Origin of the sequence: Demequina aurantiaca (assembly GCF_050598105.1) — a bacterium.
Lineage (GTDB): Bacteria > Actinomycetota > Actinomycetes > Actinomycetales > Demequinaceae > Demequina > Demequina aurantiaca_A.
This window is the reverse complement of the sequence record NZ_CP192436.1, coordinates 1775761-1832382: the sequence shown is the minus strand read 5'-3', so window position 1 is coordinate 1832382 and position 56622 is coordinate 1775761. Positions and strand designations below refer to the sequence as shown.

Sequence of the window (56622 nt, the reverse complement as noted above, 5' to 3'; positions counted from 1 at the left end):
GAACGACGATGACCCGGGCGACGTGGCGCACGAGAAGTTCACCGAGGCGATCTTTGGCGGCCACCCGCTCGGGCGTCCCATCGGCGGCACCCCGGAGATTATCCGTACGGTCACACGCGAGTCCGTGTGGGAGCACTACCAGCAGCACTACGTGCCGGAGGGCCTGATCGTGACGGCCGCAGGCGGTGTCGACCACGACGTGGTGTGCGCGCAGGTAACCGCGGCGCTCGAGCTCGGCGGCTGGGACATGAGCGACACGCGCGCGCCGCTGGCCCGCCGCGACAGCACCAACGAGATCGTGGCGACGCAGGGTGGCGACATCAGCATCGTGCGTGATTTCGAGCAGGCGCACGTGGTGATCGGTTCGCGCGGCTTCAAGGCCACGGAGGAGCGCCGCACCACGCTCGCCGTGATGAACACCATTTTGGGCGGCGGCATGTCGTCGCGCCTGTTCCAGGAGATCCGCGAGAAGCGCGGACTCACCTACTCCGTGTACTCGTTTGGCGCCCCCAACGCCGATGCGGGGCTGTTCGGCATGTACGCCGCTTGCACCCCGGGCAACACGGACGAGGTCACGAAGTTGATGGTCGGCGAGCTCGAACGTATGGCCGAGGGCGTGACTGACTCGGAGATGGAGCGAGCGATCGGGCAGTTGGCGGGTTCCACGGTCCTGCGCCTGGAGGACTCGTACTCGCGGATGTCGCGCCTGGGCAAGGCCGAGCTCGTGTTCGGCGACCTGTGGAGCATCGGCGAGGTGCTGGACCAGGTGAGGGCGGTCACCGCCGACCAGGTGATGGGACTCGCGGCGGAGATTGCCTCGCGTCAGCGCACCACGGTGCGCGTGGGGCCCATCGTCAACCCATAAGCGTCGGGCCATTCACTTAACTCTAGGCAATCTCCCAGCAAACTCTGAGTTTGCGTCCTTAGTCTCAAGTCGTCAGGTTTTCTTGAGCGACAGGGATGAAAATGGCGACGAGCCACGTGCGTTGGACAGGTGTTCGTAGGTGGGCAATTCCGCTTGCCTACGTACTCGTAGGGGCGGTGGTCGGCGGCGGTGCCATCGCGCTGACAAACCGTGAGCCGGCGCAGGCCGCGGATTCCGTAGCGGATGCCGCAGCGGCGCAGCAGCAGGTAGCGACCGTCGGCCTCGAGACGCTCGAGCAGTCGGTATCCACCACGGGCACCCTGACGGCGGTGACGAGCGAGAGCCTCGCCTTCGCCGCATCGGGCCAGGTCATCGCGGTCAACGTCGAGGTAGGGGATCCCGTCTCCGAGGGCGACGTGCTTGCCCAGATTGACGACCTACAACTCGACGCGGCGCTCAAGGGCCAGGAAGCTGAACTCGCGAGCGCTGAGGCGTCGCTCGCCGACCTCGAGGAAGAGGCGGACGGCACCGATTCCAGCGACTCCAAGATCGCGGCCGCCGAAGCGACCGTCACCGTGCGGCAGCAGGCGGTTGAGGACGCGGAAGACGCCATGGCGGACGCCGATCTAGTCGCGACCATGGCGGGCGTCGTGACGACGCAGTCGTACGCGGTCGGGGACGCGGTGTCATCGGGCGGCTCCACCGGAGGCGCCGACGCGGCGGGTTCCGGCACGACCACTGCCGCCGCCGGCATCCAGATTGTCGGCCAGGACGCATGGACGGTCGATGTGAGCCTCGGCGAGTCGGACGTGGCCCTCATCAGCGAGGGCGACCAGGTCACCTTCACCGCCGATGACGTCGACACGATGTTCGGCATAGTCACCGACATCTCCCTCCTCCCCAGCACCACCGGCGGCACCGCGGCCTACCCGGTCACCCTGCAGGTCACCGGCACCCCAACCGGGCTGTTCGAGGGGGTGTCCGTGACCGCGGACATCACCTACCAGCGCCGCGTGGACGTGCTCGCGGTTTCCACGAACGCGATCACCACCACGGACGACGTGTCCACGGTCACGATCGTGGGCGACGACGACGCAGAAGAGGTGCGGACTGTCACCGTGGGGGAGACGGTGGGTAACCTCACCGAGATCACCGACGGATTGGTCGAGGGCGAGCAGGTGGTGGTGGTGCGGACCGTGACCGGCGCGACGGACGCAGAAGGCACTGGACAGGACGCGGGCGAATTTGCGCCCGGCGGAGGGGACCTCCAAGTCCCGGACGGAGTGGAATTCCCCGCGGGCGAGAGGCCCGGTCGCTAGTGACGCGGATCCAGTGCCCAACCATGACGCCTCGAGCTAGTGAAGGACAACCATGACGACGAAAGCTGTCGCGCCACTGGAGAACGGCCGCGTGGAGCCACTCCAAAGTGACGCCCGTGACCTCTCTGCAGGGCGTCCACAAGATCCGGTGATCGAGCTGTCCGGAGCGCGCAAGACCTACACGTCCGGCGAGATCGTATTCGAGGCCCTGCGCGGCATCGACTGCCAGATCTACGAGGGTGATTACGTGGCGATCGTGGGACCGTCGGGCTCGGGTAAGTCCACGCTCATGAACATTCTCGGTTGCCTCGACGTGCTGACGGAGGGGAAGTACATTCTCGCCGGTGACAATGTCGCGGAATTGGACGAGACCCAACTCGCCACGGTCCGTAATCGCCGCATCGGCTTTGTGTTTCAGCAGTTCAACCTGTTGCCCAGCCTCTCCGCGGTTGCCAACGTGGAACTGCCGCTTCTCTACGCTCGACTGGGTGCAGCGGAACGCAAGGAGCGGGCCCTGCGGGCACTCGACAGCGTTGGGCTGGCCGACAAGAGCGGCAACCGACCAGGTGAGCTTTCCGGGGGCCAGCAACAGCGCGTGGCGATAGCGCGCGCATTGGTGACCGAGCCGACCATTGTGCTCGCGGACGAACCCACGGGAAACCTCGACTCGAGTTCGACGGACGAGATCCTCGGACTCTTCGACAGACTCCACGGCCTCGGCCGGACCATCGTCCTCATTACGCACGAGGCGGACGTCGCGGCGCGGGCTCAGGTGGCGTACAACGTCACCGACGGACAGTTCACGGGCGACGCGCTGGGGGTACGCAGGTGAGACCTTCTGACCTCTTCGCCAGCGCCGCGGGAGCGATCCGCTCGCACCTCATGCGGTCCCTGCTCACGATCCTCGGCATCGTCGTTGGCATCGCCTCGGTCGTGCTGACGGTGGGACTGGGGCTAGGTACCCAGAAGGACGTCAGCGAGCAGATCGCCTCGCTTGGATCTGATCTCCTGATCGTCTCTCCCGGTTCGGCTACCAACAGCGAGGGAGTGCGGGGCGGGTTCGGCTCCGGAGATACGCTGACGCGTTCCGACGCGGAAGCGTTGTCGTCGACCATCGCTGTACCGGATGCGGAAGCCGTCGCCGCTGAGAAGACCGCGAGCCTCGCCCTCACGTATGGGGAAAATAACTGGACCACCACGGTCACGGGCACGTCCGTGAGTTGGCTCGATGTCCGCTCTCGCGAGCTCGCGTACGGCTCATTCCTGAGCGACGAGGACGAGGCTGCCGGTGCCGCCGTGGTGGTGCTCGGCGCCGAGACCGCCCAAGAACTATTTGACCGGGTAGACGTGGTGGGGGAGGACGTGACCATCAACGACACCTCCTTCGAGGTGATTGGGGTCCTGTCCGAAAAGGGCTCGTCGGGCGATTCCTCGCTCGACGACATCGCCGTGATCCCCATGTCGACCATGGTCGAGACCGTGGACGACTCGGGGGCGTCGGAGACAGTCCAGACCATCTACATTAAGGCGGCCTCGGCCGACGTCCTGAGCGCGGCCTCACAGGAATCGACCGCGTTGCTGCTTAATCTGCACGGCATCGGCAGCGTGGAAGACGCCGACTTCACGGTGGCCGCGCAGGACTCGCTGATCGACACCGCGACCTCCGTCTACCAAAAACTCACCGTCCTCCTCACGAGTATCGCGGGACTCGCCTTGCTCGTGGGCGGCATCGGCGTGATGAACATCATGCTCGTGTCCGTCACCGAGCGCACGCGCGAAATCGGCCTGCGCAAAGCACTCGGAGCCAACCCGGCGAGCATCCGCAATCAGTTCCTCGTCGAGGCGGTCATGCTCGGGCTCTCGGGTGGAGCGCTCGGCGTGCTGATCGGGGTGGGACTCGCTTTGACGCTTCCCGCAGTCCTCGACAGCACCATCGTCATCTCGGGGCAGGCGCTCGTTCTGGCCGTCGTGGTCGCAGTGGGAATCGGGGCCGTGTTCGGCGTCTACCCGGCAACCCGTGCGGCACGCCTCGCACCCATCGACGCTCTCCGCGCTCAGTGATCAACCTCAAACGAATAGAGTCATCATGAAAATTCTCCCCAAGCCCATCATCGGCGCGGCCGTATTGGTCGTGCTGCTCACCGCGTGCTCATCCGGCGACGCGTCGAGCGACGGCTCCGCCGCTCCCACGGCCTCGACTGCGGCCACGCAGACTCCTGGCGACGCCCCCTCCGGCGAGGCCCTCGCGGGCGACCAGGCCGCTGGCAACCAAGCTCGCGGCGCGCTGACGGGTGAGGTCGCCTACGTCGACGACGCCGTCTTGCAGGTCCAGGACGGCAGCCTTCAAACGGCGGTGAGGTACACCGACGCGACCACGGTGACTGAGCAGACCGACATCTCCCTGGGCGACATCGCAGTGGGCAACTGCGTCGTGGGGGCGGTAGACGACGCGGGAGCCGTGGTGCAGCTCGCGGTCAGCGAGAGCGTCGACGGAGAATGCGTGGCGGCGGCCGGAGGGTTCGCAGGTGGGCAGGCAGATCGTCCGTCGGGTGATGCGCCGGACGGTGATGCGCCGGACGGTGGCTTGCCAGGCGGCGACGCGCCCGCGGGCGAACTTCCCGATGGCGCCGAGCGTCCCACCGCGCCGGACGATGCGGCGGCGGCGGGGGACCAGGGTGCGCTTGCTGCGACACTCGTCGCGGGCACGGTGACGGCCGTCACCGAAGAGGGACTCGAAGTCGAGGACACCGACGGAACGGCCACGGAGGTTTCGGTGACGGCGGACGCGACCCTGACCAGCACGGTCTCCGGATCCGCGGCGGACATCGAAGTGGGCATGTGCGTGACCGCGCGCGGCGAGGCCGACGACGCCGGCGGGTACGACGCGACCGCACTCGCGCTGTCCACTCCGGGCGACGAGGGATGCGTTTCCGTCGTGGAGGCTCGGGGCGGACGCGACGCGCAAGGCGGAGGACAAGGCGGCGGACAGGGCGGCGCGCCCGGCGCGGACGCACCGGCGGGGAGCGCGGGCTGATGACGTCCGTCTTCGAGGGAATCGGCCGCCACAAGTGGCGGGTGATCGTCGCGGTCGCGCTACTCGCCGCGCTGGTGTTGGTCCTCGCCACCCGGGGCGCGTCGGCCGAGGAGGCCGACTACCGGACCGCGGAGGTGACCACCGGGGACGTCACTCAGACGCTGACCGCAACCGGTTCCATCGAGTCGGCGAGCCGTACCGATCTGGCCTTTCAGGTTGGCGGAACCATCGACGAGGTCCAGGTCGAGGTCGGGGACACGGTCGCCGCCGGCGACGTGCTCGCGACCCTGCAGACGGATGACCTCGACGACGCGGTCGTGGCGGCGCAGGAGACCCTCACCGAGGCGGAGGACTGGCTTGCGGAAAACCTGGAGGCCCAGGCCTCGGGCACGACCGTCACTTCCGAGCCCGCGTCCTCTGGCTCCACGGTGAGCCCCGTGAGCTACGTAGTCGCCACGTTGCCGCTCTCCTCATCCGCGGTGACCAATACAAGCGCGACTATCGCAAGCGCGGTGCTGGCGACGTCGACGTCGACCGGGGCACAGGATGCCGTAGAGACGGCTCCCGCCACAGCAGCAGCACTTCAGTCAGCTGTCGACACCGGCGCCGAGTCGACGGCTGTGGCCGACGCGCGTGCCGAGTTGGTCGCTGCACAGACGGCCTTGCTGGACGCTTACGCGGCCGCCCAGGTGAAGCTCACCGGGTTCGAGGACGCGGCGTCCCTGGCGGAGAGCGAATGTGCGGCACTCATCGGCGCGAGCCCAGCGGACGACGCGACCGCAACCGAGGACGGGGGCGAAGGAGGCGACGACTCTTCCGCCGCCGACGCGCTAGTGGCGTGCCAGAGCGCGACGTCAGCGGCCCTCCTCGCACAACAGGCGTCGCTGGACGCCCAGCAGGCCATGATGGACGCCGCGGTTTCCCTGGACGCGGCCGTCGAAGCGCTGTTGAGCGCAATCGACGACGAGGAACTCAGCAACGGTGGCGAAACGGACGACGGTAGCGACACTGGCGGTGAGGGCTCCGGCGGTGAAGGCTCGGAGGGCGCCGGATCAGGCGGTGATTCGGGAGCACCCGACACCGGGGACCAGGTATCGCCCCCCGCGGGCGAGGACGCCGGCGGCAGCCAGTCGTCAACCGACGGCGGCGGCGACAGCGCGGGGGCGCCGAGCGCAAGTGATGCAACTGGCTCCTCGCAGTCTGGGTCGCAAGGATCGGCCGCCGCGACGAGTGGCGGTAGCGTGCCTAGCGCCGCGGACATCGTCGCGCTCCAGGCGGACGTTGACGCCGCCGCGGCCGGGCTGGCCGTCGCCGAGCAACAGGTCGAGTACGCCACCCTGACGGCGCCCGTTGACGGCACCGTGGTGTCAATGGGGCTAGATTCTGGTGACGTCGTCTCTGCCGACGACGCGGCCGCGGGCATCACTTTGGTCGCGGACAACTCGTACCTGGTCCAGGTGTCGGTCGGACTCGAGCAGGCGCGACTTCTTGAAGTGGGCCAGCCAGCCGACCTCTCCCTGCTCGCGACCGGTCAGGTTGCCGAGGGTGTTGTCTCGAGCGTCAGCACCGTCAACGGGGGCGACGCTTACTCTGCCTCGTACGCCGTAGCGATCGCGATCCCCGACCCGGGGTTCGACATTCGGATCGGCGCCGCGACGCGGATGCAGATCACTGTGGCTAACGCGACCGGCGTGCTCGTGGTCCCGACGTCCGCGGTGACCGACTCCGCCGGCGACGCGACAGTGATGGTGCCGGACGAAGACGGAACCGCGCAGGCGACACCCATCGTGACCGGCGCCGTCGGATCCGAATACACCGAGGTCGTGTCCGGTCTAGAGGCCGGACAACAAGTGATTCTTGCGGATCTCAGCCAGGCGGTGACGAGCGACGAAGCCGATGCGGAGGATTCCGGCGGCCTGCTCGGCGGGCTAGGCGACTCGACGGAGTCTGACGTCCAGGGCCCTGGCGGAGAGGGCTTCACGCCTCCTGGCCAGGGCGGCGGGGGTGGTGGGCGCGGCTGACAGTAGCGCGTACCGCTCTCGCGGAGCGGCGAGCGGAGGCGGCGGTGACGACGGGTAGGCTCGGTGCCATGATTAACGTAGCTGTGTTGGGCGCCTCGGGGCGCATGGGAACCCACGTCGTGAACGCCGTCTCCGCGGCAGACGACCTGAGCGTGGTCGCGACCCTCGATCACGGTGATGACCTGGCCGCGGCGGCGCACGCCAAGGCGCAGGTCGCCGTGGACTTCACCGTTCCGTCCGCGACGGAGGCAAACGTCCACGCGCTTATTGACCTAGGCATCAACGCGGTCGTCGGCACCTCCGGGTGGACGCAGGACGCGCTCGACCGGGTTGAGGAACACCTGCGCGAACGCCCGGACCTGGGCGTGTTGATCGCCCCCAACTTCGCGCTGGGCGCGGTGCTGGCCATGCGCATGTCCGCGCTCGCCGCCAAGTACTTCGAGTCGGTCGAGGTGATCGAGCTTCACCACCCGGACAAGGTCGACGCACCGTCGGGCACCGCCGTCCACACCGCCGCCGGCATCGCTGCGGCCAGGGCCGAGGCTGGCATCGGCGCCTCTCCCGACGCGACAGAGGACTTCACTAACGGCGCCCGCGGCGCCGACGTCAACGGCGTGCGCGTGCACTCGGTGCGGCTGCGCGGCCTGGTGGCGCACGAGGAGATCCTGATGGGCAACCCGGGCGAGCAATTCAGCATTCGCACCGACTCGTTCGACCGTGTGAGTTTCATGCCCGGCGTGCTGCTGGGCATCCGCGAGGTGGGCAACTACTCGGGGCTGACCGTTGGACTCGACAAGTTCATGAGCCTCTAACCGTGAGCCTCATGCGGAACAAGGCCTTCCTCGCGGCGGTCTCCATCGCGGTGATCCTGTCGCTGTACTTTGTGCTGGTCGCCAATCACGCGTTCCTGTTCCTGGAATCGGAGGAGTGGGCCGCGAAGGGCATCGGCGCCGCCATGCTGGTGCTGCCGTTCATCGGCGCCTGGTTCCTGGTCCACGAGTTCCGCCTTGGCACCACGGTGCAGGCGATGGCGGACCACCTGGACAGCGAGGGCCGGCTCCCGCTTCACGACGGCGAGACCAAGCCCAGCGGCAGGCTCACGCGCGAGTCCGCAGAGGCCGCCTTCGAGGTCGCGTCGCGATTGGTGGAGGAGTCCCCGCAGGCCTGGTCGTCCTGGTTCCACCTCGCCTACGCGTACGACGCCGCCGGGGAACGGGCGCAGGCGCGCAAGTCCCTGCGACACGCGGCGGACCTATACCGGGCCGAGCGCAGGCGCGAGCGCTCAGCGGCCTAGCGTGGCCCTGCCCGCCTTTCGATGCGCGGGTGGGTGAAGAGCGACGCGGCTACAGTTCGGCGCGCCACAGCCGCTCGACTAGGTCGCCGTTGGGGCCCTCCAGGGTGCGCCTCACGCCGCCCTCGCCGAAGCCCGCGGTGGTGAGGAACTTCTCGCGCGCCTCGTCGCCCTCGAGCGCCCAGGCACGCACCACCGCAACGTTCTTGACACGCAGGGTGTCGACGCAGGCCGCCATCAGGCGCGACCCGTGCCCGTAACGCCGGTGCTCAGGTGCTACCTCGAGCGCGATGATGTCGCCGCCAGCGGTCAACGCGGCGAAGCCGACGACGCGCGGCCCGTCGCACGCGGCGAACAGCCGGTCGGCGCGGGTGGGTGGCGACTCGATGGCGGAGCCCCAGGTGTCGCGCACCTCGTCGGCGTCCAGGGCGTCGACGGCGGCGTCGCCTAGCGACTCGCGCCAGGCGGCGAGCTGGATCGCGGCGATCGCGTGCTCGTCACCGAGCACGGCTGGGCGGGCGGATACATCGGCGGTAGGCATGCCCACCAGGGTACGCGCAGTGCCCGGCAGCCCCGCTCGCCGCCGCTAGGGTGGCAATATGTCGATCTGGATGACGGCGCTGGCCGCTGCCCTGGGTATAGGAACGCTGCTGATCGGCGCCGCCATCGGCTGGTTCTGGAACGTGCCGAAGTTAGCCGTCGCGGGAGTGATGGCCTTTGGCGCCGGCGTGATGCTCGCCACCCTCGCGCTCGAGTTGGTGGTCGAGGCGGCCGACGGCGGGGGAGCGTGGCCGGTGGTGCTCGGCTTCGCTGGCGGCGCGGTGCTCTACGTCTTGGGCAACTGGTACATCGGCCGGCTGAGCCAGAAGCGAGCGGCCGCCAGGGTCAAGGCGGAGGCCGCGAGGGGATCCCGCAACGTGATCGCCCGGCGTGGAGGAGAGACGTCCGGAAACGGCGTCGCCATCGCGGTGGGCGCGCTGCTCGACGGCGTCCCGGCGGCAATCGTGATTGGCCTGTCCGCGGCCACCGGTAACTTCCCCGTGGCGATCGTCGCGGCCATCGGCCTGAGCAACGTCCCCGAGGGCCTGGCGGGCACGGTGCCGCTGAAGAAATCGGGCCGTTCGGGCAAGTGGATCTTCGCGCTGTGGGGCGGGATCACGCTGATCGCCGTGGTCGCGGCCGTCGTGGGCAGCGTGGCGCTTCACAACGCGCCGCCGGAACTTCTCGCGGTGATCATCTCGCTCGCCGCGGGGGCGCTGCTGGCCATGGTGTGCAACGCCATGATTCCCGAGGCCTTCGAGCAGGAGCACGCGATGACCGGTCTGCTCGCCACCGCGGGATTCCTGGTGGCATTCGTGCTCAACGAGCTGACCTAGCCCCAGCCGAGCGCGCGCAGGCCCGCGGCGACCGCGGCCGCGGCAATCACCACGACGATGAACGGCGCGCGACGCCACAACAAGACGGCGGCGACGGCAACGGCCGCGACCCGTGCGTCGAAGACCACCGCCCCATCGGTGGTGAACGCCTGTACCGCAAAAAGGGCAAACAGGAGTGAGACGGTCACGTACGCCGCGATCCGGTGAATCCTGGGATTCTCCACGAACCGCTCGGGGACAACGTGGCCGGCGTACTTGGTCGCCCACGCGAGCACCCCGGCGGCCACGATCGCCGCCCACATCCAGGTGTACGTGCTCACTCGGGCACCTCGTCCTTGGACCTGGGCGCGCGCCAGCCCGCGATTACGGCGATGAGCGCGGCGGCGAGGATCGGAATGCCGGCGGGGGTCACTGGGGTCAGGAGCAAGGCGAGGACGCCCGATGCCCCGGCTACCGCCTGCGCACGACGCGACGCGAGGCGGGGCCAGACCAACGCCAGGAACGCGGCGGCGGCCGCAGCGTCGAGGCCCCAATCCGCGGGGTCCCCGATGCGCGCGCCGACGAGCGCCCCGACCACTGTGAACGCGTTCCACAGCACGAAGACGCCCACGCCTGTCCACCAGAAGCCCGCGCGCCGCGCGGCCACGTCGTCGGCGGGCTGAGCGAGGGCGACCGCGGTGGACTCGTCGATGGTCATCTGCGCCGCCCATGCGCGGCGCAGCCCGCTCATGGGCCGCAACACGGGCGCGAGTCCCACGCCGTAGAACCCGTTGCGCAGCCCCAGGAATGTGGAAGTGGCGACGGCCGCCACGGCTCCGCCCCCCGCGGCGATGACGCCCACGAACGCGAACTGCGACCCTCCGCTGAACACCAGCAGCGATAGGGCCAGCGTCTGCCACACGTCCATGCCCGCCGCCACAGATAGGGCTCCAAAGCTGATCGCGTACGCGCCGGTCGCGACCGACACGGACAGGGCCTGCTGGCGCGCGGGGCCGAGCCCGCGCAGGCGCGCGTTCCCAAACCTCAGGCGGGCCACCCGATCTCCCTCCCGGCGGCATCGGCGAGCGCCGGGCGTGGCGAGGCCGCCAGTGGCGACTCGGCGTACCGAGCCAGCTCCAACGCCCAGTACTCCGTAGCGCGCCCCTCGTCGGCCGAGCCTGCGGGGCCCGGCCGCGTGTCCTCGAGCACGTAGCCCAGGCGCGAGGGGACCGCCCGACTACGCGTATTCGCCGGGTCGCAGTGAATCTCGACGCGCCCCGTCAGGCCAAGCCCTAGCGCCACCTGGGTGAGCGCCCCGGCGACCTCCGTCATCAGGCCGCGCCCCTCGGCATCGGCCGTCAGCCAATAGCCAATCTCGAGTACGCCCGGACCCACCCGCGGGTGCAGGCCGGTTCCCCCGAGCAACGCGCCCGACTCGCGGTCGAACATGCCCATGGTGAAGTCCTCACCCGCCTCGAACCGCGTGCGGAAGTGCGAAAGCAAGTTGCGGCGGGTCTCGAGCGTCTGCGGCTCGTCCCACGCCCACGGCATCCACTCGCGCAGGCGCACGTGGTTGGCGGCCATGGCGGCGTCAAGGGCCTCAGCGTCCGCGATCTCGTACGCGCGGGTCTCGACACGTCCAGTCAAGATGCGATGCGGCACCGTCGCGGCGTGGTCGGCGCTGGGTGAGGCTGCGCCAGAATTCATTCGCCTATAGTGCCACGCGCGTGAGGTGCGGCGGGCGGGCGCGTGTAGCCCGCTAGGCTGGGCGTCGTGACTGACACCCCGAAGATCGAGACTCAAGAGATCGAATTCAAGTCCCACATGACCGTGGAGTTGGTTCGCGCCAATGCGCAAGACGCAGACGTGCTTTTTGCTGCGCGCGTGTCGACCAAGGGCGAGCAGTCGCTCGAGGACGTTGGCGCCGACGCCTCCAAGAGTGCGGGCCTCATCAACTACCTGATGCGCGACCGCCACGGCAGTCCGTTCGAGCACAACTCGATGACGTTCTACGTGCAGGCGCCCATCTTCGTGTTCCGCGAGTTCATGCGCCACCGCATCGCGAGCTATAACGAGGAGTCCGGCCGCTATAAGAACCTCAGCGCCGTCTTCTACACGCCCGCGCCCGAGCGGAACCTGATCCAGGTGGGCAAGCCGGGGGCGTACAGCTTCGAGGCTGGCACCGCCGAGCAGCACTCCATGGTCGACGCGGAGATTAAGGCGAGCTGCACCCAGGCGTACGAGGCCTACCAGCGCATGCTCACCGCGGGGATTGCTCGCGAGGTCGCCCGCGCGGTGCTGCCGGTGAACATCTACAGCTCGATGTACGTGACGATGAACGCGCGTGCACTCATGAACTTCCTGTCCCTGCGCACCACGCGCGAGGGCACGCACTTCCCCTCCTTCCCTCAGCGCGAGATCGAAATGGTCGCGGAGCAGATGGAGGACGAGTGGGCCAAACTCATGCCGCTGACCTACGCGGCCTTCAACAAGAACGGAAGGGTCGCCCCATGACCGACACCACTGAGACCACCGACTCCAAGCAGAGTCACACGGTGCGCACCATCACCATCATCACGCTGGTGGCGTTGGTGCTCGGGCTCTTTGGCGGCTGGGCGATCGCCGCAGCGAACACCCACAGCAATGACGGGGATGTCTGGGTAGTGCAGGCGCAGACGGCCTCCGTCACCACCGAGGACATCACGCTGAGCAACGTCGGCGGGTCCATCCTGCAGATCACCGTCGAGGGCGAAGAGGTCAACGCGGTTTCGGTCTCTCAGCTCGTGCAGGACTGGGCAGGCGAGTTTGGAGACACGATGCCCCGCGCGGTCATCACCGGGGTCATCGACGGCACTAATCACTCGCTGATCGTCAACCTCGGGGCTCCCACCGCCACGGCGGACTCGATCACGTTCGCGGGCTCCACCATCGTCGGCGGAGACGTCACTCCGACCGAACTCGCCGCGGCCACGCTGCTGATCGACAACAACGGACTCGTCGAGGCCAAGCTCACGGAGACAGAGGGCTAATACGGCGGGCAGTCCCGGGCCTGGCCCGGGGCAGGCGGCCGATGCCGTGCCTGGGCGGCGGCGGGATGCGCGGAAGCTGTGCGGGCCAAAGGTCGGTGGCGAGATGTGAGACGGCGTGACACGATGAATGTGATCGCCCAATCTCCCAGGCAACCGACGAAAGGCTCGCCATGGCAACCGTCAATCTCCTCGAAATCGCCACCACTAACATCACGGTGGCGCAGCAGCAGGGCAGCGGCAGGCACTCGCAGACCGTCTACGGTGGCCGCGAGCACGACCTCCGTCAGACACTCATCTGCCTGACCGAGGGACACGGGCTGAACGAACACTCGAGCCCGGGGGAGGCCACCGTGCAGGTGCTCGTCGGGGCGATCGACATCACTGCGGGCGAGGAAACGGTACGGCTCGCCGCCGGCGACTACTACGTGATCGCGCCGGTGCGGCACTCGGTGGCCGCGGCCACCGACGCGGCGTTCCTGCTGACGGTGGCTACCCGCGGCAACTGACGCGTTCACGGTGACGGCAATTGCGCTCCCGCGACTGCGTCGCGCGCGGTGGGCCACGCGGTAGGTTAGGGGCATGACCTCTGCTCAACGCCCCTTTGGCACGGTGCTCACCGCGATGGTGACGCCAATGTTCGACGACGGATCTATCGACCTCGAAGGCGCTCAGAGGCTCGCGAAGTACCTCGTGGATCACGGCAGCGACGGGCTGGTGATCTCGGGTACGACTGGCGAGGCTCCCACCACGCACGCGCCGGAGAAGGAAGACCTCACTCGCGCGATTGTCGAGGCCGTGGGCGACCGCGCAATGGTCGTCGCCGGCGCGGGGTCCAACGACACCGCCCACGCCGTCATGATGGCAGCCCAGGCCCAGGAATGCGGGGCGCATGGCATCCTCGCACTCACCCCGTACTACTCGAAGCCCTCGCAGGCGGGCGTGGTCGCTCACTTCAACGCGATCTGCGACGCGTCGGACCTGCCGGTGATGATTTACGACATCCCGGGACGCACCGCGCTCGCGATCGGCGACGATGCTTTCGACAAGATTTCTCAGTTGCCCACGGTCAAGGCTCTGAAGGACGCGACGGGGGACGTGGCGCAGGCCAAGTCCCGCATCGAACGTTCCGACGTGGCCTGGTATTCGGGCGACGACCCTCTCACCCTCGAATTTATGCGAGTCGGCGCCGTAGGTGTCGTCTCCGTGGTGAGCCACGTGGCGGGCGAATGGGTGCGCGACATGATCGCGGCTCACGATGCCGGCAACACGTCGCTTGCCGAAGAATTGAATGAACGCACCTCTCCGGTCACCGCGGCAATCATGTCGCCCGGTCCAGGTGCAACGATGGCCAAGGCCGGAATGCAGGCGCTCGGCGTCTTGAGCGGTCGCCACATGCGGCTGCCGCTGCTCCCGGCCACCTCTCAGGAGTATGACTCCCTCACCGCGGCGTTAGTCGCCGCAGGATTGAAGAATTAAATGAACTTTCACCCGGAACTCAAGGCTCCTCCCGCCCTCAACCCCGACGCGATGCGCATCGTCCCGCTCGGTGGACTCGGCGAAGTGGGCCGCAACATGGCCGTGTTCGAGTACCGCGGCAAGCTGCTGATTGTCGACTGCGGTGTCCTGTTTCCCGAGGACAACCAGCCCGGCGTGGACCTGATCCTGCCCGACTTCAGCTACATCGAGGACCGGATGGACGACGTCGAGGCGATCGTCCTCACGCACGGCCACGAGGACCACATCGGCGCCGTTCCCTACCTGTTGCGCCTGCGTCGCGACATCCCGATCATCGGCTCGCAGCTCACCCTCGCATTCATCGAGGCCAAGCTCAAGGAGCACCGCATCACGCCCGTCACCCTCGCGGTGAAGGAGGGGCAGAAGGAGAAGCTGCACGACTTCGACCTGGAGTTCGTGGCGGTCAACCACTCGATTCCCGACGCGCTCGCCGTGTACATCAACACCCCCGCGGGCTCCGTTCTGCACACCGGTGACTTCAAGATGGACCAGCTGCCGCTGGACGGCCGCATCACCGACCTGCGCGGCTTTGCACGCCTCGGCGAGCAGGGCGTCGACCTGTTCATGGTCGACTCGACTAACGCGGAGAGCCCCGGCTTCACGATGTCCGAGGTGGAGATCACCCCGGTCCTCGACCAGCAGTTCGCCAACGCGACTGGCCGCGTGGTGGTAGCGAGCTTCGCGAGCCACGTGCACCGCGTGCAGCAGGTGCTCAACGCCGCGCACGCGCACGGCCGCAAGGTCGCGTTTGTGGGCCGCTCGATGGTTCGCAACATGGGCATCGCCTCCGAGATGGGCTACCTCACCGTCCCGCCGAACCTGGTGGTGGACGTCAAGAAGGCCGACGAGATGCCGCCGAACAAGGTGGTCTACATGTGCACCGGTTCGCAGGGCGAGCCGATGGCCGCGCTCAGCCGCATCGCCAACCTGGACCACCGCCTCAAGGTGGGCCCCGGCGACCTGGTGATCCTCGCATCGTCGCTCATTCCGGGCAACGAGAACGCCGTGTACCGAGTGATCAACGGACTGATGCGCCTCGGAGCGACAGTGGTCCACCAGGGAACCGCACGCGTGCACGTCTCCGGCCACGCCAGCGCTGGCGAGCTGCTGTACTGCTACAACATCGTGCGTCCCAAGAACGTCATGCCCGTTCACGGCGAGGTGCGTCACCTACTCGCGAATGGCAACCTGGCCATCAAGACCGGCATCCCCAAGAACCGCGTCGTGTTCGCCGAGAACGGCGTCGTCGTGGACCTGCAGGACGGCATGGCCAAGGTGGTCGGCGCGATCGAGATGCACAACGTCTACGTCGACGGGTCATCGGTTGGCGAGATCACCGACGCCGAACTCAAGGACCGCCGCATCATGTCCGAGGAGGGCTTCGTCTCCGTCTTCGCGGTGGTCGACTCCGCCAACGGCAAGGTAATTTCTGGCCCCACGGTTCACGCTCGCGGCATCGCGGAGGACGATAGCGTGTTCGACGCGATCCTGCCCAAGATCAAGTCAGCACTCGAAGATGCCGCGGCGTCCGGGTCGACCGACAACCACCAGCTTCAGCAGGTGATGCGCCGCACTCTCGGTCGCTTCGCGGGCACCAAGCTGCGCCGTCGCCCCATCATCATCCCCATCGTCATCGAGGCCTAGCGACTCACTCGCGGCGGGGCATACCCCGTCGCGAGTGGCTAGGGGCGGGTGGGGCAGCCGTTAGAAGCTGCCGATGCCCTTGCCGATGGAAATGACGCCGAAAACCAGCAGGAGGATCGCCATGATGGTGGCGTTCTCATGCTGCAGCCAAGCGCGCAGGCGGTCCAGCGGAGCACGCAACCGGTCGGCTGCCACCAGGTAGGCGATGACGGGAATGAGCACGGTCGATGCCGCGACCAGCGTGTAGATCGCGACGACTAGGGTGAACTCGCCTCCGGCGAGCGACGCGGAGCCGATCGCGACCCCCGCGCTGGCCCCCACGATGAGGTTCTTGGGGCCGACCGCCGCGATCAGGAAGCCGATCACCAGCGAGCGCGGGACCGTCATGTGATCGATGCTCGCCATCCACGCCGGTGCCTCTACATCCTCGCCGGCGGCGGGCCGTCCACGCCACTGCTTAAGGGCGAAGAACAGCAGCAACGCGCCCAGTACCAGGTGGATCGCGCCCTTGGTCGGGTCGGACCCGTCTGAGTCGTCCTGCGGAAGCGTAGAGGACAGCTCCGCGACCGCGATGACCAGCAGGGCGATCCCGGCGACCCACCCGATGAGAAACGCGACGCTGGTTGATCGGGCCTGGGGGGTCATGAACATCAGGATCACCGCGATGACGGCGAAGGGGGTGAGCGCGACGCCTACCGCGAGCGGCAGAATCTCTCCGATGACAGCGTTCATGTGAGTGCGTTCCTTACGTTGGCCCAACCCTGTCCGAGCAGCGGCGCAACCGACGGCGCCGCGACAGGGAATTGGTGCGCAGTCTAGCGGCAGCTAATCCGCACTGGCCGGCGGCTGCGCCCCCTCATGCTGAACGGTCGCCGCGCCCGCCGCAATCCCGAGAAGAGTCGCCTCATGCAGAGTCGCTCCGGTGCCGAGCGCGGCGGCGAGCGCCCCGGCGAAACTGTCGCCCGCGCCAGTCGTGTCCACCGCCGTCACCGGCAGCCCGGCGCAGAAGGTCAGCTGATTGTCGCCGTACGCGACGGCGCCAACCGGGCCAAGGGTGATGACGACGGAGCGTGCCCTCGCGGCGAGCGAACGGGCGGCGCGCTCCGCATCGTCCCGGCTCTGCACCGGAAACCCCGCCAGCGCGGCCGCCTCGCCGGCGTTGACGATCAGCGGATCCGCCGCCACAAGCACGTCGGCTGGGACCTCGCGCACCGGCGAGTAATTGAGCACCACTCGCGCGCCAGCCGCGCCGGCTGCGCTGCAACTCGCGGTGACAACGGCCTGCGGCAACTCAAGTTGAGTGAGCAGCACGTCCCCCGCGGAGATCAGGGTCGCGACCGTGCCTGCGGTAGCGACCGGGTCGAGGCCCGCGGCAGCGCCGAGCGCCACCACGATCGAGTTCTCTCCACTCGGGCTGACTGCGATGAGCGCCACTCCGGACGGGGCCGAGGAGTCGGTGACTACGTGAGCGATGTCGACTCCGGCGGAGGCCAGGTGTCTAAGGAGCGAGCGACCCGCGTCGTCCTGCCCCACTGCGGACACCAGCGTGACCTCTGCGCCCGCCCGGGCCGCGGCCGCCGCCTGGTTGGCTCCTTTGCCGCCCGGTCGGCTGCGAAAGGAGCGGCCGAGGACGGTCTCCCCGGGCAGGGGAATGTGCGGGACGGACACGATCTGGTCCTGGTTGATCGCGCCGACCACCACTAGTCGCGCTCGAGCTCGCTTGGTCACTGGCCCGTGCCCCCTCCTCCGTTGATTTAGCCCAGTGTGGCGCATCCGGTTGCCTATGCGTTGCAGGGAGGCTCGGCTGGCGAACCGAGCCCGCGCGATGTGGCCCGATGAGCGCGCGCGCGGCATGGCAACGCCCCAGCGCCACGTGCGGGGAGTAGCGTGCTGAAACATGGCACAGTCACGTCCAGGTCGCACCGCACCCAAGGGAGCTAAGTCCCGCACGCCCGCAAAGAAGCAGCAGCAACCGCCTCCCACGCTGGTGCGTGGAATCAAGTCGGTAGGCTCTGGCGCAGCCCACGCCGTTGGCGGGGGAGTGCGCGGCATCGGCCACGGGGCACGCGACGTGAGCCCGGAGGTACGGCGGGATGGCCTGGCCATCACCCTGCTGATCTTCGCGATCATCATCGCCGCACGCGAATGGTGGAGCCTGTCCAGCTGGGCCGGGACCGCCGTGCACTTTGTCGCGGCCGGGACCTTCGGCGTCCTCGCCTTTGCCATTCCAGTGTTGCTGCTCGTCATGGCGATCAGGCTGTTCCGCGCCCCCCAGGAGGGTCACACCAACAACCGCATCGCGCTCGGCGTGCTGATGCTGACCGTCATCGTCGACGCGATCATCCACATCGCGAAGGGAACGCCGTCGCCGGGGGCTGACGGCCTCGAAGCGCTGCAGTCAGCGGGTGGGGTGATGGGATACCTCGTCGGCTCGCCGCTCGCCGCGATCCTCACGCCGGGTCTCGCCGTCACGGTACTGGTCCTGCTTGGGCTGCTCGCGATCCTCATCATCGCCGGCATTCCGCTGCGCGAAGTGATCCCGCGCGTGCGTCACCTCTTTGGCCGCAGCGAGGGCGACGGGGACGAGGACGGCGACGACGCGGGGCTCGACCTGCCCGAGCATCGCACGCTGGCACGCGCCGGAGAAAAGCAGAAGAAGCAGCGCGGGCCGAGCCTGATCGAGCGTGCGCGCAGCAAGATGAGTCCCGAGCCAGCCACCAGCGACATCGATGGGTACGAGGCGGACGAGGCATTCGCGGCCGCCGCCGCGACGGCGGCGCAAGAGGGTAGCGAGTTCGACGACATCATCGACCCGGGTGGAGAGCACCGCGCGGCGCAGGCGCGTGCGGAGGCCGAGGCCAGAGCCGCGGATCAGGCCAAGCGTGACGCGAGGGCGGCGCACGATGCGCACGCACCCGGCACCGAAGAGATCTCGGAGACCTCGGTTTATCCAGGCGCCGTTCCGCAGCCTGGTGCCGCCGGGCTGTCGCCCTACGACGTCACCGAGGTCCTGGAGACCTCGGACGAAGCGGCGGCGCTCGCCGTGGCGGCCGTCGCAGGGGGAGTCAAGGCGCCGGAGTCCACCAGCATCGTCCCCCGGGGTGAGCAGGGCAAGCTCGAGAACTCCAACCCTTACGTGTTGCCCGACCCGCACATGCTGGTTGCAGGCGCTCCCCACAAGACGCGCTCCGCGGCCAACGACCGCGTGGTCGAGTCGCTCAAGAGCGTGCTCGAGCAGTTCGGCGTCGACGCGACTGTCACCGGGTTCACGCGCGGACCCACGGTCACGCGGTACGAAGTGGAGCTCGGGCACGGGGTCAAGGTCGAGAAGATCACCCAACTGTCCAAGAACATCGCGTACGCCGTGGCAAGCGCCGACATCCGCATCCTGTCGCCGATCCCGGGCAAGATGGCGATCGGTATCGAGATTCCCAACGTCGACCGCGAGACCGTCGCACTGGGTGACGTGCTCCGCTCCCAGGTGGCCATTAAGAACGACCACCCCATGGCCATCGGCATCGGCAAGGACGTCGAGGGCGGGTACGTCATGGCGAACCTCGCCAAGATGCCTCACCTCCTGGTCGCTGGAGCGACCGGCGCCGGTAAGTCGAGCTTCGTCAATTCCATGATCACGTCGATCCTGATGCGCTCGACGCCTCAGGAAGTCCGCATGGTCCTCGTCGACCCCAAGCGCGTGGAACTCACCATGTACGAGGGAATTCCGCACCTCATCACCCCCATCATCACCGACCCGAAGAAGGCCGCACAGGCCCTCGAGTGGGTGGTGAAAGAGATGGATATGCGCTACGACGACCTTGCGCTGTTCGGCTACAAGCACGTCGACGACTTCAACAAGGCCGTGCGTGCGGGCAAGGTGAAGCCGCTGCCAGGCTCGGAGCGCAAGATCCACACGTATCCCTACCTGCTGGTGATTGTGGACGAGCTCGCCGACCTGATGATGGTCGCGCCGCGAGACGTCGACGAGTCGATCCAGCGCATCACGCAGCTCGCGCGTGCCGCCGGTATCCACCTGGTGCTCGCGACCCAGCGCCCGTCGGTCGACATCATCACCGGAACCATCAAGGCCAACGTGCCGTCGCGGCTCGCCTTCGCCACGTCGTCCCTCGCGGATAGCCGCGTCGTGCTCGACATGCCGGGGGCGGAGAAGCTGATCGGGCAGGGCGATGCGCTGTTCCTGCCGATGGGTTCATCGAAGCCGATGCGCGTCCAAGGCGCGTGGGTGACGGAGACCGAGATCCACGAGGCGGTCGAGCACGTCAAGCGCCAGGCGCAGCCAGAGTTCCGCAGCGACGTGATCCAGGCGTCGAATTCCGCCGTCGTATCCGAGGACATCGGGGACGACCTGGACGACCTTCTGCAGGCGGCGGAGCTAGTGATCACCACCCAACTCGGGTCTACCTCGATGCTGCAGCGCAAGCTCAAGATGGGCTTCGCCAAGGCCGGTCGCCTCATGGATCTGCTGGAGAGTAGAGAGATCGTTGGCCCCTCCCATGGATCCAAGGCTCGCGACGTCCTGGTCATGCCAGACGACCTCGCTGGCACCCTCGCGATTCTTCGCGGCGACACACCCGCTAGTGTTGGCAATGATGACGTCGAGGACGACGCTGGGGAAGGGCCATGGGCGGATTAGCAGAACTGTTTGAGCAGCCGGGCTTTGTCGTTGCAGTCGCCGGCCTGCTGGTGGTTCTAGCGGTATTTGCCTTTTACTACTTTTGGCGTTCCAGTCGAGAGCGCAGGGCGCACGACGCCGCGCTCGCGCACGAGCGCGAACTGCGTCAGCAGTTCGACGCGGTGCTGTCGTCCGCGCGCGATGGCGTCATCATCACTCGCGCCAGCGGGGACGTTGCGATGGTCTCCGACATGGCCGCGCACATCCTCGGCCTGAGTGCTTCCGATGCGCTGGGCAAGCCGGTCATGCGGCTCCCCATCAGGATGGTCGACGCGCACATGCGCCCGCTGTTGGTGAATGAGGCCTTTACTCCGAATGAGACAGGCAAGGCGCGCGTGGTTGGAGTACCAGGACGCCGCGGCGCGGACGACGTCCGATGGATCCAGGTGCGCTCGACGTGCGTCGAGAGCGATCACGACGGCACCAGCATCACCGTGACCACGATCATGGACACCAGCGGCCTACGCGAGGCTGCCGAGGCGCTCAATCGCTCCGACTCGCAGTTCCGCAAGGCCATGGAGAACGCCCCCACGGGGATGGCGCTGGTCGACCTCGAGTGGCGCCTCATGGAGGCAAACCGCGCATTCGCGGAGATGATGGGATCCACGGTCGCCGCGTTGCGTGGCACGCCGTTCTCAGCGCTCTCGCACCCGCAGGACCTGCAGGCCGAACGCGACCAGTTGCAGCGGCTCTACGACGGGCATCAGAATCACTTCTCGCTCGAGAAGCGCTACGTGCGCGCCGACGGCAACGTGGTGTGGGCCGTCCTCGACGTGGGGCTCGTGCGGTACGCGGGTGGTGCCCCCGATCACTACGTCGTGCAGGTCCGCGACTCGACCGACGACCGTATGCACTCGGAGTTGCTCGCGCACCGCGCCATGCACGACCCGCTGACGGGGCTCGCGAACCGCACGCTGCTGCACGACGTGCTCCAGCAGATGCTCGAGCAGCCGGACGCCGTTGACCGCGCCGGCGTCATCGCGGTGGACCTCGACGGCTTCAAGGGCCTTAACGACCGGTTCGGCCACGCCACGGGAGACAACGCCCTGGTCCACGTCGCAGGGGTCCTGCGTGCGGCGACCGCCGGACGCGGCACCGTGGCGCGCATCGGCGGCGACGAATTCGTCATCGTGGTGCAGGACGACGACTGTCCCGCGGCGCTCTTTGAGATCGCGGGGGCGGTCCACACCGGTCTCAAGCGACCGCTGCAGGTCAAGCGGCACATGATCACGCTGAACGCGTCACTCGGGATCGCCACCGCCGACGAGAGCACGGCGGAGGGCGGCGCCCCGGCGCTGCTCAGCGCAGCAGACGCGGCGATGTACCGCGCCAAGTCCTCCGGCAAGTCTCGCACCGAGGTGTTCGATCCCTCGATGAGGGCATCCACCGCTACGCACAGCGCTCTCGCAACCGAGTTGACCCATGCGATCGAGAACGGCGACCTGGTCCTGCACTACCAACCAGTGCTCGAACTCAGCAGCCGCACCGTCGTGGGTTACGAGGCCCTGGTCCGGTGGCAGCACCCCACGCGAGGGCTGCTGCTTCCCGGCGCATTCCTGCCGCTTATCAACGACAAGAAGCTGTCGGTGGTGCTCGGCTCCGCGCTCGTCGATCAGGCGGCCACCTTCCTGTCGCGTGTGCCCAGCGACACGGCGTGGGTATCGCTCAACGTCTCCGCGGATCAGCTGGGCGACTCCGAGTTTGCTGACCGCATGCTGAGCGCCATCGGGCATCACCGCATCAGCGCGCGGCGCATGGTCGTCGAGTTGACCGAGGCTTCCCTGGTCGCGCCCAACACTCGAATCAGGCACGAGCTCACGGAGCTTCGCAACGCCGGCGTGCCGATCCTGCTGGACGACTTCGGTACGGGTGTGTCGCCGCTGTCCTACCTGCGTGACCTGCCTGTCTCCGGCGTGAAGCTCGACATGTCGTTCGTGGCCGGGATCCCCGAGGACCCCGCCGGAGCCCGGGTGTCGCGTGCCCTGGGGGCCCTCGCGAGGGAACTGGGGCTTGCGACCATCGCGGAGGGAATCGAGACCGAGGCGCAGGCGCAATTCCTCGGCAACTGCGGCTGGCGCTACGGCCAGGGATGGCTGTTTGGGGTGGCACAGCCCGCCGCTGCGGTGTACTCGGCAGAGACCGAGTTCTCCACGAGCCTGATCGACCCCTTGCCGCGCGACGAGCAGTTCGAGACGGCCGCGGAGTAGCCCCGCGACGGACCCAGGCTAACTCTGACCGCGTGGCACCCAATAGGAGTCGTCGGCGGCCGCTGCCGCGGGCTCAGTCCGCTCGGAGGCCTGCGTCCCGGCCGCTTCGCTCACTCGCTTAAGCCGGGCGGCGACCTCCTGCGAGGTGAGGGTCGTGGTGCCGTCTGGGATATCCCGGAGGGCGTGCACCGTGTGGCTGTCACGTCGGTCTACTGTGACGGCGGTCCATTCGACGCCCACGTCGACGTCGTCGTCCGGCGACACGGCAAACGTCGCGGAGAGCAGAATTCCCGAGTTGGTGTTCGCGACACAACACTGGGTGTCCTGGTTCGACAGGAAGTTGCCCAGGCCGAACGCCGTCCACATTCCCTCGCCACTCGGTCCACCGGGAGTGAGCTCGATGGGCTGAGGAACGTGGGCGTGATGTCCGATGTAAAGGTCGACGAGGCCGGAGGCGGCTATCTCCTCGACGATCGCGCGCTGAGCGTCGGTGGGGGCGGTTTGGTACTCGACGCAGCAGTGCACGGAGGCGATCACCACCTCGGCCCCGGCGTCGCGGGCGTCCTGCGCGCGGTCGATGATGGGCTGCGCGTCCTCCGCGTCCGCATCAAAGGTGTTGGCAGCCCACGGCTTGCCGCTGGGCTTGGGCAGGCCGTTCAGCCCGTATGAGTAGGAGATATTGGCGACGGTGACGAGGCGACCACCCGTGCGGACCCGGTACATCTGGACCGAGTCGGCCTCCACCTCCGTGCGCGCGGTTCCGGAGTGGCCCATGCCGACGTCGTCGAAGGTATCGAGGGTCGCTTCGACCCCGGCAAAGCCACGGTCCAACGAGTGGTTCGATGCGGTGGAGCACCCGTCCCAGCCCTCGTCGTGTAGGGCTCCAACTATCTCCTCGGGGGCGCCGAAGACCGGGTATCCGCTCGGCTCAGTGCCCGCGGGCGCTACCGGGACCTCGAGGTGGCAGATTGCCAAGTCCGGATTCGCGACATAGTCGCGGACCGGGTCGAGAAGCGGTGCAAAGTCATATCCGTCAGACGTCCGCGCGGAGGTCAGCACGGGGCCGTGCGTGAGCACGTCGCCCGCCGCGGCGAGGGTGAAGGTCACTGTGCCATCATCGGCGGGCGCGTTGACCTCGCTGGCGGGAGCGGGCGGTGGTGCGGCGGCGCGTGCCGCGTCGGGGGCTGTCGATGTGGACGGCGTGGACGTGGCGGTCGGTCCGGGTTCAGCGCCCGTATTCGAGTCGGACTCCGACGCCGACGCATTCATCCCGATGGCGACCCCGGCCGCGGCGATCGCTATGGCGGCGACACCCGTGGTGAGCCAGAGTGAGAGGCTCGCGCGTGGTCCTGAGGAATGCGAGGGCTCGCGCGACGGGGACATGCGCACCATTATCGCCCGTGCCGTGGGTCGGCCCGTACGCCAGTAAGGTGAACCTGTGAGCGCTGCCCTTCCCAACATCCTGACCGCCGCCCGCCTTTTAGCGGTGCCGGTGATGGTGCTGCTCCTGCTTGCAGACAACGGCGCTGAGGGCCCGGACCGGTGGTGGGCGCTCGTCGTCTTTCTGATCGCCGGCGCTACCGACTTCCTGGATGGCTACCTGGCGCGACGTTGGGCGGTGGTGTCGACGTTCGGCAAGTTGGCCGACCCGATCGCGGACAAGGTGCTCATCCTTTCGGCACTCGCGATGATCTCGTTGATCGACGGCATCGGCTGGTGGGCCTTCATCGTGCTCGCCGTGCGCGAGATTGCGGTCACCGTGGGTCGACTCATGGTGGCGGGGGACACAGTCATCCCAGCGTCGCAGGGAGGCAAGGTCAAGACCGCGCTCCAAGTCATCGCGATCACGATCTTCCTGTGGCCGAACACCGAGGCCTGGGTCGACTACGTGGCTTACGCGCTGCTCATCGCGTCCGTCGTTCTCGCTCTCGTCACAGGCTACGACTACATGCGCCGCATCGTCGCCGCCCGCCGCCATCAGCGCGACGTGCAAAATGGCCGCGATGGAAGCCGTCCCGATGTGGCAGCCTGACCCCGCAGACATCATCTACCTCGCTCGAGCGGGGTCCCTCTCGCTGGGCTCCGCCGAGTCTCTGACCGGCGGAGCGGTGAGCGCCGCGGTCACCGCGGTACCCGGCGCCTCGGACGTATGGGGTGGCGCCATCGTCGCCTACGGCGCCGAGGTGAAGCGCGACCTTTTGGGCGTCCCGCAGAGCGTGTTGGACCAGGTCGGGGCGGTCTCCGCGGACACCGCCCTCGCGATGGCTCACGGCGCCCGAAGCCGGCTCGGCGTAGACTTTGCGGTGTCGACCACAGGCGTCGCGGGCCCCCTGCCACACGCCGGCCAGGAGGTCGGGGTGGTGTTCATCGGCGTCGTGGGTCCGGGCCTAGCCCGCGCTACCGAGTTTGCCTTCAAGGGCGGTCGCGCAGAGGTGGTCGCGAGTGCTGTGAACGCCGCACTGGGCGAACTTTTTTCAGCGTTGGGCGGACACGAACCCGTTGTGTCTGGAAATGGGGAACAACCGTAAGGTAATGTGCGTTGTGAGAAATATGGACCAAGGAACTGCGTTTAACCGAAAGAGCACTGCCATTCCCGTGAGGGGTGCGGGGCTCACCAACGCGAAAATGACCGGAAGGCGAGTGCGCATGCCAATCCTCCGCAACGAGATCGGCGATGTCCTTCGCGACGCACGTCTGCTGCAGGGCAAGACCCTGCGCGACATCTCCTCCGGCGCGCGAGTGTCGCTGGGATACCTCTCCGAGGTCGAACGAGGCCAGAAGGAAGCATCGTCCGAACTGCTGGCCTCCATCTGCGATGCGCTAGACGTTCCGATGTCGGCCATCCTGAGTGAGGTCTCCGACCGCTTCGAGACCGCCGAGTCACTGGCCGATGCCGCGCTGATGCCGTCGATCCCCGACACGGTTCCCGAGCTGCTCAGCTCGATGCACGCCCGTTAGTCTCTTCGCCAGCCGTACAGCGGCACGCCCGTGAGGCTCAGCGAGTTCTGGGAACTCATGGATCACATCTTTGGCGAGGCCTATTCGCGCACCCTCGCGCGGGAGCTGGCCCTAGACGATCTCGACTCACGCACTGCGGCTAAGTCGCTCGAGGACGGTATCGATCCTCGCGACGTGTGGCACGCGATCTGCAACCAGATGCAGGTGCCCGTCCAGCGCCGCGACGGCGGCGACCGTGAGCGCATCGTGCCGCCGCCGCGCTACTAAGCACACCAACGCGATTCCTGTATTCGGCGTGTCGCTTCCAATCGAACACCCGTTCGATTACTGTGGTGCACAAGACGTGGAGCACCGCTCATGTTCGCCAACGCGAGAGCCTGAGTAGCGCCGATGTCAGAGGTGCGGCATAGCGTCGTATCTGGACATGAACGGCTTGGGTGAGGTGTCTGCCTCACGGGAGTCACCTACACGCAACGCACTGACGAGATTGGACAACGACAATGGCTGCAACACCAGACCGCTCTAAGGCACTTGAGGCGGCGCTCGGACAGATCGACCGCCAATTCGGCAAGGGGTCGCTGATGCGACTCGGAGACAGCCAGAAGGTCGCGATCGCCGCAATTCCGACCGGCTCGATCGCTCTCGACATCGCGCTCGGCGTAGGAGGCTTGCCTCGCGGCCGCGTCGTCGAGATCTACGGCCCCGAGTCCTCCGGAAAGACCACCGTGGCGCTGCACGCAGTCGCCAGCATGCAAAAGCAGGGCGGCACCGCTGCGTTCATCGACGCCGAGCACGCGCTCGACCCCGAGTACGCGAAGGCGCTGGGTGTCGACACCGACAACCTGCTCGTCTCGCAGCCGGACACGGGCGAGCAGGCTCTGGAGATCGCCGACATCCTCATCCGGTCGGGAAGCATCGACATTCTGGTGATCGACTCCGTCGCGGCCCTGGTGCCCAAGGCGGAGATCGAGGGCGAGATGGGAGACAGCCACGTTGGACTCCAGGCGCGACTGATGTCGCAGGCGCTGCGCAAGATCACTGGAGCGATCTCGCAGACCGGAACCACCGCCATCTTCATCAACCAGTTGCGCGAGAAGATCGGCGTGTTCTTCGGCTCGCCGGAGACCACCTCGGGAGGCAAGGCGCTCAAGTTCTACGCGTCTGTTCGACTCGACGTGCGCCGTATCGAGACCCTCAAGGAGGGCACGGAGGCGGTGGGAAACCGCACCCGCGTCAAGGTCGTCAAGAACAAGGTGGCGCCCCCGTTCAAGCAGGCTGAGTTCGACATTCTCTACGGCAAGGGGATTTCCGCCGAGGGCGGCATCATCGACCTGGGTGTGGAGCAGGGCTTCGTGAAGAAGTCCGGCTCTTGGTACACCTACGAGGGCGACCAGTTGGGCCAGGGCAAGGAGAATGCCCGTACGTTCCTCAAGGACAACCCAGAGTTGGCGATCGAGATCGAGCAGAAGATCAAGACCAAGCTCGGCATCGGCGTGGTGCCCGTTGAGTCGCCCGTGAAGGAGCCAGCGCCCCCCACAGACGAAGAACTTGCCGCGGCGGCACCCAAGGCTAAGCCGGCCGCTAAGAAGGCGCGGAGCTCCTTCTAGGCATGGAACCACGCGCTCGGCAGGACTCCACCACCACGACACCGGTGGAGTCCGCCGAGCGCGCGCGCGCGATGGCGCTGCGGATCCTCGCGAACGCGCCGCGTTCGTCTGGCCAACTGCGCGACGCCCTGCGCAAGCGACACGTGATTGAACCGGTGATCGAAGAGATCGTCGAGCGCTACGTCGAGGTGGGGCTGCTTGACGACCGGACCCTCGCGGCCGCTATCGCGCGTACCCGGCATGCCGAGCGCGGTTGCTCGCGCAGGGTCATCGAGGTTGAGCTGCGGCGCAAGGGCTTTGAGCAGCCGGATATCGACTCGGCACTGGCGCAAATCGATGACGAAGACGAGTTCGAACGGGCCAGTGAACTCGCGCTCAAGCGCTGGCGAAAACTGGACGGGCTGGAGCCCGAGGTGCGCGTGCGGAGAACCGTCGCCATGCTTGGACGTAAGGGCTACTCGCCTAGCCTGGCGTTTGGGGTTGTGAAATCCCTGGATAATGCCGATAGTGAGGAAACGCGTTCTATGTAGGCGTGCGACGCGTCGCTAAGGGTACTTTGCGCGCAGGACGAGGGGAGTGCTTGGGTGGTGCAGTCGACGATCGTTGTGTTATTGCTCGGGGCGTCGCTACTGTCCTTGCTGCTAGTGATGTTCGCGCGCCGCGAGGCGTCGGCTTTGCGAGACGCTGCCCAGCGTGACACCAAGTCGGTAAGAGACGACGCACGCGAGCGCATAGACGACGCGAAGCGCCGCGAGGAGCGCGCCCTGCTGCGAGAGAAGGAACTCGCCGAGGATCAGCGCAACGCCCAGCGGTATGCCCGAAGCCTCGACGAGCGGGTCTCGACCGTCGCGAAGGACGAGAAGCGACTGGTCGCCGAGCGCGACCGCCTCAATAAGGAACACGCCGACGCGATGGCGACCCTGGCCGGGACGACCGTGAGCGAGGCCAAGGCCCGGCTCATCGCCGGCATAACCGAGAAGGCGCGGACCGAGGCCGCCGCAGAGGTCCGCAGGATCGAGAAGGCTGGCAAGAGCTCGGCGGAGGAGCGTTCGCGCGCGATTTTGGTCGACGCGATGCAGCGCCAAGCCGCGCCCACCGCGTCCGAGGCCTCGGTCACCTGGATCGACCTGCCCTCTGAGGAGATGAAGGGCCGGATCATTGGACGCGAGGGACGCAACATCCGCGCGTTCGAGGCGCTGACCGGCGTCAACGTGATCGTCGAGGAGGGCGTGGACGCGGTGCAGCTCTCGTGCTTCGACGTGGAGCGAAGGGAGATTGCGGCGGTGACGCTGGCTGCCCTCGTCGAGGACGGTCGCATTCAGCCTCAGCGGGTCGAGGCGGCCTACGCGCGCGCCGTCGCGGGTGCCGCGCAGCGACACCGTGACGCTGGGCTCGACGCGTTGGAGGCAGCCGGGGTCAGCGGCGTGCCCCAGGAGATCATCGACACGCTCGGCGTGCTGCGACTGCGCAGCTCCTACGGTCAGAACGTGCTCGCGCACCTGGTCGAGACCTCTCAGATAGCGGCGGACATCGCGCTGGCCGTTGGCGCCGACGTGGAGACCACCCGGCGCGGAGCCTTCCTGCACGACCTCGGCAAGGCCTACAGCCACGAGCGCGAAGGCACGCACGCGGCCATCGGCGCGGAGATCGCGTTGCGGGCAGGCGAGTCCGAGAACGTGGTCAACGCGATCGCCTCCCACCACGACGAGGTTCCGCCGGCGAGCATCGAGGCGATCATCGTGCAGGTGGCGGACGCGATCTCGGCCTCCCGCCCGGGCGCCAGGCGTGCCGACGTCGAGCAGTACGTCGAACGCATGAACCACCTCGAGACGTTCGTCAGCGAGCACGCGGGAGTGAGCAAGGCCATCGCCATGGCGGCGGGACGTGAGGTCCGCGTGGTGGTGGAGCCCGACGAGGTAGACGACGAGGGCACGCGGGAGCTGGCGCGTACAATTGCTGATCACATCAGCAAGGAATTCAACGTTCCAGGAGAAATCAGAGTGACGGTGATCCGCGAACTTCGTGCGGATGCCGTCGCAGGATAGGTATGACGCAGACACCGCTTGCCCGCCCCACCCACCGCGCATCGTCCAGCACTACCGACGGCGACGCGCTAGCGCCCACCTACGTGGTGAGGACGCTCGGCTGCCAGATGAACGTCCACGACTCTGAGCACATGGCCGGACTGCTCGAGGGTGCCGGTTACGTTGCCGCCCCGGCCTCCGCCGAGATCGCTGACGTCGTCGTCATCAACACGTGCGCCGTGCGCGAGAACGCCTCAGGCAAGTTGTACGGAAACCTGGGCCAGCTGGCGTCCATCAAGGCAGTGAATCCCGGGATGCAGATCGCCGTGGGCGGCTGCCTTGCGCAGAAGGACCGCGGCGACATCGTCAAGCGCGCTCCCTACGTCGACGTGGTGTTCGGCACGCACAACATCGACGTTCTCCCTGTGCTCCTCGAGCGCGCTCGTCACAACGCCGAGGCCCAGGTCGAGATCGAGGAGTCCCTCAAGGTCTTCCCCTCGACCCTGCCGTCGCGACGAGACGCCATTGCCTCGGCCTGGGTGTCGATCTCCGTGGGTTGCAACAACACCTGCACCTTCTGCATCGTGCCGTCGCTACGCGGCAAGGAACGCGATCGCCGGCCGGGCGAGATCCTCGCTGAGATCAACGCGCTGGTACAACAAGGCGCGGTCGAGATCACGCTGCTGGGTCAGAACGTCAACAGTTACGGGATCGAGTTCGGCGACCGTGGGGCGTTCGCGAAGCTGCTGCGCGCGTGCGGCGAGATCGAGGGGCTCGAGCGGGTCCGATTCACCTCGCCCCACCCTGCGGCCTTCACCGACGACGTGATCGACGCGATGGCTGAGACGGACAACGTCATGCCTAGCCTGCACATGCCGCTGCAGTCGGGTTCCGACGCGGTTTTGAGAGCGATGCGACGCTCCTACCGGTCGAGCAAGTTCCTCGGAATACTCGACAAGGTGCGGGCGACGATGCCCAATGCCGCGATCACCACTGACATCATCGTCGGCTTCCCCGGCGAGACTGAAGAGGACTTCCTGGAGACGATGCGGGTGGTCGAGGCCTCACGCTTCTCCAGCGCGTACACGTTCCAGTATTCGCCGCGCCCCGGCACCCCGGCCTTCGAACTTGAGCCGCTCGCCAAGGAGGTGGTGCAGGAGCGATTCGTGCGCCTGCTCGAACTTCAGAAGCGGATCGCGCTGGAGGAGAACCAGGCGCTCGTCGGCACCACGGTTGAGGTCATGGTGCTCGACGGCGCGGGCCGTAAGGACGACACCTCGGACCGGCTGACGGGACGAGCGCGCGACAACCGCCTGGTGCACTTCAGCCTTCCCTCCACCACGGCGCAGCCCGCAGCGGACGGGCACGGCGAGGTCGCGGCTCCGCGCCCCGGCGACATGGTGACGGTCAGCGTCACTCACGGCGCGCCGTTCCACTTGGTCGCGGACTCCGCGCTCGATGGCGGCGTCTACGAGGTGCGCCGCACGCGTGCGGGAGACGCCTGGGACGCCGTGAAGTCCGGCGAACATGAGCACGCGACGGGCGGGTGCGGCGACGCGTGCGGTGCCGGCGCAGCGGCGCCCGGAGTCCCGGTGGGGCTGGGCATGCCCGGCCTGCGTCGGCCGGGCGCGTGACGGGTAGTTCCGTGCCTCGTGGACTAGGGCGTGCGTGAGATGGAAGCCAACTCATCGATAGCATCGGCCGGAAGTGACGCACCCCAGGTGATTGCCGTCGTCGGCGCGACCGCGACGGGCAAGTCCGCGGTCAGCATCGGCATCGCCGAGCACCTGATCGAGCGCGGCACGCCGGCCGAGATAGTCAACGGCGACTCGATGCAGTTCTACCGGGGCATGGACATTGGCTCCGCCAAGCTCCCGGTCGCCGAGCGCCACGGCGTGACGCATCACCTGTTGGACACCCTCGACGTATCGCAGGACGCGACTGTCGCGCTGTTCCAGGAGCAGGCGCGCGCGGTCATTGACGGCATCCACTCGCGGGGCGGGCGCGCGATAGTGGTGGGAGGCTCCGGGCTGTATCTGAGAGCACTCCTCGACAAGTTCGAGTTCCCCGCGACCGATCCCGATGTGCGGGCCAGGCTGGAGGCGCGAGCCGACGTCGAGGGCCCTGGGGCGCTGTACCGCGAGTTGCTCGAGTCGGACCCGGAGGCGGCTTCCCGTATCCAGCCGCAGAACGCCAAGCGGATCGTCCGTGCTCTCGAGGTCATCGAGATCACCGGCGAGAAGTTCTCCAGCTCGCTACCGGTGAAGGAGTACGCCATCCCGGCCGTGCAGGTGGGGCTACGCGCGCAGTACGACGTCCTGGACGCCCGTATCGATGCGCGAGTAGAGGCGATGTGGGCCGGTGGGCTCGTGGACGAGGTGCGCAGGCTCGAGGCCGACGGCATCCGAGAAGCGATCACGGCGCGCAGGGCAGTGGGGTACGCGGAGACGCTACGGCACTTGGACGGCGAGCTGACGGAACGCGAGACGATCGACCTCATCGCGCAGCACACCCGGCGCCTGGCCCGAAAGCAGCAGCGCTGGTTCGGCCCGGATCCCCGGGTGCAATGGGTCGACGGACCCCACGACGCGGACGACGTGCCGCGCGCGATCGCGGACTCGATTCGGGCTGTCGGGCTGTGACTGCGTAGGCTAACGCCATGTCTGATCTGAACTCCAGCATGCCCGCCGCCGCGCGAGGGCTACGTTTCACCAAGGGTCACGGAACCCGGAACGACTTTGTGCTGGTATTCGATGAGCATGGGGACCTGGACGTCACCACCGACCTCGCCAGCTTCCTGTGCGACCGGCGAGGCGGCATCGGCGGCGACGGCCTGATCCGTGCCGTGCGCGCCGGGAACCTCGAGGCTGGCGCCGAATTCGCCCCCGACACGTGGTTCATGGACTACTGGAATGCGGATGGGTCCACCTCCGAGATGTGCGGCAACGGCGCGCGAGTCTTCGGCGCCTACCTGGAGCGCGAGGCCGGCGTCGACCTCAGCGGCGGCCTGACCATCGCCACCCGCGGAGGCCCGCGCACCGTGACCGCGCTGGGTGGCGGCCAGTACTCCGTGGCGATGGGCACGTGGGCCCTGGGCGCCAACACCCAGGGATTCGACTCCGAGGTCGCGGTTGCGGGGCTCTCGCTCCCACACCCCGGACTCAGCGTGGACGTGGGCAACCCGCACCGGGTAGTCGCCCTGGCCACCTTGGACGAACTAGACGGCCTCGACCTCTCTAGCCCGCCCGTCGTCGACCCCGCGCCAGCCCAGGGGACCAACGTAGAGTTCGTCGTCACTCGTGGCGGATCCGTGGTCGACGGCGTCCCGCGCGGCCGGGTTCGCATGCGTGTCCACGAGCGCGGCTCAGGGGAGACCCAGTCGTGCGGCACGGGTGCCTGCGCCGTCGCGCTGGCCGTGCGCGAGTGGGCGGGGGACGTCGCCCCCGACGTTTGGGACGTCGAGGTGCCCGGCGGCCTCGTGACGGTACGGATAGCGGGCGACCAGACCGTGCTGGAGGGCCCCGCGGTCCTGTTGGCGGACGGCGTCATCACGGCGTAGCCAGTCCGGTCCCCAACCACGCCCACCAGAACTCCCTAGGGGTCCGCTTACGTACGCTTAGCGCGGGCGGAGCGCCTTATGGGTCTGTTTACGCACGCTTAGCGCGCTACGAGTGCCCTGGTGGTCCGTTAGCGCACGGTTCGGCCGGAGGCGTCGCCGAGTGGCCCCTGAGCGCGGGTCCTAGCCCAGGCTGAGTGCCCCAGTGGTCCCTGACGCGCATTGCGCCCAGCGTGAGCGCCGTAGCGGTGGGTCGCGACCGACCGGTGACGCTAGGCCGCGGCGCGCGTGAGCCGGAGCACCCGGAAGCCCTTGGAGCTGCCGAGCTTCTCGACGTGACCCCAGGGGCCGGCATCGTCGCGCTGTGCGGCAATCCAGGCGGCCAGCGAATCCGCGCCGAGATTCTTCTGCACGACGAGGTGCGCCTCGCCGCCCGGCCGCAGCCGTGGCAGCCAGGTCGCCAGGAGCTCGTGCAGTGCTTCCTTGCCGATGCGAATCGGGGGGTTCGACCAGATCGCGTCGAACATCGCTTCAGCGGGCACGTCGCCCGGCGTGCTCACGACGACCTCGCCCAAGGGGTGGCGTGAGCTCGCGCGCTCCACGTTGCGGCGCAGGAGGTCCAGCGCGCGTTCGTTCACGTCAATCGCGGTCACCCTGGTGTCGGGGTTTTCCAATGCAGCGGTAAGTGCGATGGGCCCCCACCCACAACCGATGTCCAGGAGGTCGCCCGCCGGGGGTGTGGGCACGTAGCGCAAGAGCACGGCGGTGCCGCCGTCTATGCGTCCGGGGGAGAAGATCCCCGGCGCCGTCTCGAAGTCGAGGTCGTGCCCGGCGAGGGTCACGGAGATGACGCGTCGCTCATCGGCGGACGCGGGCTGGGCAGTGAAGTAGTGGTCGTCGCTCACGGTAAGCGAGCGTACCCCGCGCGGCGCGCCGAGGTGCGACAATGGGGGGAGTATGAGCGAACCCCACGAGTCCGAACTGCCCGAGCCCTCCCGCGCCGATGCGGTCATCAGCCGCGTGCTCTCGCGCGAGGGCACCGCCGTCAGCGCCGGGGGAACCGCGCGCACCGACTACGACGGCGACCAGTTGGATCGCGAGGAACGCGCCGCGCTGAGGCGCGTCGACGGCCTCAGCACCGAGTTGGAAGACATCAGCGAGGTCGAGTACCGCAAGCTGCGGCTCGAGCGGGTGGTGCTGGTTGGCCAGTACGTGCGCGACCTCGAGGACGCGGAGGTTGGCTTGCGCGAGCTTTCCGCGCTTGCCGAGACCGCAGGATCAAAGGTGCTGGACGGGGTCCTGCAGCGCAGGCCACACCCGGACCCGGCGACGTACATCGGCAAGGGCAAGGCCCTCGAAGTCAAGGCCATAGTCGCCGAGGTCGGGGCGGACACGGTGGTTGTCAACGACGAGTTGGCGCCCAGCCAGCGCCGCGCGCTCGAGGACGTGGTCAAGGTCAAGGTGATCGATCGCACGGGCCTCATCCTGGACATCTTCGCGCAGCACGCGAAGTCCAAGGAGGGCAAGGCTCAAGTCGAGCTCGCGCAGCTCGAGTACCTGCTGCCGCGCCTGCGCGGCTGGGGTGACTCGATGTCCCGCCAGGCCGGTGGCCAGGTGGGTGGAGCGGCCGCTGGAATGGGATCCCGCGGCCCCGGCGAGACCAAGATTGAGCTGGATCGGCGTCGCATCCACACCCGCATGGCCATCCTTCGCCGTCAGATCAAGGCGATGGCCCCTGCCCGGGAGGTCCGCCGGGATCGCCGCCTCGCGCTCCCGAACGTGGCGATCGTTGGCTACACGAACGCCGGGAAGTCCTCGCTACTGAACCGGCTCACAGGCGCGGGCGTGCTGGTGGAGAACTCGCTGTTCGCGACCCTCGACCCCACCGTGCGCCGCTCCCAGACTCCTGACGGCCGCGAATTCACGGTATCCGACACGGTCGGATTCGTGCGCAATCTTCCGCACCAACTCGTAGCGGCCTTCTCCTCGACGCTCGAGGAAGCCGCCAACGCGGACCTGATCCTGCACATCGTGGACGCAGCCCACCCCGACCCAGAGGGGCAGATCACAGCCGTCCATACTGTGTTGGCTGACGTCCCCGGTGCTTCGGACGTGCGCGAGATTCTGGTCCTCAATAAGACCGACATCGCCGACCCCGAGACGTTGATGCGTCTGCGCGCTCGCCGCGACCAGACCATCGAGGTGTCCGCCATGACCGGCGCGGGCATCACCGAGCTGATGGCAGCGTTGGCCGAGGCGCTTCCGCGTCCGTCCATCCGTATCGACGTGACCGTTCCCTACACTCGCGGAGACCTCGTGAGCGAGGTACATCAGCACGGCGAGGTTCTGGTCGAGCGCCACGATCCCGACGGGACCTGGATCGAGGCGCTGGTCGACGAGTCGCTAGCGGCGCGCCTGCGTGCCGCGGTTGCCACGCCGGCGTGAGTGACGACGTCACGGCGCTTCTCGCCAAGGCGATAGCGGCGCTCGGGGGTCAGGAGAGGGACGGCCAGCGCGACATGGCGCTGGCGGTCGATGCCGCTATTACCTCGCGGGAACACGCGCTCATTCAGGCGGGCACCGGTACAGGTAAGTCAGTGGGCTACCTGGTTCCTGCGGTGGCCCACGCGGTACGCCAGAAGAAGCGTGTGATCGTCTCTACCGCCACCCTTGCGCTGCAGCGTCAGGTGTTCACCAAAGACCTTCCGCAGGTAGCCGATGCTTTGGCCGAGGACCTCGGCGAGCGACCGCGCCTCGCCCTGTTCAAGGGCCGCAGCAACTACCTGTGCGTCCACAAGATGGCGGGCGGCTACCCGGAGCCCGATGACGACATGCTTCCCATCCTCTCTGGCCCGACCAGCGAACTGGGCAAGCAGGTGGCGCGCATCAACGAGTGGGCCGACGAGACCGAGACGGGGGACCGCGACGACCTTATCCCCGGCGTGCCGGGCAGGGCGTGGGCTCAGGTCAGTGTCTCCGGCAGGGAGTGCCTCGAGAAGAAGTGCCCCATGATCGACGAGTGCTTCTCGCAGAAGGCCAGGGACGAGGCATCCAAGGCGCACGTAGTGGTCACCAATCACGCGGTGCTCGGGGTGCAGGCCACGAGTCACGACATGCTGGGCGACCACGATGTGCTCATCGTCGATGAGGCCCATGAACTAGTGCAGCGCATCACGTCGTCCGCGACGCGCGAGCTCACGGTGGCATCGGTGGACCGCGCGGCCCGCTCAGCGCGGCGTTGCGGAGTCACCACGGAGAACCTAGACGCGGCGGCGAGGCGGTTGGACGGCGCGCTCGGCGATGCGGAGAACGGGCGTCTACGCCTGGGCCTGCCAGACTCGCTGGCCGAGGCGGTAGAACTGATTCGCGGTGCCTCACGCGCCGCCCTGACGGAGGTCGGCAAGGTGACCGAACGTGCCGGCGCGGCCGCCAAGATTGCCTCAGCCGCGCTCACCGAGGTCTTTGACGTGTGTGAGGAGCTACAGGGCGAGCACGGCAAGTACGTGATCTGGCTCGCGCCTGCCGACGGTGACTACGAGGCTCCGCGTCCGTCGCGGATTGTTGCGGCCCCCCTGGACGTGGCGGGACTGATCAAGGGCAGTCTGCTCGAGGGCAAGGCGACAATATTCACCTCCGCGACACTCGCGCTGGGGGGAAAGTTCGACGCGATGGCGCGCCACCTGGGGCTTGACGGACCCACCTCGATGGATGCCGGAAGTCCTTTCGACTATTCGAAGTCGGGGATCCTCTACGTCGCGTCTGAACTTCCGCGCCCAGGTCCCGGCGGTATCTCTGCCGAGGCGCTTGACGAGATGGAGTCGCTCATCCGCGCGGCGGGCGGCCGGACCCTCGGGCTGTTCTCATCGCACAAGGCGGCGTTGGCGGCCGCGGAGGCGATGCGCGAGCGACTCGATGTGCCCATCCTGTACCAACTTGACGACCAAGTGTCGACACTCGTCGAGCAGTTCAAAGCCGACCCGCGGGCGTGTTTGTTCGGGTCGACGTCGCTGTGGCAGGGGATCGATGTGCCGGGGCCGTCGTCGTCGCTCGTCATCATCGACCGCATTCCCTTCCCGCGGCCAGACGACCCCATCTCTCAGGCCCGCACCGAAGAGGTCGGTAAGCGGGGCGGAAACGGCTTCATGGCCGTGTCCGCCACATCGGCCGCGCTGCTGATGGCGCAGGGCGCTGGACGGCTTATCCGGGGAACGGGGGACAGGGGAGTGGTCGCTGTCCTCGACTCTCGCCTGGCGACAGCGCGCTATGGGGGCTTCCTCGCCAAGTCAATGCCACCGCTGTGGCCCACCAACGACAAGGCGAAGGTGCTCGAGGCCCTCCGCAGGTTGGATGCCGCGGCAACGGCGGACGGCCTCTAACCTCGCGGCGCACGCCCGCCGCCTGAACCCGTACGCTTGAGTTCGAGCAAAAAGCCTTCAAGGAGCTGACACGATGACCGATAACGAGCCGTCCGAGGATTTCGTGAGGGGCCAGATGGCCGAGCGGGAACGCTTTGCCGAGTACCTCGAACACTTCATGGGGACCAGTCGCGAGATGGCAGACAACGCCACGACGGACGAATCCAGGGTCTATCAGACCACCATCGCGAACGCGATGCAGGCCATGCGCCGCGCCATCAACGGCGGCTTCCACTGGCAGGACGGCTGGCGCGCGGGAAAGTAGACCGGCAGCGGCTACCCGGCTACCTCGCTACCCGGCTACCTCGCTACCCGGCGGACGCTGTGGGCGGCGCCTAGAGGCGACGCATCACCGACACGACCTTGCCCATGATGGTCGCGTGGTCGCCGTCGATGGGCGTGTATGCGGGGTTGTGGGGCATCAGCCACACGTGGCCGTCGCGCTGCCGGAAAGTCTTGACGGTCGCTTCGTCGTCGAGCAGGGCCGCGACGATGTCGCCGTTCTCACACGTGCTCTGCTTGCGAACGACCACCCAGTCGCCGTCGCAAATGGCGGCATCGATCATCGAGTCACCCGAAACTTTCAGCATGAACAGGTCCCCGTGGCCGGTGAGCTGGGTGGGCAACGTAAAGATGTCCTCAACCGCCTGGTCCGCGAGGATGGGGCCACCGGCCGCGATCCGGCCAACGAGCGGCACGCTCGAGACGTTCTCATCGGCTGAGGCGATAGACGCTGAGGTCGCGGTGATCGACGGTTCCTCGGCCTCGGCGCTGGGCATCACCACTTCCATCGCGCGCGGTCGGTTGGGGTCGCGGCGAAGGTAGCCCTTCTCCTGCAGCGTGCGCAGCTGGTGCGTCACCGACGAGGTGGACGTCAGGCCGACGGCCTCGCCAATCTCGCGCATGCTCGGCGGGTATCCGCGATCCGCCACCGCGTCGCGGATGTGCTCCAGTATCTGACGCTGGCGCTCCGTGAGCGAGTTGCGGCCGCCCAGGTCGGGGAACTGATGAATGGTCGCGCCGCCGTCAGTGCGGTTCACGTCGTCAGCCATGAGAAATCCCCTTGCGTCTTGTCCTTCAGGTGCACCGCGTAGTCCCGGTCAATGTCAGACCCGCGTGATGCTCTTGTCTTAAGACGGTAGGGCACGTTGAGCATAAAATCAAACAAATGTTCGAGCGTGTCTTGCTATTTGTCAGTGTCGAGTGCTAGAAATAGAACACACGTTCGACGAACACCTGTTCGACTGGAGGAAGTCATGAAGATCTACGCACCTAACAATCCCGCAGCCCGAGCGAAGCGTGCCGGCTTCGTCGTCGTGTTGCTAGCGATGGCGGTAGTCGTGGGACCTCAGGCCTTCGCCAACAGTTCTGCTGATGACGCTTCGGCCGTAGTTAACGCGGACACCTACACGGTGATGCCGGGTGACACGCTATGGGTGATCGCCAATTCGATCACACCCTCCGGCGACGACGTACGTGAGACGGTAGGAGCGATCCAGCGGCTCAACGTAATGGAGTCCTCCGCGTTGCGAGCGGGCGAGGAACTTCTGCTACCGGCTCAGGTCTAGCAATCCGGCTCAAGTAGTCCCGTCCGGGTTCAGTAGTCCAGGTAGCGCAGCCGTGGTCGAGCACCCCAGGTAGTGCAGTCCCGGTAGAGCCGATCAATCGGCAGCTCTCGCCAATCGCACGTGGCCGTCCTCACGCACTGAGGTGGCCCGGGCTGACGATTGGGTCGCGTCGGCGCCGGGCACCTGTTCGTAGGTCCTATGCCTGACGTGGGATAATGCGGGTATGCACTGTCCTTTCTGCCGTCACACCGATTCCAAGGTCGTCGACTCGCGCACCTCTGACGACGGCGCTTCAATTCGCCGGCGCCGCGAGTGCCCGTCCTGCGGTCGCCGCTTCACCACCGTCGAGACCGCGAGTCTGTCCGTGCTCAAGCGTGCTGGAGTCTCGGAGCCGTTTAGTCGCGAGAAGATCATGTCGGGCGTCAAGAAGGCCTGCCAGGGGCGCCCGGTCAGCGAGGACGACCTAGCGCAGTTGGCGCAGAAGGTAGAAGAGACCATCCGCGGCAACGGTCAAGCGGAGATCAACGCCCTCGACATCGGCCTCGCGATCCTTCCGCCGCTGCGGGAGCTCGACGAAATCGCGTACCTACGGTTCGCGAGCGTCTATCAGGCGTTCGAGACGCTCGACGACTTCGACGCGGCGATTGCTCGCCTACGCGCCGAAGACGCCGAGTCGGCTACTTCTTCTTCGGACGAGGCTTCCCGCTCCGATTAGACTTTTTGGGCGACTTCTTGCCCTTGCCAGGAGTGTCGTTGTAGCTGCCGTACTTGGGCTTGCCGCTCGAAGGCTTGTCTCCTGAACGGTCCGGACCCGAGCTCTTGGAGTCATAGGACCGCTTGGGTCCACCCGAAGAGCGCTCGTCACGGCCAGCGGGCTTACCTGAGCGGTCGTCACGCTGGTACGGCTTGCGATCGTACGACTTGCGGTCGTCGCGGCCACCCGTGGGCTTGGAGTCCTTGCTCCATGAGGACTTGGCGGGCCTGTCGTCACGGGAGTACGAGCTCGATGGGCGGTCGTCGCGCTGGTACGGCTTGCGGTCGTAGGACTGACGGTCGTCGCGGCCGGTCTCGGGGCGCGACCGTTCGTCGCGCTGGTACGGCTTGCGATCGTACGACTTGCGGTCGTCGCGGCTACCCGTGGGCTTGGAGTCCTTGCTCCATGAGGACTTCGCGGGCCTGTCGTCGCGAGAAGACGAGCCCGAGGAGCGGTCGTCCCGCTGGTACGGCTTGCGGTCGTACGACTTACGGTCGTCACGGCTACCCGTGGGCTTGGAGTCCTTGCTCCATGAGGACTTCGCGGGGCGGGCGTCGCGAGAGGTCGAGCCCGAGGAGCGGTCGTCACGCTGGTACGGCTTGCGGTCGTAGGACTTACGGTCGTCACGGCCGGTCTCGGGGCGCGACCGCTCGTCGCGCTGGTAAGGCTTGCGGTCGTACGACTTGCGCTCATCCCGCTGGTACGGCTTGCGGTCGTCAGAGTTGCGCGCGGGCTGCGATTGCGTGGGCGCGGACTGGGGGGCCGATGAGCGTGCGGTCAGCTCCTGCTCGCGCATGCTTAGGCGACGCTCGCGCTCCGCCAGGTCACGTTCCTTGCGGGCCAGGTCGTCTCGGGCACGCGACGCGCCGCTGTCCTCGCGGCGGGAATCCCACCGTCCGCCGTCTGACATGTTCTTGCTGGGGCGGCGCGGGCCGTCGTTGCGACCGCGTGAGCCACCGCCGCGCTCGGGGCGGCCGCGGCCGCTAGCCGAGCGGGGAACGCGTGGTTCGGGTACAGGAATTCCGCTGGGCTCGTGGCCGCCGGTGAGCATGTCGACCATCGCCATCGACTCGCTGTCGTCGCCGCGAATCTTGCGGAACAGGGGCTCGATGCCCGCGTTCTCGAACAGCCTGTCCACGGTCTTGCGCTGGTGCGGAAGCACCAGGGTGACGACCATGCCGGCGTGCCCGGCGCGTGCGGTGCGGCCGGCGCGGTGCGTGTAGTCCTTGTGATCCGCGGGCGGGTCGATCTGCATGACCAGGTCTACAGCGTCAACGTGGATTCCGCGTGCGGCGACGTCGGTCGCTACGAGGACCGGAACGGTCCCCGCGCGGAAGCCGCTAATGGCCGTATTGCGCTCCGCCTGCGACTTGTCGCCGTGCAGCGCGATGGCGTTGACGCCGGCTTCGCGCATCTGGCCGGCGATGCGGTCGCAGCCCAGTTTGGTGCGGACGAAGACGATCGTGCGGCCCTCGCGGGAGACGATGCGGTTCGCGATCTGGTACTTAAGGTGCGGGGGCACGTTGAGGCCAACGTGCGTCATGGAGGAGGACGCGTCGTCGCCATCCGTGACGTCGTGAAGGATGGGGTCGCTCATGTAGTCACGAACGAGCTTGTCGACGTCGCCGTCGAGGGTGGCCGAGAACAGCAGTCGCTGCCCGCCCTTGGGGACGCGGGCGAGGATCTCGGTGATCTCCTCCATGAAGCCCATGTCTGCCATGTGGTCAGCCTCGTCGAGCACGACGAGTGAGACGTCCGACAGGTCGGCGTCGCCTCGGCGGACTAGGTCGGCCAGGCGCCCGGGGGTTGCTACCACCATGTGGACTCCGCGCTCGAGCGCGTAGACCTGCTTGGACATCGAGAGCCCGCCCGCGATCAAGCGCAGGGAGACGTGCATGGAGTGCGCGTAAGGCTCGAGCGCGTCGTTGACCTGCATCGCGAGTTCGCGCGTCGGCACCAAGACGATGGCGCGAGGCTTGTTGGCCTCGGGGCGTCCGGTCTCGGCGAGACGGACGATGGCAGGCAGGCCGAAGCCGAGCGTCTTGCCCGAGCCAGTGCGCGCCTTGCCCAGCACGTCGCGCCCGGCCAGGCCATCGGCGATGGTTGCGGCCTGAATCGGGAACGCGGTCTCGATCCCAGAGCGGGAGAGCTGCTCTACGAGGGCGTCAGGTAGTCCGAGGTCGGCGAAGGCGACGGCTTTGGTTTGGTCGGTGTTTTTTATGAGAGAACTCGCAAGCGGACGGTGCCGGGCATGCCGGCAAGGGCGTCAAGCGCCCCCGTGTCGGTGCCTGCGGCGACGTCTGTGACGACGTATCCGAGGTCGCCACGTGTGGAAAGTACCTGGGCGTCGATGTTGACGTCGTGCTGCGCGAGCTCGTGGTTGACGGCCGCTAGTACACCAGGGATGTTGGAGTGGAGGTGGGCGATTCGGTAGGAACCGTTCACCTGCTCCAGTGACAGGTTGGGAAGGTTGACGCTAAGTGACGTCGAGCCGTTCTTTACGTAGTCGCGTAGTCGCGTCGACACAAAAATTCCGATGTCGCGCTGTGCCTCCTCCGTGGACCCGCCGATGTGGGGGGTCAGGATCACGTTGGGCAAGTTCTGTAGGGGAGTCACGAAGGGGTCCCCCTTCTTCTTGGGCTCCTCGGGGAAGACGTCGATGGCGGCACCGCCGACGTGGCCCGAGTTGAGGGCGTTGCGCAGCGCGTCGACGTCGACGTTGAACCCGCGCGAAAGGTTGAGGAACAGTGCCCCGCTCTTCATCGCGTTGATCTGGTCGCTTCCGAAGAAGCCCTGGTTGCCGGGGCGTCCGTCCACGTGCAGGGTGACGATGTCCGCCGTCTCGAGCAGCGACTCGAGCGTGGGCATGCGCGTGGCATTGCCCATCGCGAGCTTCTCAGCGCTATCGAAGAAGATGACGTTCATTCCGAGCGCCTCGGCGATCACAGAGAGCTGCGAGCCGATGTTTCCGTAGCCGACGATTCCGAGCGTGCGGCCACGGATCTCGTGCGCGCCGTCCGCGCTCTTGTTCCAGACGCCCTGGTGCATGAGTCGGTTGTGTTCCGGGAGGCGACGCGTCAACGAGATCATCTCGGAGACGGCCATCTCCACCACGGAGCGCGTGTTGGAGAACGGCGCGTTAAACGCCGCGATTCCCTTGCGCGCTGCAGCAGCAAGGTCGATCTGGTTGGTGCCGATGGAGAAGGCGCCGACCGCGATCAGCGAGGGCGATGCCTCGATCACCCGCTCTGTGAGTTGCGTCTTGGACCGCAGTCCGAGAAGTTCGACGCCGACGAGGGCTTCGATGAGTTCGTCTTCGTCCATCGCACCGCCGTGGTTTTCAACGTCGATGCCGGCGCCCCCGAGGATCTCGGTGGCTTTGGGATGAAGGTTTTCAAGTAGGAGTGCTCGCACAGGCCTGATTCTCTCGCACTTTTCCACTGTTTCCAACTCCATGGCCAGCACGTGGCAGGCTTGGGGTATGTCACGCGCCTCTCGCCTCGCTGTCCTTGTCACCTGCGGCGTGGCCGGGGCCCTTGTTTTTGCGAGCTGGCAGGACATCGGGATCGCGGACCTGCAGAACTTTGGCACCCCCCGAAACTCCTTGATCGAGGGGGAGGGTGAGGTCACGATTCCGCTCCCAGACGGTCCGGCCCAGCGTCGCAGCGCAGTGATCGTGCCGGACACGACCGGTTCGTACGACTTTCTTTTTCAGACTCCGGGGGAGGGCCCCGTCCGGTATGACCCGTGTCGGCCCATCTCTTGGGTGCTGGCGCCGGGAGGAATGCCGTCCGGCGCGGTTCCGCTGCTTCACGCCGCAGTCGACCGCGTGGCCTCGGCCACCGGAATGGAGTTCGTCTACGAGGGCACCACGAGCGAACCCGCGGACTTCGAACGCAACCTCATCCAGCCGCAGTACGGCGAGGGTTTCGCGCCCGTGATCGTGGGGTGGGCGACGGAGGATCAGAACCCCGATCTCGCGGATTCAGTCACCGGCGTGGGCGGATCGAGCGCCGTCAACGGCGCGTACGGCGATCAGCGGTACCTGCACTCCGGGGTCATCGTCCTCGACAGCGAGGACATGATCCGGCTGATCGACTCGCGAGGCGGGGAGGAACTCGCGCAAGCGATCGTCATGCATGAGTGGGGTCACGTGCTTGGCCTCGCTCACGTGTCGGACCCGGAGGAACTCATGAATGCGTCCAATTCCTCGGTGACCGAATGGGGCCCGGGCGACCTGGAGGGCCTGGCTATCGCGGGTTCCGGTCCCTGCGAGGACGTGTAGCGCGACCTAGAGTCCCGGGGGCAATGCTCCCGGGTGGACCACTTCCAGACGCTGAGTGGACCGCGTGAGCGCCACGTAGAGGTCTCCAGGACGCTCGGCTATGACGGCGGGGTCCACCACGACGACCACGTCGAACTCCAGTCCCTTGGCCCCGCGAGCGGAAACCACGGCGACGTCCTCGGCCCCGGCATCGGCCAGTTGGCGCGAGAGGTCGGCAAGACACTGCTCTGGGGCGATGACGGCCACCAGCCCGCCGCCCGTAGATCCGAGCCGACGTGCGTGGTCCGCCGCGATCCGCGTGGCAGCCGCGCTGGGCTCGGGGGTGTCGGTGAACGCGACCGCGTCGTCGAGATCACGAGCGGCAGTGAGGTGACTCACCGGCAGGCCGACGGCAGCGGCGAATGACTGGGCGACCTCCGCCACCGCGGCGGGAATCCGGTAGCTCACGGTCAGCTCGCGCAGGTTCCACGCGTCCTTGAATACCGGGTCCATGGTCTCGGGCCACCAGCGCGTCCCAGCGCTCGCGGTGGTCTGCGCGACGTCGCCCACAATGGTGAAGGAACGGGTCGGGCAACGCCTGAGCAGCATCCGCCACCCCATGGGGGAAATCTCCTGCGCCTCGTCCACGACGACGTGCCCGTAGGCCCAGGTGCGGTCATTGGCGGCGCGCTCGGCCACCGACATCCGGCCAGGCCCCGACTGCATGCGGGCGGCGAGCACCTCGGCATCGACTTTGATCATGCTGTCGGCGCCAAAGCTGTCGATGACGTCCCTGGCGTACTGGACCTCTTCCGCCGACGGAACGTCGTCGCGTGCACGCTTGGCGGCGTTGGGCATGTCGCCGAGTAGCTCGGCGGCCTCGTCGAGCAGGGGTACGTCGGCGTCGGTGAAGGGGGAGTCGGGTGCGCGAAGCAGTAGCGCGCGCTCGTCGGCGCTGAAGGACGGCGCCGCGTAGGCCAGCAGGTGCGGCTTGGCGAAGAGGTCGCGGAGTAGCTGCGTGGGGGAGACGGGGAGCCAGCACAGGTTGATGGCGACGCGGATGTTCTTGTCGTCGCGGACGTCGCGCTCGAACTCCGCCCGGTCGTCGTCGCCCAGCGAGTGGTCGAGCTGCTCCATGAGTTGCGTCGCCAGGCGGCCGAGCATGTCCTTGGCGAAGGTCTTGCGAGCCCGGTTGTGCGGCTTGCCGTCGCGGCGCGCTCGCAGTTGGGCGTCCTTCACGTCACCCCTGCGGATGATCACCGTGCGGCCGTCGATGCGGAACTCCTGGTCGGCGCGCGGAAGCCGCTGGCGCTCGCGGACCGCCATCCGAATGACCTCCGCCATCGCGGTCCTGCCCTTGAGGGACGCGATCGGGTCGCTTTCGATGGCTGAGGTATCGATGCCACGCACCAGGCCGCCCATGGTGGTGCTGACCGCGCCGGTCTCCCCGAGCGACGGCAGCACGTGGTCGATGTAGTTCAGGAACGAGCGTGAGGGCCCGATCAGCAAGACGCCGCGGCTCTCGAGTTGTTGGCGGTGGTGGTACAGCAGGTAGGCGGCGCGGTGAAGGGCCACTGCGGTCTTTCCCGTGCCGGGCCCTCCCTGGACGACGAGCGCGCCCTGCATCGGCGCGCGGATGACCTCGTCCTGCTCGGCTTGGATGGTCGCGACGATGTCGCCCATCCTGCCCGTCCTGCGCTCGCCGAGTGCCGCGAGCAACGCGCCCTCGCCGGCCAACGATGCGTCGGCGCCCGACTCGCGCAGGGCCTCCACGTCGAGGACGTCGTCCTCGATGGCGGTCACCACGCGGTGACGCGTAGTCAGGTGGCGTCGATTGACGACGGGTCCCGGGTTGGCCGCTGTCGCGGAGTAGAAGGCTCGGGCGGCGGGTGCGCGCCAGTCGGTGAGCAGCGGTGCATGCTCCTCGTCGGAGAGGCCGATGCGGCCCACGTAGAGATTTTCGCCGTCGCGCAGATCGAGGCGACCAAAGCACAGCCTGTCCTCGACGGCGTCCAGTTGCGCAATGCGATCCTCATACAGCGTGGCGAAGGAATCGCGTTCCGAGCGGTTCTGCGGCGAGCCGGAGGGGCCGGTGCGGCGGATCTCGGTGAGTCGTTCGCCTGCCTCGTCGCGCAGAGTGTCGACGCGGGCGTAAAGGACGTCGACGGCCGCCTGCTCACCTGCGAGTCCTCGTTGATCGACCGCAGTTGCGCTTTCCTCGTGCATGCTCACCCCTTGTGTTCCCGGCACTGTGCTCAACGACCACGTGCAAACCGACCGCATGTGTGTCGACACAACGTGCCCGTCGACGCTGTGCTCGCCAACACCGTTCTGGGCGAGACAGTTGTCCATTATCGCAAAGGTGGCCGGGCGCGCCGACCAGTGAGAGCGTCGTTCGCTCGCAGCGAGGACTGGCCCCGGCCGTGCATCGGCGTGAAAGGATGACCGTATGAATGACATACCTCTAGTGACGTGGGACCCGCAAGGCCTCGAGACTTGGGCGGCACGGTCATCACATGGCTCCGCCGTGCTGATGTACTCGCTGCGCGGCTTCATCGATGCCGGCCGGGCGGGCGCCATCGTGGCTGACCACGTGCTTGAACACAGCGACCCGGTGCGCGTCGCGACGTTCGATATGGACCAACTGCTCGACTACCGGTCCCGCCGTCCAGAGATGACGTTCTCGGTCAACCAGTGGACGGACTACGACGAGCCTCACCTTGAGCTTGACATGGTGACTGACGCGGAGGGCACCGCCTTCCTGCTGCTGCACGGCTTCGAGCCGGACGTGCAGTGGGAGCGCTACATCCGCGCGGTTCGCGAGATCGTCGAGAAGTTGGGCGTGGGACTCACCCTGGGGACTCACGGGGTCCCGATGGGCGCCCCCCACACTCGTCCCCTGACGGCCACGGTGCACGGCACTCGACAGGAGCTTCTTCCCGACGCGCCGAGCATCTTCGGCACCGTCGCGGTGCCCGCGTCGTCGCAAAATCTCATGGAATACCGTTTTGGGCAGTGGGATTTGGACGCGATCGGCGTCGCGGTGCACGTTCCGCATTACCTCGCGCAGAGTTCCTACCCCCAGGCCGCCCAGCGCGCCATGCGGTCCATTGAGGACGTGTCCGGGTTGGTGCTGTCGACCGGGGACCTGGACGACGCCGCGGCGGTCGCCACGGAGGAAATCAACAGGCAGATGGCCGATTCCGATGAAATTCAAGGACTCGTGCACCAGCTCGAAAGTCAGTATGACGCGCTCATAGAATCCCGCGAAGGAGTGATTCCGATGGACGGATCGCTGCCCTCTGCGGACGAGTTGGGAGCGGCATTTGAACAATTTCTTGAACAACAACGGCCAGATTCCCCCCCAAACTCATAAAACGTGCCACAATTAGGACGGTTGCAAGAACGTAGTGTGCGAAACCTGTCTGATCAAGGGCGTGGAACAAAGCATTACGGCGACAAGCAGGGGCACGGTGTCCTTGCTTCCCGTCTCCGGGCAGTACAGATAGGAAATACAAATGGCACAGGGTGCTGTGAAGTGGTTTAACGCCGAAAAGGGCTACGGATTTATCGCACAGGACGGCGGCGGCGCCGACGTTTTCGTGCACTACTCCGCGATCGTGACCGATGGTTACAAGTCCCTCGAAGAGGCGCAGCGCGTCGAGTTCGAGGTCACCGAGGGCCCCAAGGGTCCCCAGGCAGAGCAGGTTCGCCCCCTCTAGTCTTCTCAGACTTGGCAGTTGACGCGCGCTTGCGTTCGTCGCTTGCCTTCTGAACATAGGCCTCTGTAGTGACGGCGTACGCGCCGTGACTACGCGCGACAATGGTCGCTCTCCTTAGGGAGAGCGACCATTGTTGTTTCCGGCTGGTTCTCAGCCGGGCAGTTCTTAGCCGATGCGGATCATGAGGGCACGCCGCCCGGTCGCGTCTAGCGGTTCCAGCCGGCGTCTACCCCGGTAGGCAACGGAGCTGACGCGGCGTACCGACCGAGCGCCCCCGTGTCGATTGAGTCGCCCGCGACGAGGACCACGTTCCCGCGGCGTTTGCCCTTGAGGACCGCGTGCTCGGCGACCGCGACCACGTGCGAGAAATGTGCGCGCGCCGCCCGAGTGTCGTCCCGGCCCAGGATCGTGCCGGGCCTGGTGCCCACATTGGCGACGACGAGTCCGGACGGGCGCACGGCTCGCCTGGCCTGACGCCACCACTCGGCATCCGCGAGGTGGGGGGGTGTCGCGTCTCCGGCGAACGCGTCTCTTACCACCAGATCGAGGCTGTCGTCCCTGCGCGTTTCAAGTGCGGCGAGACCATCCTGGGTGCGGATCCGCAGGCGCGGAGCGCGCGGCAAGTCCCACCATTCACGCACCAACTCGGGCAGCGTGGTGTCGATGTCGACAGCGATGTGACCCGACTCGGGGTAAGCGTGCGCGAGGTAGCGGGGCAGCGAGCACGCCGCCGCACCAACGTGGAGCGCGAGCCAACGGCCCACGGGGTTCCAGGCGTCGACAGCCGCCGCCATGTGACGCATGTATTCGAAGTCCAGCACATCCATTTCGGGCCGCATGCTGGAACTGGGAACATTATTGACCCACACAGTCGTTGAACCATCAGACTCGTCACGCAATTCGACGGTGCCGGACCCAATCTTGATCGGGGTGCCCCGAGGGGTGTTCGGAGCGATGGAAACGGGTGCGTGGCGGGCCATGGCGTTCACTGTAGACCCGGTGGTCCGACACCCGGGGATCGCGTGAGCGTCGTTCGATGCGTGATGGGACTTAGCTGAGACTGGTCTCGGCACCAAAATGCAACTAGACTGGGCTGGACAGTAACCTAAAGGAGGTCACCGTGCCGCTTTCTGAATATGAGCAGCGCGTGCTCGAGCAGCTTGAGAACGACCTCGGCTCAGACCCGAAGTTGGGCCATGCTATGGCGCGCGGCCAGAAGTCCCGTGCTCACCTCACGTGGGCAGTGTTCGGGGTCGTAGCCGGCCTCGGCGTAGTGCTCGCAGGCGCAATGACGCAGATTACTGCGCTGGGTATCGCGGGCTTTGCTGTCATGCTTGCCGCCGCAATTTGGGGCATCACTGGAGGCAATACCGCATCGGCGGCCAAGAAGCGGGAGCCTAGGGCCAGCGACGCTGCTGGCCCCGCGCCCAAGCCGACGGCCACCAAAGACGGCAAGGGTTTCATGGGTCGTGTCGAGGAGCGTTTCGAGCGTCGTCGCGACGAGGGCAACCTCTAGTCAGAGCCGCGCTCACCGCTTTGTGCGGTTCGCGAGTCTCGCCGCGTGAGCGACCTGCGTCCGTTCGCCGCGCTATCGGGCTACGGGTTTGCCCTTGACGGCGCGCTCGACCTCGGACGCGACTGCACGGGCATCGGCCTCCAAACCAGTGTTGCCAGGGTCCTCAGCCTCGCCAAGGCGGTAGCGCGAGTCGGAGACCGCTGCCGTGACACGGGCGAGCGCCTCCTCACCGGATTCGCTCAAGTGAGCGTGTAACGGACGCAGCTTCTCCTCGATATGGGCTGCCGCCTCGAGGGGCGTGAGCGCTGACGGCCAGCCGATGCTCGTGCCCAGGTTCTCGCCCAGAATCCGCCAGGCGCGCTCGGGCTCGGTGACGGCGAGGTGGTGACGAGGCCGCCTCCGCCACCATCGAGTCGCGCCAACCGTGCCGGCCGCGAGCAGCAGTCCCGCCGCGATCCACCAGCCGACACCGGGGCCGTTCGCGTCGCTCTGAGCGCCGCCCGTCGCATCCTGCACCACCGGATTGGGGAGGTCTCCCGCCTGGTCGGGGCGCACGGAGTCCGGCACCGTGCCGGTGGATTGCCCTGCCCCTGCGGTGGGGTCAGCGTAGGTGGGAGGCGCCCCGGTCTGGATGGCGGGTGTGGGCTCGAAGCGCACCCAGCCCTCCTCGGCGAAGTACAGTTCCGGCCACGCGTGGGCATCTGAGCCGCGCACCGCGAAGGTGTTGTCGTCGGTCGCCGCGCCCCCCAGGAACCCCACGGCCAATCGGGCGGGAATGTCGAGCGACCGCGCGAGCACCACCATGGCGGTGCCGAACTGGACACAGTACCCCGACCCGGAGTCGAGGAACTCGGAGACCGAGTCGTCGCCTGTGGGAGGGACCGTGGTGTCGTAAGTGAAATTGAGTGGGCTGCGCAGGTACTGCTGGATGGCCATCGCCTGGTCGTAGCGGGTGTCAGCGCGTTCCGTCACGTCCCGCGCGAGGGTAGACATCCGCTCCGCGTCGATGGCGGGGGACAGCTCCAGGTAACTTGGGTCGACGGCTTGGTCCGCGCCGCCGTCGATCTCAGCCTGGGTCGCGACGAGGACGTCCCGCTGGTGGTAGTTGAGGTCTGTGACTACCGAGTAGAAGAGGTCCTTGGTTGTGCTCTGGTCGCTGCTGACCTCGTCCTGGTCGGCGTAGTAGAACCACGTGGAGCCGACGTCTACGGTGCGTGGCGCGCTCGGAATCGGGAGGTTTTTCTCCGACAGTCCTCGCACCTGAATGTCGACGCGTTCGCGCTCGCTCGTGTCCCAGTCCTGGACCGCGGTGGGCCACAGCACCCCAGCGTCGGCGGGAACCGATGCGCTGGTGGTCGGGTCGCGTTCCCAGGAATTGCCGTCGAAGTCCGTCAGCGTGTACAGCCGCAGGGTGTCGGTCGGCTCGCCGGAGGACGTCGCGTACACCAGGACCGTGGTGCCCGACTTGGTGGTGAGCGAGCTCCGTAGGTCGAGGGCCAGGTTGAGTCGGGTAGTACCGTCAAGCCCGCTGGGGGCCTCGAATCGCGGGATGACGCCCCACCCTGGGGCGCCGACGGCGAGCGGCGCGAGTAAGACGGCAGCGGCGACGACGGCCCCGACGGTTGCTGTCGCGGCGACGGGGTTGGCGGCGCGCGGTTGGCTGGAGGGGATCCGCGTGAGGGCCATCGCGCCCACCCAGCACGCGATGGCGAGCACGAGGTACCGGACGGACACCTGGTGCTGAAGTATGGCCGCGGGCAACCACGGAAGCAGCAGCAGGATACCCGCGGTCGCGGTGAGCCCCCACGAGACAGACAGGTGCTCGGCTGCCAGAAATATGATGAGAACCGAGGCTGCCATCAGCGCGGCAAACCCCGGGGTGGCGACCACCGGGATGGTGGAGACCTCCGCGTGGTGGATGCCCTGCGCGATGGCGCTGCTCAGGTCTCGCAGCGCCGCGGGCGTGGGCAGTACATGGTGGGATCCGTCCGCGCGCTCGGCGTAGTTCCAGATCAGGAGGAGCAGTGCGCCCGCCGCACCTACCGCGGTGGGGATCCACTTGGAGGCCGTGCGCCGGCGGGTAAAGGCGACGAGCGCCGCGACGGCAAGGACGGTGGCGATGACCGTGCGAACCCAGGTGTCGTAGTCGATGACGATGTCGAGTCCGGCTAGCCCCAGCAGCGCCGCGAGCGCGATCAGCAGCGTCACCAGCCATGAGGGGTTCGCCGCGCGCACCGTCGGGGCTGCACGACCTCGCCGGGTCACTGGCCGCCACCCGCAACTAGTTCGTTCCAGACCGTCGGGAGGTCGTCGCGCATTGACGCGGTGATGGCCTTCCACCCGGAGCGGCTCAGCGCCGATGCGGTGTGCTCGGCTCGCTCGTCGTGACGCATCCCATCGCCGGTGCGGACGATGGCCCACGCGCTCCCGGTGTCTCCCAGCGGGACCAGCGCAGCCAGGATGTCCTCGGGAAGGGGGTCGAAGATTGCGACGACTACTTCTCCGAACGCGGCCTCCCTCACGGCGAAGGTGGCGGCCCGACGGGTGTTGTCGAGTGAGTCCTCCCGCGTCACCGGGACGCCGAGGTCGATGGTCGCGTTCAGAATGCGCGCCCGGGCGCCATCGCGGGAGTCCGAGCCCGCCAGGGCATCGACGTCGAGGGGTGCGTCCGCGCCAACGAGGCGCACGGGGTGGCCGGACTCGAGCACGGAGACAGCCACCGACGCCGCCGCGCTAATGCTCCATTCCGCAGCAGCCGGGTTGACGGGCAGGTCGAGCAGCACAGTGGCCGGCCGCACCCCGGCACGCTCGTCGGCACGCACTACCATCTCGCCGCGCCGGGCGGTGCTCTTCCAGTGAACCCTGCGCAGGTCGTCCCCGTCGCGGTAGTCCCGCAGCGACACGTCGTCGGCGGACGGGGTGCGCGCCCCCATGACCACGCGGTCGGACTGCCCCATGATGGCACTGGTCGCCGCGGAGAGATCGGTGATGCGCGGCCACACGGGGACGTTCTCGACGTTGCCCGCGGGTACGTCCGCCCAGATCATGCCCAGCGGTTCGGACACCTTCACGAGCGCCGGTCCGAGCGGCCACCGGCCGCGATGAGTGGCGTTGACCTGGTAGTCGAGGCTCAGCTCCTCGGCGGAGCGCGCGACGGTCGCCTTGGTGGCGAGGCCACCGGTGAGTTCCGCGGCAGCCTGCTCCCTGATATCTAGCGACGAAGCTAGGGCGCCGCTGAACCCCAGGCGTTGCCGGTGTCGGGAGGTGCGGATGCTGACGTTCACCGTGCCAGATCCTCCCGCGGTGAGCGGGTGGGGAGTGACGGTTCGCCAGGCGTCCGGGAAACGCCGCCGGAACATCGAGACCGCGGCGACCAGCCACACGACCGCGACCACGACGGTGGCCACCATGGCGACGCCCACCCACACCAGGATGGTGCTTGCGAGGCCGACGCCCAGGATCGCGATGACCACCCCAGAAGCGCCCACCCCGATGCCCCGCGCGGTCATCACCGTCGAGGACCCGGGGGTGCGCAGGGGGCGTCGGGTCATTGAACTGCAGCCGCCTGCGGCCGGGGGAAGGCGCGCTCGCGCCGCGGTGGAGAGTCGCGCGCCTCGGCGGGCACCGGCATGCGCGCGAGGATCTCGCGGACCACCTGATCGGAGGTGCGGCCCGCGAGCCGGGCCTCGGTCGAGGAGATGAGCCTGTGCGCGAGCACGGGTACCGCGAGGGCCTTGACGTCGTCGGGCAGGACGTGATTGCGCGCGGCCATCGCCGCCCTGGCCTTGGCCGCCGCTAGCAGCTGCAGGGCTGCGCGCGGTGACGCGCCCAGACGGAGGGCGCCATCGGCCCGCGTCTCCCTGGCGATGTCGACGATGTACTGCTTGACCGCGGGAGCCGCGTAGATGCGGCGCACCACGCCGATAAGTCGGGCCACCGTCTCGGTGTCGGACACCGGGGTCACTTCCGCCAAGGGGTCGCGCCCGTCGTGTGCCTCCATCATGGCCATCTCGTCACGGGCGGAGGGGTAGCCGACGGAGACCTGTGCCATGAACCGGTCCCGCTGAGCCTCGGGCAGGGGATAGGTACCCTCCATCTCGATGGGGTTCTGGGTCGCGACCACCAGGAAAGGACGGGGGACGGCGCGAGTCGTTCCGTCCGTGGTGACTGACCGCTCACCCATGGCCTCGAGCAGCGCAGACTGCGTCTTGGGCGAGGCGCGGTTGATCTCGTCGGCAATGACCACGTTGGCGAAGACGGGCCCGGGCCTGAACTCGAAAACAGCATCGGCGGCACGAAAGATGCTGACTCCGGTCACGTCTGACGGCAGTAGGTCGGGCGTGAACTGGATGCGCCCCACGGAGCATTCGATGCTCGCCGCGAGCGCGCGCGCCAGCGTGGTCTTGCCGACCCCGGGCACGTCCTCCATGAGCAGGTGACCCTCGGCGAGCAGCGTCGCGAGAGCCGCGGTGACTGCGGAGTCGAGCCCGGACAGCACGGTCGAAATCGACTCTCGGATTCGCGCGGTGACCTCGGCGACCTCGGTGAGTTCCGCCTCTGTGGGCAACGGCTGTGGCATGGGTGCTCCTTTGCGGTTCCTCATGAGCCTATGCGATTGGAGGACGCGTAAACCGCTCCACTTAGATTTATTGGTTCTTACCTGGGGATTTACAAGTCTGAAGCGTCCAATATGGGCATTCAACCCAAAAAGTGGAGAGAAGTGGAGTAATGTGGGGACAACTGGCGAGTCGTGGCGTTGGGGAGGTGAATGGACGTGTCGGAGACAACCGCACATGGGTTGGGCCCCACAGGGGTCTTCCTTGGCACGTTCACGCCCAGGCTGGACGACAAGGGCAGGCTGATCCTGCCCGCAAAGTTCCGCGGTCGGTTGGCCTCCGGGCTGGTCGCCACGCGCGGCCTGGACCGCTGCATCTTCCTCTTCCCGCTCGACGAGTTCGCGAGTATCCACGATCGGCTACGCAAGGCCCCGCTCGAGAACAAGAACGCGCGTGACTACCTGCGCAACTTCCTGGGGTACGCATCCGACGACATCCCGGACAAGCAGGGACGCATCCTGCTGTCGCAGCCGCTGCGGACGTACGCGGGCATCGACCGCGAGGTCGCAGTCGTGGGTCTAGGTTCGCGGGTTGAGATTTGGGACATCGACGCGTGGAACGAGTACCTCGAGCGCGGCGAGGACGAATACGCAGCCACCGCAGCAGAAGTTTTCCAAGACATGTAACGCCGACGTGCCCCGTGGCCTCCACCCGCGCGACTCTGACGGACTTCCCCCCGACAGAGAGCCGGAGGGAGACCTCGGGGCACGTCACCTTAAATCACAGCAATCGCGACTCGTAAGGAGGGGCAATGACGCAGGACGCAGCTTCCCGGCACCAGCCGGTCATGCTTGACCGCTGCATCGACCTCCTGGCACCCGCGCTCGAGGCGCCCGGCGCGATAGCGATCGACGGCACGCTCGGGATGGGCGGTCACACCGAGGCGCTATTGCGCCGGTGCCCGCAGGTGACAGTCGTCGGCATTGACCGCGACACAGACGCCATCGCTCTCGCTAGCGAGCGGCTGGCGCCCTTCGGCGACCGCTTTGTGGCGCATCACGCCGAGTACGACGACATCGCGGGTGCGCTCGCGCGCGTCGGGGCGAAGAGGGCCGACGGAATCCTGCTGGACCTGGGCGTGAGCTCGCTGCAGATCGACGAGGCCGAGCGCGGGTTCTCCTACGCTCAGGACGCCCCTCTCGACATGCGCATGAATCGCGAGGACGCGACCACGGCCGCGGATCTGCTCGCAAACCTGTCGGAGCGGGATCTGGCACGTATCTTCCGCGAGTACGGCGAGGAGCGCTTCGCGCCGAGGATCGCGCGCTCGATAGTCCGCCGCCGCGAGACCGAGCCGATCACCCGCAGCGCGGATCTGGTCGAGCTGGTGCGCGCGGCGATTCCCGCGGCCAAGCGCCAGACCGGGGGCAACCCGGCCAAGCGCACTTTCCAAGCGCTCCGGATCGCGGTCAACCGTGAACTCGAGGTGCTCGAGCGCACCATCCCGACCGTGATCGAGGCCACCCCGGTGGGCGGGCGGATCGTCGTGATGTCCTACCACTCGCTCGAGGACCGCATCGTCAAGCAGGCCTTCGCCGCCGGCGCCACCGCGTCGGCGCCCCCCGGGATGCCGATCATTCCGGACGAGGACCAGCCGTACCTCAAGCTGTTGACTCGCGGAGCCGAGATGGCGAGCGAGGCGCAGGCCGAAGATAATCCACGCTCCAAGCCGGTGCGCCTGAGGGCCGCCGTACGCACTCGTCTCACCCCCCTCGAGCGACTCAGGAGGACCTCGTGAGCGCGGCACCGCTGCGTCAGCAGCGCCCATCCGCGCGTCCCTCAGACCCTCGCGGCAAACCGGCACAGGCACCCCGACGACGCGAGCACCTGCGCGCGGTCGCGGCACCGGAGCAGATGCGGTCGATGGTTCCGTTCGCCTGGGTCTGCGTGTCGATCGTGCTGGCAGCGATGGCGTCGGTGCTGCTGCTGAACACCACCATGGCGAGCGGCGCGTACGAGCGCCGCGACCTCAAGATCGAGATCGCCGACCTGCACCAGGAACGATCGACCCTGGTGACCACGCTCGAATCCAACTCGTCGCCCCAGTTCCTTGCCAAGTCGGCTGCGGACATGGGCATGGTGCCCGCCGAGACGCTGGGCTTTGTTTCGCTCGAAGAGGGCGTTGTGCTCGAATCGGGCGGGGAGTAGCAGATGGCAACTACGCAGCGTTCCGTCGCCCCGACCGTGGGGCACCCCGTCAAGCGCCAGCGGATCCTCGCGATGGCGCTGCTCGCGCTGATGGTGGTCTTCGCCGGCCGCCTGGTGCTCGTCCAGGGCGTTAACGCCGCGGAGCTCTCCCAGGTGGCGCTCGCCCAGCGACTCGTCACGTCGGAGGTCGACACCCAGCGCGCGGACATCGTGGACCGCAATGGGGTGGTGCTGGCCACCTCGGTCAAGCGCTACAACGTCGGGGTCAACCAGAAGCTGCTCGCGGAGTTTACGCGCACCGAGAACGGCCAGATCGTGGCGGAGGGTCCGCTGGATGCGGCCAAGATTCTCGCGCCCATCCTGGGGCTCAAGGAGTCGGAACTCGCCGCGGACATGATGGGCGACAGCACCTTCAAGTACATCGCGAAGGACATCACTCCCGAGACGTGGGCGCTCGTGAGCGACGAGAACATCTACGGCATCGAGCCGGAACCCACCTCCGAG

General features: G+C 67.4%; 55 protein-coding genes (2 of these 55 cut by a window edge). 39 read left to right on the top strand and 16 right to left on the bottom strand.

Going from position 1 to position 56622, the window contains the following annotated elements:
• The 8 genes from ACQU6B_RS08280 to ACQU6B_RS08245 form a co-directional block, all read left to right on the top strand.
• Positions 1-865, top strand: the 3' portion of a protein-coding gene (locus ACQU6B_RS08280; protein ID WP_430867074.1) for a M16 family metallopeptidase. Its footprint begins 461 nt before the window's first position; the window shows 865 of its 1326 coding nt (coding positions 462-1326); its start codon lies off the left edge, out of view; it ends in the stop codon at positions 863-865.
• Positions 866-966: 101 nt separating this feature from the next.
• Positions 967-2184, top strand: coding sequence for an efflux RND transporter periplasmic adaptor subunit (locus ACQU6B_RS08275; RefSeq protein WP_430867073.1), 1218 nt, complete (start codon positions 967-969; stop codon positions 2182-2184).
• Between the two features lie 52 nt (positions 2185-2236).
• Entirely contained in the window at positions 2237-3016 is a 780-nt protein-coding gene (locus ACQU6B_RS08270) for an ABC transporter ATP-binding protein (RefSeq protein WP_430867072.1), read from the top strand.
• Positions 3013-4245: an ABC transporter permease gene (locus tag ACQU6B_RS08265; protein ID WP_430867071.1), complete on the top strand. Its 1233-nt coding sequence runs from the start codon at positions 3013-3015 to the stop codon at positions 4243-4245. Before ACQU6B_RS08270 ends, ACQU6B_RS08265 begins: the two co-directional genes overlap by 4 nt.
• 25 nt (positions 4246-4270) lie before the next feature.
• The gene (locus ACQU6B_RS08260; RefSeq protein ID WP_430867070.1) at positions 4271-5218 is read left to right on the top strand and encodes a hypothetical protein; all 948 of its coding nucleotides are present in this window, start codon (positions 4271-4273) and stop codon (positions 5216-5218) included.
• Positions 5218-7239, top strand: a complete 2022-nt coding sequence (locus ACQU6B_RS08255; RefSeq protein ID WP_430867069.1) for an efflux RND transporter periplasmic adaptor subunit — start codon at positions 5218-5220, stop codon at positions 7237-7239. Before ACQU6B_RS08260 ends, ACQU6B_RS08255 begins: the two co-directional genes overlap by 1 nt.
• A gap of 68 nt (positions 7240-7307) precedes the next feature.
• Positions 7308-8051: a 4-hydroxy-tetrahydrodipicolinate reductase gene (gene dapB, locus ACQU6B_RS08250; RefSeq protein WP_430867068.1), complete on the top strand. Its 744-nt coding sequence runs from the start codon at positions 7308-7310 to the stop codon at positions 8049-8051.
• A 2-nt stretch (positions 8052-8053) separates the two neighbouring features.
• On the top strand, positions 8054-8533 hold the full coding sequence (locus ACQU6B_RS08245) for a hypothetical protein (protein ID WP_430867067.1): 480 nt from the start codon (positions 8054-8056) through the stop codon (positions 8531-8533).
• 49 nt (positions 8534-8582) lie between these two features.
• Here the strand turns inward: ACQU6B_RS08245 and ACQU6B_RS08240 are convergent, their stop codons facing one another.
• Positions 8583-9071: a GNAT family N-acetyltransferase gene (locus ACQU6B_RS08240; RefSeq protein WP_430867066.1), complete on the bottom strand. Its 489-nt coding sequence runs from the start codon at positions 9069-9071 to the stop codon at positions 8583-8585.
• Positions 9072-9129: 58 nt separating this feature from the next.
• Between ACQU6B_RS08240 and ACQU6B_RS08235 the strand changes: the two genes are divergently transcribed.
• The gene (locus tag ACQU6B_RS08235) at positions 9130-9906 is read left to right on the top strand and encodes a ZIP family metal transporter (protein ID WP_430867065.1); all 777 of its coding nucleotides are present in this window, start codon (positions 9130-9132) and stop codon (positions 9904-9906) included.
• On the opposite strand, the gene ACQU6B_RS08230 is transcribed toward ACQU6B_RS08235, so the two are convergent.
• The 3 genes from ACQU6B_RS08230 to ACQU6B_RS08220 are packed head-to-tail and all read right to left on the bottom strand — an operon-like array spanning position 9903 to position 11592.
• The gene (locus tag ACQU6B_RS08230) at positions 9903-10226 is read right to left on the bottom strand and encodes an AzlD domain-containing protein (RefSeq protein WP_430867064.1); all 324 of its coding nucleotides are present in this window, start codon (positions 10224-10226) and stop codon (positions 9903-9905) included. The two genes, ACQU6B_RS08235 and ACQU6B_RS08230, sit on opposite strands and share 4 nt — an antisense overlap.
• Entirely contained in the window at positions 10223-10942 is a 720-nt protein-coding gene (locus tag ACQU6B_RS08225; RefSeq protein ID WP_430867063.1) for an AzlC family ABC transporter permease, read from the bottom strand. Before ACQU6B_RS08225 ends, ACQU6B_RS08230 begins: the two co-directional genes overlap by 4 nt.
• The gene (locus ACQU6B_RS08220; RefSeq protein ID WP_430867062.1) at positions 10930-11592 is read right to left on the bottom strand and encodes a GNAT family N-acetyltransferase; all 663 of its coding nucleotides are present in this window, start codon (positions 11590-11592) and stop codon (positions 10930-10932) included. The genes ACQU6B_RS08225 and ACQU6B_RS08220 overlap by 13 nt, the downstream gene beginning before the upstream one ends.
• A gap of 117 nt (positions 11593-11709) precedes the next feature.
• Here ACQU6B_RS08220 and thyX point away from each other — a divergent pair, with 117 nt between their 5' ends.
• From thyX to ACQU6B_RS08195, 5 genes are all read left to right on the top strand, one after another.
• Positions 11710-12399, top strand: coding sequence for an FAD-dependent thymidylate synthase (thyX, locus tag ACQU6B_RS08215; RefSeq protein ID WP_430869229.1), 690 nt, complete (start codon positions 11710-11712; stop codon positions 12397-12399).
• Complete coding sequence (locus ACQU6B_RS08210) at positions 12396-12914, top strand: hypothetical protein (RefSeq protein ID WP_430867061.1); 519 nt, start codon at positions 12396-12398, stop codon at positions 12912-12914. The genes thyX and ACQU6B_RS08210 overlap by 4 nt, the downstream gene beginning before the upstream one ends.
• Positions 12915-13084: 170 nt before the next feature.
• Positions 13085-13420 (top strand): cupin domain-containing protein, encoded by a 336-nt coding sequence (locus ACQU6B_RS08205; protein ID WP_430867060.1) that lies wholly within the window; start codon positions 13085-13087, stop codon positions 13418-13420.
• Between the two features lie 73 nt (positions 13421-13493).
• The gene (gene dapA / locus ACQU6B_RS08200; protein ID WP_430867059.1) at positions 13494-14390 is read left to right on the top strand and encodes a 4-hydroxy-tetrahydrodipicolinate synthase; all 897 of its coding nucleotides are present in this window, start codon (positions 13494-13496) and stop codon (positions 14388-14390) included.
• Entirely contained in the window at positions 14391-16073 is a 1683-nt protein-coding gene (locus tag ACQU6B_RS08195) for a ribonuclease J (RefSeq protein ID WP_430867058.1), read from the top strand.
• 60 nt (positions 16074-16133) lie between these two features.
• Here ACQU6B_RS08195 and ACQU6B_RS08190 read toward each other — a convergent pair whose 3' ends face one another.
• Together ACQU6B_RS08190 and ACQU6B_RS08185 are read right to left on the bottom strand one after the other, a co-directional pair.
• Positions 16134-16805, bottom strand: coding sequence for a GAP family protein (locus ACQU6B_RS08190; RefSeq protein WP_430867057.1), 672 nt, complete (start codon positions 16803-16805; stop codon positions 16134-16136).
• A 93-nt stretch (positions 16806-16898) separates the two neighbouring features.
• Positions 16899-17801 (bottom strand): PfkB family carbohydrate kinase, encoded by a 903-nt coding sequence (locus tag ACQU6B_RS08185; protein WP_430867056.1) that lies wholly within the window; start codon positions 17799-17801, stop codon positions 16899-16901.
• Positions 17802-17970: 169 nt separating this feature from the next.
• On the opposite strand from ACQU6B_RS08185, the gene ACQU6B_RS08180 reads away from it, so the two are divergent.
• The gene (locus ACQU6B_RS08180) at positions 17971-20724 is read left to right on the top strand and encodes a DNA translocase FtsK 4TM domain-containing protein (protein WP_430867055.1); all 2754 of its coding nucleotides are present in this window, start codon (positions 17971-17973) and stop codon (positions 20722-20724) included.
• Positions 20712-22970: a putative bifunctional diguanylate cyclase/phosphodiesterase gene (locus ACQU6B_RS08175; protein ID WP_430867054.1), complete on the top strand. Its 2259-nt coding sequence runs from the start codon at positions 20712-20714 to the stop codon at positions 22968-22970. The genes ACQU6B_RS08180 and ACQU6B_RS08175 overlap by 13 nt, the downstream gene beginning before the upstream one ends.
• A gap of 18 nt (positions 22971-22988) precedes the next feature.
• Here the strand turns inward: ACQU6B_RS08175 and ACQU6B_RS08170 are convergent, their stop codons facing one another.
• Positions 22989-24353 (bottom strand): CapA family protein, encoded by a 1365-nt coding sequence (locus ACQU6B_RS08170; RefSeq protein WP_430867053.1) that lies wholly within the window; start codon positions 24351-24353, stop codon positions 22989-22991.
• 55 nt (positions 24354-24408) lie between these two features.
• Between ACQU6B_RS08170 and pgsA the strand changes: the two genes are divergently transcribed.
• The 10 genes from pgsA to dapF all read left to right on the top strand — a co-directional run bounded on the left by pgsA (position 24409) and on the right by dapF (position 33118).
• On the top strand, positions 24409-25002 hold the full coding sequence (gene pgsA, locus ACQU6B_RS08165; RefSeq protein WP_430867052.1) for a CDP-diacylglycerol--glycerol-3-phosphate 3-phosphatidyltransferase: 594 nt from the start codon (positions 24409-24411) through the stop codon (positions 25000-25002).
• Positions 24974-25498 carry a CinA family protein gene (locus ACQU6B_RS08160; RefSeq protein WP_430867051.1) on the top strand — a complete coding sequence of 175 codons (525 nt, stop codon included), beginning with the start codon at positions 24974-24976 and terminating at the stop codon, positions 25496-25498. Before pgsA ends, ACQU6B_RS08160 begins: the two co-directional genes overlap by 29 nt.
• Before the next feature lie 118 nt (positions 25499-25616).
• The gene (locus ACQU6B_RS08155; RefSeq protein WP_430867050.1) at positions 25617-25928 is read left to right on the top strand and encodes a helix-turn-helix domain-containing protein; all 312 of its coding nucleotides are present in this window, start codon (positions 25617-25619) and stop codon (positions 25926-25928) included.
• 30 nt (positions 25929-25958) lie between these two features.
• A complete protein-coding gene (locus ACQU6B_RS08150; protein ID WP_430867049.1) occupies positions 25959-26195 on the top strand; it encodes a DUF3046 domain-containing protein in 237 nt (78 codons plus the stop codon).
• 233 nt (positions 26196-26428) lie between these two features.
• The gene (gene recA / locus ACQU6B_RS08145) at positions 26429-27535 is read left to right on the top strand and encodes a recombinase RecA (RefSeq protein ID WP_430867048.1); all 1107 of its coding nucleotides are present in this window, start codon (positions 26429-26431) and stop codon (positions 27533-27535) included.
• A 2-nt stretch (positions 27536-27537) separates the two neighbouring features.
• Complete coding sequence (locus ACQU6B_RS08140; RefSeq protein ID WP_430867047.1) at positions 27538-28065, top strand: regulatory protein RecX; 528 nt, start codon at positions 27538-27540, stop codon at positions 28063-28065.
• A gap of 54 nt (positions 28066-28119) precedes the next feature.
• Positions 28120-29580 (top strand): ribonuclease Y, encoded by a 1461-nt coding sequence (gene rny, locus ACQU6B_RS08135; RefSeq protein ID WP_430867046.1) that lies wholly within the window; start codon positions 28120-28122, stop codon positions 29578-29580.
• 2 nt (positions 29581-29582) lie between these two features.
• Entirely contained in the window at positions 29583-31193 is a 1611-nt protein-coding gene (gene miaB, locus ACQU6B_RS08130; RefSeq protein WP_430867045.1) for a tRNA (N6-isopentenyl adenosine(37)-C2)-methylthiotransferase MiaB, read from the top strand.
• Positions 31194-31232: 39 nt separating this feature from the next.
• Positions 31233-32201, top strand: a complete 969-nt coding sequence (gene miaA / locus ACQU6B_RS08125; protein ID WP_430869228.1) for a tRNA (adenosine(37)-N6)-dimethylallyltransferase MiaA — start codon at positions 31233-31235, stop codon at positions 32199-32201.
• Between the two features lie 17 nt (positions 32202-32218).
• A complete protein-coding gene (gene dapF, locus ACQU6B_RS08120) occupies positions 32219-33118 on the top strand; it encodes a diaminopimelate epimerase (RefSeq protein WP_430867044.1) in 900 nt (299 codons plus the stop codon).
• Positions 33119-33387: 269 nt separating this feature from the next.
• On the opposite strand, the gene ACQU6B_RS08115 is transcribed toward dapF, so the two are convergent.
• Positions 33388-34020: a class I SAM-dependent methyltransferase gene (locus ACQU6B_RS08115; protein ID WP_430867043.1), complete on the bottom strand. Its 633-nt coding sequence runs from the start codon at positions 34018-34020 to the stop codon at positions 33388-33390.
• Positions 34021-34072: 52 nt separating this feature from the next.
• On the opposite strand from ACQU6B_RS08115, the gene hflX reads away from it, so the two are divergent.
• The 3 genes from hflX to ACQU6B_RS08100 all read left to right on the top strand — a co-directional run bounded on the left by hflX (position 34073) and on the right by ACQU6B_RS08100 (position 37795).
• Positions 34073-35560 (top strand): GTPase HflX, encoded by a 1488-nt coding sequence (gene hflX / locus ACQU6B_RS08110; RefSeq protein ID WP_430867042.1) that lies wholly within the window; start codon positions 34073-34075, stop codon positions 35558-35560.
• A complete protein-coding gene (locus tag ACQU6B_RS08105; protein ID WP_430867041.1) occupies positions 35557-37491 on the top strand; it encodes an ATP-dependent DNA helicase in 1935 nt (644 codons plus the stop codon). Before hflX ends, ACQU6B_RS08105 begins: the two co-directional genes overlap by 4 nt.
• Positions 37492-37564: 73 nt before the next feature.
• Complete coding sequence (locus ACQU6B_RS08100) at positions 37565-37795, top strand: hypothetical protein (RefSeq protein ID WP_430867040.1); 231 nt, start codon at positions 37565-37567, stop codon at positions 37793-37795.
• A gap of 70 nt (positions 37796-37865) precedes the next feature.
• Here ACQU6B_RS08100 and lexA read toward each other — a convergent pair whose 3' ends face one another.
• Positions 37866-38582, bottom strand: coding sequence for a transcriptional repressor LexA (gene lexA / locus ACQU6B_RS08095; protein ID WP_430867039.1), 717 nt, complete (start codon positions 38580-38582; stop codon positions 37866-37868).
• 204 nt (positions 38583-38786) lie between these two features.
• On the opposite strand from lexA, the gene ACQU6B_RS08090 reads away from it, so the two are divergent.
• Positions 38787-39098 (top strand): LysM peptidoglycan-binding domain-containing protein, encoded by a 312-nt coding sequence (locus ACQU6B_RS08090; RefSeq protein WP_430867038.1) that lies wholly within the window; start codon positions 38787-38789, stop codon positions 39096-39098.
• Positions 39099-39321: 223 nt separating this feature from the next.
• Positions 39322-39813 (top strand): transcriptional regulator NrdR, encoded by a 492-nt coding sequence (gene nrdR / locus ACQU6B_RS08085; protein ID WP_430867037.1) that lies wholly within the window; start codon positions 39322-39324, stop codon positions 39811-39813.
• Here nrdR and ACQU6B_RS08080 read toward each other — a convergent pair.
• Complete coding sequence (locus ACQU6B_RS08080; RefSeq protein ID WP_430867036.1) at positions 39776-41926, bottom strand: DEAD/DEAH box helicase; 2151 nt, start codon at positions 41924-41926, stop codon at positions 39776-39778. The genes nrdR and ACQU6B_RS08080 overlap by 38 nt on opposite strands.
• A gap of 143 nt (positions 41927-42069) precedes the next feature.
• The gene (gene serA, locus ACQU6B_RS08075) at positions 42070-43308 is read right to left on the bottom strand and encodes a phosphoglycerate dehydrogenase (protein WP_430867035.1); all 1239 of its coding nucleotides are present in this window, start codon (positions 43306-43308) and stop codon (positions 42070-42072) included.
• Between the two features lie 25 nt (positions 43309-43333).
• Between serA and ACQU6B_RS08070 the strand changes: the two genes are divergently transcribed.
• Complete coding sequence (locus ACQU6B_RS08070) at positions 43334-44137, top strand: matrixin family metalloprotease (RefSeq protein ID WP_430867034.1); 804 nt, start codon at positions 43334-43336, stop codon at positions 44135-44137.
• Between the two features lie 6 nt (positions 44138-44143).
• Here ACQU6B_RS08070 and ACQU6B_RS08065 read toward each other — a convergent pair whose 3' ends face one another.
• Positions 44144-46342, bottom strand: coding sequence for a HelD family protein (locus ACQU6B_RS08065; RefSeq protein WP_430867033.1), 2199 nt, complete (start codon positions 46340-46342; stop codon positions 44144-44146).
• A gap of 223 nt (positions 46343-46565) precedes the next feature.
• Between ACQU6B_RS08065 and ACQU6B_RS08060 the strand changes: the two genes are divergently transcribed.
• The gene (locus ACQU6B_RS08060; RefSeq protein WP_430867032.1) at positions 46566-47492 is read left to right on the top strand and encodes a PAC2 family protein; all 927 of its coding nucleotides are present in this window, start codon (positions 46566-46568) and stop codon (positions 47490-47492) included.
• A 142-nt stretch (positions 47493-47634) separates the two neighbouring features.
• On the top strand, positions 47635-47838 hold the full coding sequence (locus ACQU6B_RS08055; protein WP_061964501.1) for a cold-shock protein: 204 nt from the start codon (positions 47635-47637) through the stop codon (positions 47836-47838).
• A gap of 206 nt (positions 47839-48044) precedes the next feature.
• Here the strand turns inward: ACQU6B_RS08055 and ACQU6B_RS08050 are convergent, their stop codons facing one another.
• Positions 48045-48818: a spermidine synthase gene (locus tag ACQU6B_RS08050; protein WP_430867031.1), complete on the bottom strand. Its 774-nt coding sequence runs from the start codon at positions 48816-48818 to the stop codon at positions 48045-48047.
• Positions 48819-48958: 140 nt separating this feature from the next.
• Between ACQU6B_RS08050 and ACQU6B_RS08045 the strand changes: the two genes are divergently transcribed.
• Positions 48959-49354 carry a DUF3040 domain-containing protein gene (locus ACQU6B_RS08045; RefSeq protein WP_430867030.1) on the top strand — a complete coding sequence of 132 codons (396 nt, stop codon included), beginning with the start codon at positions 48959-48961 and terminating at the stop codon, positions 49352-49354.
• Between the two features lie 72 nt (positions 49355-49426).
• Here ACQU6B_RS08045 and ACQU6B_RS08040 read toward each other — a convergent pair whose 3' ends face one another.
• Genes ACQU6B_RS08040 through ACQU6B_RS08030 form a run of 3 tightly spaced genes read right to left on the bottom strand, consistent with a single transcriptional unit; the run spans position 49427 to position 53933 of the window.
• Entirely contained in the window at positions 49427-51619 is a 2193-nt protein-coding gene (locus ACQU6B_RS08040) for a transglutaminaseTgpA domain-containing protein (RefSeq protein ID WP_430867029.1), read from the bottom strand.
• Positions 51616-52905 (bottom strand): DUF58 domain-containing protein, encoded by a 1290-nt coding sequence (locus ACQU6B_RS08035; protein WP_430867028.1) that lies wholly within the window; start codon positions 52903-52905, stop codon positions 51616-51618. The genes ACQU6B_RS08040 and ACQU6B_RS08035 overlap by 4 nt, the downstream gene beginning before the upstream one ends.
• Positions 52902-53933, bottom strand: coding sequence for an AAA family ATPase (locus ACQU6B_RS08030; protein WP_430867027.1), 1032 nt, complete (start codon positions 53931-53933; stop codon positions 52902-52904). Before ACQU6B_RS08030 ends, ACQU6B_RS08035 begins: the two co-directional genes overlap by 4 nt.
• A 195-nt stretch (positions 53934-54128) precedes the next feature.
• Between ACQU6B_RS08030 and mraZ the strand changes: the two genes are divergently transcribed.
• The 4 genes from mraZ to ACQU6B_RS08010 form a co-directional block, all read left to right on the top strand.
• A complete protein-coding gene (gene mraZ, locus ACQU6B_RS08025) occupies positions 54129-54596 on the top strand; it encodes a division/cell wall cluster transcriptional repressor MraZ (RefSeq protein WP_430867026.1) in 468 nt (155 codons plus the stop codon).
• Positions 54597-54721: 125 nt separating this feature from the next.
• Positions 54722-55708 (top strand): 16S rRNA (cytosine(1402)-N(4))-methyltransferase RsmH, encoded by a 987-nt coding sequence (gene rsmH / locus ACQU6B_RS08020; protein ID WP_430867025.1) that lies wholly within the window; start codon positions 54722-54724, stop codon positions 55706-55708.
• Positions 55705-56118, top strand: coding sequence for a hypothetical protein (locus ACQU6B_RS08015; RefSeq protein ID WP_430867024.1), 414 nt, complete (start codon positions 55705-55707; stop codon positions 56116-56118). The genes rsmH and ACQU6B_RS08015 overlap by 4 nt, the downstream gene beginning before the upstream one ends.
• A 3-nt stretch (positions 56119-56121) precedes the next feature.
• Positions 56122-56622: the 5' end (the start) of a peptidoglycan D,D-transpeptidase FtsI family protein gene (locus ACQU6B_RS08010; protein ID WP_430867023.1), read on the top strand. Its footprint extends 1293 nt past the window's final position; the window shows 501 of its 1794 coding nt (coding positions 1-501); the start codon lies at positions 56122-56124; the stop codon falls past the right edge of the window.

Bases quoted from the DNA above. Each gene is read 5' to 3' on its own strand.
- ACQU6B_RS08275 (WP_430867073.1), top strand. From the start codon at position 967: ATGGCGACGAGCCACGTGCGTTGGACAGGTGTTCGTAGGTGGGCAATT.
- ACQU6B_RS08270 (WP_430867072.1), top strand. From the start codon at position 2,237: ATGACGACGAAAGCTGTCGCGCCACTGGAGAACGGCCGCGTGGAGCCA.
- ACQU6B_RS08260 (WP_430867070.1), top strand. From the start codon at position 4,271: ATGAAAATTCTCCCCAAGCCCATCATCGGCGCGGCCGTATTGGTCGTG.
- ACQU6B_RS08255 (WP_430867069.1), top strand. From the start codon at position 5,218: ATGACGTCCGTCTTCGAGGGAATCGGCCGCCACAAGTGGCGGGTGATC.
- dapB (WP_430867068.1), top strand. From the start codon at position 7,308: ATGATTAACGTAGCTGTGTTGGGCGCCTCGGGGCGCATGGGAACCCAC.
- ACQU6B_RS08240 (WP_430867066.1), bottom strand. From the start codon at position 9,071: ATGCCTACCGCCGATGTATCCGCCCGCCCAGCCGTGCTCGGTGACGAG.
- ACQU6B_RS08235 (WP_430867065.1), top strand. From the start codon at position 9,130: ATGTCGATCTGGATGACGGCGCTGGCCGCTGCCCTGGGTATAGGAACG.
- ACQU6B_RS08220 (WP_430867062.1), bottom strand. From the start codon at position 11,592: ATGAATTCTGGCGCAGCCTCACCCAGCGCCGACCACGCCGCGACGGTG.
- thyX (WP_430869229.1), top strand. From the start codon at position 11,710: ATGACCGTGGAGTTGGTTCGCGCCAATGCGCAAGACGCAGACGTGCTT.
- ACQU6B_RS08210 (WP_430867061.1), top strand. From the start codon at position 12,396: ATGACCGACACCACTGAGACCACCGACTCCAAGCAGAGTCACACGGTG.
- ACQU6B_RS08205 (WP_430867060.1), top strand. From the start codon at position 13,085: ATGGCAACCGTCAATCTCCTCGAAATCGCCACCACTAACATCACGGTG.
- dapA (WP_430867059.1), top strand. From the start codon at position 13,494: ATGACCTCTGCTCAACGCCCCTTTGGCACGGTGCTCACCGCGATGGTG.
- ACQU6B_RS08195 (WP_430867058.1), top strand. From the start codon at position 14,391: ATGAACTTTCACCCGGAACTCAAGGCTCCTCCCGCCCTCAACCCCGAC.
- ACQU6B_RS08190 (WP_430867057.1), bottom strand. From the start codon at position 16,805: ATGAACGCTGTCATCGGAGAGATTCTGCCGCTCGCGGTAGGCGTCGCG.
- ACQU6B_RS08180 (WP_430867055.1), top strand. From the start codon at position 17,971: ATGGCACAGTCACGTCCAGGTCGCACCGCACCCAAGGGAGCTAAGTCC.
- ACQU6B_RS08175 (WP_430867054.1), top strand. From the start codon at position 20,712: ATGGGCGGATTAGCAGAACTGTTTGAGCAGCCGGGCTTTGTCGTTGCA.
- ACQU6B_RS08170 (WP_430867053.1), bottom strand. From the start codon at position 24,353: ATGTCCCCGTCGCGCGAGCCCTCGCATTCCTCAGGACCACGCGCGAGC.
- ACQU6B_RS08160 (WP_430867051.1), top strand. From the start codon at position 24,974: ATGGAAGCCGTCCCGATGTGGCAGCCTGACCCCGCAGACATCATCTAC.
- ACQU6B_RS08155 (WP_430867050.1), top strand. From the start codon at position 25,617: ATGCCAATCCTCCGCAACGAGATCGGCGATGTCCTTCGCGACGCACGT.
- recA (WP_430867048.1), top strand. From the start codon at position 26,429: ATGGCTGCAACACCAGACCGCTCTAAGGCACTTGAGGCGGCGCTCGGA.
- ACQU6B_RS08140 (WP_430867047.1), top strand. From the start codon at position 27,538: ATGGAACCACGCGCTCGGCAGGACTCCACCACCACGACACCGGTGGAG.
- miaB (WP_430867045.1), top strand. From the start codon at position 29,583: ATGACGCAGACACCGCTTGCCCGCCCCACCCACCGCGCATCGTCCAGC.
- miaA (WP_430869228.1), top strand. From the start codon at position 31,233: ATGGAAGCCAACTCATCGATAGCATCGGCCGGAAGTGACGCACCCCAG.
- dapF (WP_430867044.1), top strand. From the start codon at position 32,219: ATGTCTGATCTGAACTCCAGCATGCCCGCCGCCGCGCGAGGGCTACGT.
- hflX (WP_430867042.1), top strand. From the start codon at position 34,073: ATGAGCGAACCCCACGAGTCCGAACTGCCCGAGCCCTCCCGCGCCGAT.
- ACQU6B_RS08100 (WP_430867040.1), top strand. From the start codon at position 37,565: ATGACCGATAACGAGCCGTCCGAGGATTTCGTGAGGGGCCAGATGGCC.
- lexA (WP_430867039.1), bottom strand. From the start codon at position 38,582: ATGGCTGACGACGTGAACCGCACTGACGGCGGCGCGACCATTCATCAG.
- ACQU6B_RS08090 (WP_430867038.1), top strand. From the start codon at position 38,787: ATGAAGATCTACGCACCTAACAATCCCGCAGCCCGAGCGAAGCGTGCC.
- nrdR (WP_430867037.1), top strand. From the start codon at position 39,322: ATGCACTGTCCTTTCTGCCGTCACACCGATTCCAAGGTCGTCGACTCG.
- serA (WP_430867035.1), bottom strand. From the start codon at position 43,308: ATGGAGTTGGAAACAGTGGAAAAGTGCGAGAGAATCAGGCCTGTGCGA.
- ACQU6B_RS08070 (WP_430867034.1), top strand. From the start codon at position 43,334: ATGTCACGCGCCTCTCGCCTCGCTGTCCTTGTCACCTGCGGCGTGGCC.
- ACQU6B_RS08065 (WP_430867033.1), bottom strand. From the start codon at position 46,342: ATGCACGAGGAAAGCGCAACTGCGGTCGATCAACGAGGACTCGCAGGT.
- ACQU6B_RS08060 (WP_430867032.1), top strand. From the start codon at position 46,566: ATGAATGACATACCTCTAGTGACGTGGGACCCGCAAGGCCTCGAGACT.
- ACQU6B_RS08055 (WP_061964501.1), top strand. From the start codon at position 47,635: ATGGCACAGGGTGCTGTGAAGTGGTTTAACGCCGAAAAGGGCTACGGA.
- ACQU6B_RS08050 (WP_430867031.1), bottom strand. From the start codon at position 48,818: ATGGCCCGCCACGCACCCGTTTCCATCGCTCCGAACACCCCTCGGGGC.
- ACQU6B_RS08035 (WP_430867028.1), bottom strand. From the start codon at position 52,905: ATGACCCGACGCCCCCTGCGCACCCCCGGGTCCTCGACGGTGATGACC.
- ACQU6B_RS08030 (WP_430867027.1), bottom strand. From the start codon at position 53,933: ATGCCACAGCCGTTGCCCACAGAGGCGGAACTCACCGAGGTCGCCGAG.
- rsmH (WP_430867025.1), top strand. From the start codon at position 54,722: ATGACGCAGGACGCAGCTTCCCGGCACCAGCCGGTCATGCTTGACCGC.